Annotated in this window: 55 protein-coding genes, 1 pseudogene and 1 riboswitch (1 of these 57 running past the window's edge); of the genes and pseudogenes, 44 read left to right on the top strand and 12 right to left on the bottom strand. The window is 41.6% G+C overall.

Annotation, left to right across the window (positions count from 1 at the left end; all coding sequences use genetic code 11):
- The 9 genes from C805_RS18310 to C805_RS18285 all read left to right on the top strand — a co-directional run.
- Positions 1-810 carry the 3' portion of an Mrp/NBP35 family ATP-binding protein gene (locus C805_RS18310; RefSeq protein ID WP_016215456.1) on the top strand. 39 nt of this gene lie to the left of the window's left edge, so the window shows 810 of its 849 coding nt (coding positions 40-849); the start codon falls outside the window, past its left edge; the stop codon is at positions 808-810.
- Between the two features lie 330 nt (positions 811-1,140).
- Complete coding sequence (locus tag C805_RS26790) at positions 1,141-1,302, top strand: hypothetical protein (protein WP_016215455.1); 162 nt, start codon at positions 1,141-1,143, stop codon at positions 1,300-1,302.
- 198 nt (positions 1,303-1,500) lie between these two features.
- Entirely contained in the window at positions 1,501-2,601 is a 1,101-nt protein-coding gene (locus tag C805_RS18305; protein ID WP_016215454.1) for an ATPase, T2SS/T4P/T4SS family, read from the top strand.
- Complete coding sequence (locus C805_RS25405; RefSeq protein ID WP_016215453.1) at positions 2,598-4,121, top strand: hypothetical protein; 1,524 nt, start codon at positions 2,598-2,600, stop codon at positions 4,119-4,121. Before C805_RS18305 ends, C805_RS25405 begins: the two co-directional genes overlap by 4 nt.
- 16 nt (positions 4,122-4,137) lie before the next feature.
- Positions 4,138-4,473 (top strand): hypothetical protein, encoded by a 336-nt coding sequence (locus tag C805_RS18300; protein WP_016215452.1) that lies wholly within the window; start codon positions 4,138-4,140, stop codon positions 4,471-4,473.
- Between the two features lie 141 nt (positions 4,474-4,614).
- Positions 4,615-4,758 (top strand): hypothetical protein, encoded by a 144-nt coding sequence (locus C805_RS26475; RefSeq protein ID WP_016215450.1) that lies wholly within the window; start codon positions 4,615-4,617, stop codon positions 4,756-4,758.
- Between the two features lie 12 nt (positions 4,759-4,770).
- Positions 4,771-5,247, top strand: a complete 477-nt coding sequence (locus C805_RS18295; protein WP_016215449.1) for a hypothetical protein — start codon at positions 4,771-4,773, stop codon at positions 5,245-5,247.
- Positions 5,244-5,831, top strand: a complete 588-nt coding sequence (locus C805_RS18290) for an InlB B-repeat-containing protein (protein ID WP_016215448.1) — start codon at positions 5,244-5,246, stop codon at positions 5,829-5,831. Before C805_RS18295 ends, C805_RS18290 begins: the two co-directional genes overlap by 4 nt.
- A gap of 21 nt (positions 5,832-5,852) precedes the next feature.
- Positions 5,853-9,140, top strand: coding sequence for an InlB B-repeat-containing protein (locus tag C805_RS18285; protein ID WP_016215447.1), 3,288 nt, complete (start codon positions 5,853-5,855; stop codon positions 9,138-9,140).
- Between the two features lie 77 nt (positions 9,141-9,217).
- On the opposite strand, the gene C805_RS18280 is transcribed toward C805_RS18285, so the two are convergent.
- Entirely contained in the window at positions 9,218-10,237 is a 1,020-nt protein-coding gene (locus C805_RS18280; protein WP_016215446.1) for an ABC transporter substrate-binding protein, read from the bottom strand.
- Between the two features lie 234 nt (positions 10,238-10,471).
- Here C805_RS18280 and C805_RS18275 point away from each other — a divergent pair, with 234 nt between their 5' ends.
- Together C805_RS18275 and C805_RS18270 are read left to right on the top strand one after the other, a co-directional pair.
- On the top strand, positions 10,472-11,188 hold the full coding sequence (locus tag C805_RS18275) for a phosphatase (protein WP_016215445.1): 717 nt from the start codon (positions 10,472-10,474) through the stop codon (positions 11,186-11,188).
- Positions 11,189-11,294: 106 nt separating this feature from the next.
- Positions 11,295-11,609 carry a YerC/YecD family TrpR-related protein gene (locus C805_RS18270; RefSeq protein ID WP_016215444.1) on the top strand — a complete coding sequence of 105 codons (315 nt, stop codon included), beginning with the start codon at positions 11,295-11,297 and terminating at the stop codon, positions 11,607-11,609.
- Between the two features lie 85 nt (positions 11,610-11,694).
- Here the strand turns inward: C805_RS18270 and C805_RS18265 are convergent, their stop codons facing one another.
- Positions 11,695-12,330, bottom strand: a complete 636-nt coding sequence (locus tag C805_RS18265) for a DUF1836 domain-containing protein (protein ID WP_016215443.1) — start codon at positions 12,328-12,330, stop codon at positions 11,695-11,697.
- Between the two features lie 147 nt (positions 12,331-12,477).
- On the opposite strand from C805_RS18265, the gene pcrA reads away from it, so the two are divergent.
- The 11 genes from pcrA to C805_RS0105985 all read left to right on the top strand — a co-directional run bounded on the left by pcrA (position 12,478) and on the right by C805_RS0105985 (position 24,802).
- Positions 12,478-14,727, top strand: coding sequence for a DNA helicase PcrA (gene pcrA, locus C805_RS18260; protein ID WP_016215442.1), 2,250 nt, complete (start codon positions 12,478-12,480; stop codon positions 14,725-14,727).
- Between the two features lie 102 nt (positions 14,728-14,829).
- On the top strand, positions 14,830-15,087 hold the full coding sequence (locus C805_RS18255; RefSeq protein WP_016215441.1) for a hypothetical protein: 258 nt from the start codon (positions 14,830-14,832) through the stop codon (positions 15,085-15,087).
- A 301-nt stretch (positions 15,088-15,388) separates the two neighbouring features.
- Positions 15,389-16,831, top strand: coding sequence for a 23S rRNA (uracil(1939)-C(5))-methyltransferase RlmD (gene rlmD, locus C805_RS18250; RefSeq protein ID WP_016215440.1), 1,443 nt, complete (start codon positions 15,389-15,391; stop codon positions 16,829-16,831).
- 28 nt (positions 16,832-16,859) lie between these two features.
- Positions 16,860-17,117: a hypothetical protein gene (locus C805_RS0105995; RefSeq protein WP_022751262.1), complete on the top strand. Its 258-nt coding sequence runs from the start codon at positions 16,860-16,862 to the stop codon at positions 17,115-17,117.
- Positions 17,118-18,077: 960 nt separating this feature from the next.
- Positions 18,078-18,995, top strand: coding sequence for a DUF948 domain-containing protein (locus C805_RS18245; protein ID WP_016215438.1), 918 nt, complete (start codon positions 18,078-18,080; stop codon positions 18,993-18,995).
- Positions 18,996-18,999: 4 nt separating this feature from the next.
- Entirely contained in the window at positions 19,000-21,252 is a 2,253-nt protein-coding gene (cas10, locus tag C805_RS18240; protein WP_016215437.1) for a type III-A CRISPR-associated protein Cas10/Csm1, read from the top strand.
- On the top strand, positions 21,245-21,661 hold the full coding sequence (gene csm2, locus C805_RS18235; protein WP_016215436.1) for a type III-A CRISPR-associated protein Csm2: 417 nt from the start codon (positions 21,245-21,247) through the stop codon (positions 21,659-21,661). Before cas10 ends, csm2 begins: the two co-directional genes overlap by 8 nt.
- Positions 21,662-21,675: 14 nt before the next feature.
- Entirely contained in the window at positions 21,676-22,392 is a 717-nt protein-coding gene (gene csm3 / locus C805_RS18230) for a type III-A CRISPR-associated RAMP protein Csm3 (protein WP_016215435.1), read from the top strand.
- A 224-nt stretch (positions 22,393-22,616) separates the two neighbouring features.
- Positions 22,617-23,354: a hypothetical protein gene (locus C805_RS18225; RefSeq protein ID WP_155957649.1), complete on the top strand. Its 738-nt coding sequence runs from the start codon at positions 22,617-22,619 to the stop codon at positions 23,352-23,354.
- Between the two features lie 166 nt (positions 23,355-23,520).
- The gene (gene cas6 / locus C805_RS18220; protein ID WP_016215433.1) at positions 23,521-24,468 is read left to right on the top strand and encodes a CRISPR system precrRNA processing endoribonuclease RAMP protein Cas6; all 948 of its coding nucleotides are present in this window, start codon (positions 23,521-23,523) and stop codon (positions 24,466-24,468) included.
- Between the two features lie 61 nt (positions 24,469-24,529).
- Positions 24,530-24,802, top strand: a complete 273-nt coding sequence (locus tag C805_RS0105985; protein ID WP_022751260.1) for a hypothetical protein — start codon at positions 24,530-24,532, stop codon at positions 24,800-24,802.
- Between the two features lie 1,385 nt (positions 24,803-26,187).
- Here C805_RS0105985 and C805_RS27155 read toward each other — a convergent pair.
- Positions 26,188-26,286: a putative holin-like toxin gene (locus C805_RS27155; protein WP_242832652.1), complete on the bottom strand. Its 99-nt coding sequence runs from the start codon at positions 26,284-26,286 to the stop codon at positions 26,188-26,190.
- A 204-nt stretch (positions 26,287-26,490) separates the two neighbouring features.
- Between C805_RS27155 and C805_RS18215 the strand changes: the two genes are divergently transcribed.
- From C805_RS18215 to C805_RS27595, 8 genes are all read left to right on the top strand, one after another.
- A complete protein-coding gene (locus tag C805_RS18215; protein WP_016215432.1) occupies positions 26,491-26,796 on the top strand; it encodes a hypothetical protein in 306 nt (101 codons plus the stop codon).
- Positions 26,797-26,899: 103 nt separating this feature from the next.
- Positions 26,900-27,196 carry a hypothetical protein gene (locus tag C805_RS18210; protein ID WP_016215431.1) on the top strand — a complete coding sequence of 99 codons (297 nt, stop codon included), beginning with the start codon at positions 26,900-26,902 and terminating at the stop codon, positions 27,194-27,196.
- A 31-nt stretch (positions 27,197-27,227) separates the two neighbouring features.
- Positions 27,228-27,425 (top strand): hypothetical protein, encoded by a 198-nt coding sequence (locus C805_RS18205; protein WP_016215430.1) that lies wholly within the window; start codon positions 27,228-27,230, stop codon positions 27,423-27,425.
- 16 nt (positions 27,426-27,441) lie between these two features.
- Entirely contained in the window at positions 27,442-27,672 is a 231-nt protein-coding gene (locus tag C805_RS18200; RefSeq protein WP_016215429.1) for a hypothetical protein, read from the top strand.
- 2 nt (positions 27,673-27,674) lie between these two features.
- Complete coding sequence (locus C805_RS18195) at positions 27,675-27,953, top strand: hypothetical protein (protein ID WP_016215428.1); 279 nt, start codon at positions 27,675-27,677, stop codon at positions 27,951-27,953.
- A gap of 511 nt (positions 27,954-28,464) precedes the next feature.
- A complete protein-coding gene (locus tag C805_RS26785; RefSeq protein WP_016215427.1) occupies positions 28,465-29,085 on the top strand; it encodes a DUF4120 family protein in 621 nt (206 codons plus the stop codon).
- A gap of 146 nt (positions 29,086-29,231) precedes the next feature.
- Positions 29,232-29,480, top strand: a complete 249-nt coding sequence (locus tag C805_RS18185) for a hypothetical protein (protein WP_016215426.1) — start codon at positions 29,232-29,234, stop codon at positions 29,478-29,480.
- The gene (locus C805_RS27595) at positions 29,446-29,658 is read left to right on the top strand and encodes a DUF488 family protein, N3 subclade (protein ID WP_155957648.1); all 213 of its coding nucleotides are present in this window, start codon (positions 29,446-29,448) and stop codon (positions 29,656-29,658) included. Before C805_RS18185 ends, C805_RS27595 begins: the two co-directional genes overlap by 35 nt.
- A gap of 79 nt (positions 29,659-29,737) precedes the next feature.
- Here the strand turns inward: C805_RS27595 and C805_RS18180 are convergent, their stop codons facing one another.
- The 3 genes from C805_RS18180 to C805_RS18170 form a co-directional block, all read right to left on the bottom strand.
- Positions 29,738-30,571, bottom strand: coding sequence for a hypothetical protein (locus tag C805_RS18180; protein WP_016215425.1), 834 nt, complete (start codon positions 30,569-30,571; stop codon positions 29,738-29,740).
- Between the two features lie 710 nt (positions 30,572-31,281).
- Positions 31,282-32,004 (bottom strand): hypothetical protein, encoded by a 723-nt coding sequence (locus tag C805_RS18175; protein WP_016215424.1) that lies wholly within the window; start codon positions 32,002-32,004, stop codon positions 31,282-31,284.
- A gap of 138 nt (positions 32,005-32,142) precedes the next feature.
- A complete protein-coding gene (locus C805_RS18170; RefSeq protein WP_016215423.1) occupies positions 32,143-32,856 on the bottom strand; it encodes a hypothetical protein in 714 nt (237 codons plus the stop codon).
- A 244-nt stretch (positions 32,857-33,100) separates the two neighbouring features.
- On the opposite strand from C805_RS18170, the gene C805_RS18165 reads away from it, so the two are divergent.
- The 12 genes from C805_RS18165 to C805_RS18120 all read left to right on the top strand — a co-directional run bounded on the left by C805_RS18165 (position 33,101) and on the right by C805_RS18120 (position 46,113).
- Positions 33,101-33,511: an IS66 family insertion sequence element accessory protein TnpA gene (locus C805_RS18165; protein ID WP_016215422.1), complete on the top strand. Its 411-nt coding sequence runs from the start codon at positions 33,101-33,103 to the stop codon at positions 33,509-33,511.
- Positions 33,505-33,846, top strand: coding sequence for an IS66 family insertion sequence element accessory protein TnpB (gene tnpB / locus C805_RS18160; RefSeq protein ID WP_016215421.1), 342 nt, complete (start codon positions 33,505-33,507; stop codon positions 33,844-33,846). Before C805_RS18165 ends, tnpB begins: the two co-directional genes overlap by 7 nt.
- Before the next feature lie 142 nt (positions 33,847-33,988).
- Entirely contained in the window at positions 33,989-35,605 is a 1,617-nt protein-coding gene (locus C805_RS18155; RefSeq protein ID WP_016215420.1) for an IS66 family transposase, read from the top strand.
- A 717-nt stretch (positions 35,606-36,322) separates the two neighbouring features.
- Entirely contained in the window at positions 36,323-36,481 is a 159-nt protein-coding gene (locus tag C805_RS26780) for a hypothetical protein (protein WP_016215419.1), read from the top strand.
- A gap of 105 nt (positions 36,482-36,586) precedes the next feature.
- Positions 36,587-37,597, top strand: a complete 1,011-nt coding sequence (locus tag C805_RS18150) for a virulence RhuM family protein (RefSeq protein WP_016215418.1) — start codon at positions 36,587-36,589, stop codon at positions 37,595-37,597.
- A gap of 77 nt (positions 37,598-37,674) precedes the next feature.
- Positions 37,675-39,363 carry a recombinase family protein gene (locus C805_RS18145; protein ID WP_022751256.1) on the top strand — a complete coding sequence of 563 codons (1,689 nt, stop codon included), beginning with the start codon at positions 37,675-37,677 and terminating at the stop codon, positions 39,361-39,363.
- Positions 39,364-39,714: 351 nt separating this feature from the next.
- Positions 39,715-40,164, top strand: coding sequence for a hypothetical protein (locus tag C805_RS18140; protein ID WP_016215416.1), 450 nt, complete (start codon positions 39,715-39,717; stop codon positions 40,162-40,164).
- Between the two features lie 301 nt (positions 40,165-40,465).
- Positions 40,466-41,431, top strand: coding sequence for an Ig-like domain-containing protein (locus tag C805_RS25400; protein WP_016215415.1), 966 nt, complete (start codon positions 40,466-40,468; stop codon positions 41,429-41,431).
- A gap of 629 nt (positions 41,432-42,060) precedes the next feature.
- Positions 42,061-42,270, top strand: a complete 210-nt coding sequence (locus C805_RS0105960; protein ID WP_155957647.1) for a hypothetical protein — start codon at positions 42,061-42,063, stop codon at positions 42,268-42,270.
- 36 nt (positions 42,271-42,306) lie between these two features.
- Complete coding sequence (locus C805_RS18130; RefSeq protein ID WP_016215414.1) at positions 42,307-43,548, top strand: DUF6070 family protein; 1,242 nt, start codon at positions 42,307-42,309, stop codon at positions 43,546-43,548.
- Entirely contained in the window at positions 43,548-44,822 is a 1,275-nt protein-coding gene (locus C805_RS18125; protein WP_016215413.1) for a DUF6070 family protein, read from the top strand. The genes C805_RS18130 and C805_RS18125 overlap by 1 nt, the downstream gene beginning before the upstream one ends.
- Positions 44,823-44,826: 4 nt before the next feature.
- Entirely contained in the window at positions 44,827-46,113 is a 1,287-nt protein-coding gene (locus C805_RS18120; RefSeq protein WP_016215412.1) for a DUF6070 family protein, read from the top strand.
- A 508-nt stretch (positions 46,114-46,621) separates the two neighbouring features.
- Here the strand turns inward: C805_RS18120 and C805_RS18115 are convergent.
- Positions 46,622-48,505, bottom strand: coding sequence for a BlaR1 family beta-lactam sensor/signal transducer (locus C805_RS18115; RefSeq protein ID WP_016215410.1), 1,884 nt, complete (start codon positions 48,503-48,505; stop codon positions 46,622-46,624).
- Position 48,506: 1 nt separating this feature from the next.
- Positions 48,507-48,893 (bottom strand): BlaI/MecI/CopY family transcriptional regulator, encoded by a 387-nt coding sequence (locus C805_RS18110; protein WP_016215409.1) that lies wholly within the window; start codon positions 48,891-48,893, stop codon positions 48,507-48,509.
- A 386-nt stretch (positions 48,894-49,279) separates the two neighbouring features.
- Here C805_RS18110 and C805_RS18105 point away from each other — a divergent pair, with 386 nt between their 5' ends.
- The gene (locus tag C805_RS18105) at positions 49,280-50,011 is read left to right on the top strand and encodes a FadR/GntR family transcriptional regulator (RefSeq protein WP_016215408.1); all 732 of its coding nucleotides are present in this window, start codon (positions 49,280-49,282) and stop codon (positions 50,009-50,011) included.
- An 81-nt stretch (positions 50,012-50,092) separates the two neighbouring features.
- On the opposite strand, the gene C805_RS18100 is transcribed toward C805_RS18105, so the two are convergent.
- Both C805_RS18100 and C805_RS27590 read right to left on the bottom strand, forming a co-directional pair.
- Positions 50,093-50,431 carry a hypothetical protein gene (locus C805_RS18100; RefSeq protein WP_016215407.1) on the bottom strand — a complete coding sequence of 113 codons (339 nt, stop codon included), beginning with the start codon at positions 50,429-50,431 and terminating at the stop codon, positions 50,093-50,095.
- 398 nt (positions 50,432-50,829) lie between these two features.
- Positions 50,830-51,186: pseudogene (locus tag C805_RS27590) on the bottom strand (nuclear transport factor 2 family protein).
- Between the two features lie 809 nt (positions 51,187-51,995).
- Between C805_RS27590 and C805_RS25395 the strand changes: the two are divergent.
- Positions 51,996-54,233 (top strand): tetratricopeptide repeat protein, encoded by a 2,238-nt coding sequence (locus C805_RS25395; protein WP_016215405.1) that lies wholly within the window; start codon positions 51,996-51,998, stop codon positions 54,231-54,233.
- Positions 54,234-54,414: 181 nt separating this feature from the next.
- On the opposite strand, the gene guaA is transcribed toward C805_RS25395, so the two are convergent.
- The gene (gene guaA / locus C805_RS18085; RefSeq protein WP_016215404.1) at positions 54,415-55,956 is read right to left on the bottom strand and encodes a glutamine-hydrolyzing GMP synthase; all 1,542 of its coding nucleotides are present in this window, start codon (positions 55,954-55,956) and stop codon (positions 54,415-54,417) included.
- A 128-nt stretch (positions 55,957-56,084) separates the two neighbouring features.
- Positions 56,085-57,206 (bottom strand): HD-GYP domain-containing protein, encoded by a 1,122-nt coding sequence (locus C805_RS18080; RefSeq protein WP_016215403.1) that lies wholly within the window; start codon positions 57,204-57,206, stop codon positions 56,085-56,087.
- A 206-nt stretch (positions 57,207-57,412) separates the two neighbouring features.
- Positions 57,413-57,509, top strand: a riboswitch (SAM riboswitch).
- Positions 57,510-57,671: the final 162 nt, after the last annotated feature.

Raw genomic sequence — 57,671 nt, 5'->3', positions numbered from 1 at the left:
TCAAGAGAAAGCTGTGAAGGATGTCCCAGCCAGAACGGAGGGGCGCCTCAGAGTTTCCTGGAGGAACTGAATCCTTTTTCCAGTGTGAAAAAAGTGATTGGCGTTGTCAGCGGCAAAGGCGGTGTGGGAAAATCTTTTGTTACCGCATCTCTGGCGGCGGCGATGAGAAAACAGGGATATGAAGTGGGAATTTTAGACGCGGATATTACCGGGCCTTCCATTCCGAAAATGTTCGGGGTTCACGGTCCTGCAGAGGGAAATGATATGGGACTGTTTCCCATACCTGCTCAGGACGGCACGAAGATCATGTCCCTGAATCTGCTGGTGGATGATGAGGAATCTCCCGTAGTCTGGCGGGGACCGGTGATTGCATCCACAGTAAAACAGTTCTGGCATGACGTGTACTGGGGAGATTTGGATTATCTGTTTGTGGACATGCCTCCGGGAACCGGAGATGTTCCTCTGACGGTGTTCCAGTCCCTTCCTGTGGATGGAATTGTAATCGTGACGTCTCCTCAGGAACTGGTGCAGCTTATTGTAAAAAAAGCAATCAATATGGCGGGAATGATGGATATTCCGGTGCTTGGCATTGTGGAGAATTACAGTTTCCTGAAATGTCCGGACTGTGGAAAAGAGATTAAAATATTCGGAGAAAGCCGCATTGAAGAAGCGGCAGCAGACCTTGATTTACCGGTTTTGGGTAAAATGCCTCTGGAACCGGAGTACGCCAGGCTGGCAGATGAAGGAAATTTCCACAAAACAGAAAATCCTTATCTGGAAGAAGCAGTGAAAAAAATAGAGAATTTATAAAGTCTTTTGACGTATAAAAAGCCTTGTGGAAAGCGGGTTTCCTTTCCCAGGGCTTTTTGTCAGCAGAAAAATTTTGTAAAAAATGCATAATTGCAATTTCAGGAAACAGGGGTTACAATACCATCACAGAAGCAATTCTGGTTACAACTTATTACATTATTATCTTACCGTCGGTAATTCTGTACCGGCACATCACAATCTTTTAATTTCTGCATAAGAATGACAGATGGTTGTTCTTAATCAATTGGCATTTAATTTCGCCGATTACCAATGCATGAAATGTACAGTAAAATCGTGGATTATTCTGTCCGCAGAAAGGAGGGAATAAGTATGAAAGTCATTTTCGAGGAGTACAGCGGCATTATTATTACAGCAGTTGCCATTATTGCTCTGATTGCAGTAGTAGGGCTTCTGCTGGCGGCAGAAGGGCCGGTGCATACAGCTTTCGTAAATCTTATCAATACGTTATTTGCAAAAGCAAGTGTATCCTGAGTGCCGCAGTGTGGCTGAATGTTTATTGCCGAAGGCGCGGGTTCTGGTAACAGAAGCCCTTCGGCAATGACGGGGGCTGCTGCAAAGTGCCGGATTTCTGACGTATATGACATACACGATGCCGGTGGGCAGATTTATATTGCTAATTTTTACATTTTGCGGCAGATCCCGTCCTTATATAACAGATTGGAGGAATGAATGAAATATAGCTGGGAATTGACAGAAGCTGAATTTGGCCCTTTTTATCCCTATATTCAGGATAAAAACGTGACAGATATTGATTATAACGGGAAAACGCTGTGGATTGCAGATCTGAAAAAGGGAAGATATCGGGCCAGAGCAGATATAACAGAAGAATTTGTAGAGCGGTTTACCCATCGGATTGCCAATCGGGTGAACAAACCTTTTAACAGAGCCAGTAACGTGCTGGAAGCAGAGACAAACGAGCTTCGCATCAGCATTGTGCATGAATCAGCGGCAGTGTCCGGGCGCAGTATCTGTATCCGTAAATCTCTGCCAAAAGTGCGCCATACCGTAGAGAGTATGCTGGAGAGCGGCTACTGTTCCCTGGAGGTGCTGAGCTTGTTAATCAATTGTGTGAAAGCGAAGATGAATTTTGCTTTCTGCGGAGAGCCAGGCGTGGGAAAGACAGAATGCGCCAAATTCTTTTCCCGTTTTATTCCGGAAAATCAGAGAGCGATTACCATTGAGGATAATCTGGAAATGCATTTCCATGAAATTAATCCGGAAAACGACTGCGTGGAGCTGCAGGTAAGTAAAGAACTGAGTTATACGGATGCCATCAAACTGTGTCTCAGACAGAATCCAAAATGGATTATCCTGTCAGAAGCCAGGTCCACAGAGGTGCAATATCTGCTGGAGCAGTGGTCTACCGGTGTGTATGGATTTACCACTCTGCACCTGGATGATCTGCGCAATCTGCCGGACAGAATTATGAATATGATTGGAAGATCCAGGGATGCGGACCGGCTGGAGAACTACATCTATGAGTTTATCAGTGTGGGCGTGCTGCTCCGCCAGTATGAAAATGAACAGGGAATGCTGGAGCGGTATATTGACCAGATGTGCTTTTACGACCGTCTGAACGGTAAAAATGATATTTATATGCTGGTGGAAGACGGAAAGCTGATTTCCAAAAATATTCCGGGAGATATATTAAAACGGATGGTGCGGGCGGGAATTTCAGAGCCCTTTCAATGTCCGGAAACCTGCCCTTATGAACCTCTGGATGTGGAACTGGTGAAAACTGTCAGAAAAGCGGAAGGGAAGGAAATATGAAGCAGAATCTGAAAAAGAAGAAAAATCTTTCCCATGGGATGGGAATTTCCCTGCTGTTTCGTCCTGCGGATTTGCAGAAACAGATTGACAGTTATGGCTATCATTTTTCCATGGGGAGATATGTGCTGTTCGTTCTGACTGCTGTGGCAGGAACTGTGGGGTGCGGCATGATGTTTTCGCTGCACTGGTACTTTATGGTACTGACCGGTGCGGTATGTGCTGCAACTCTGCCGTTTCTGATTCTGGACGGATATAAACAGATGTATGAGCATAAACGTTTTCTGGATGTGTCTGATTATATGGAGCAGCTTTTGTACTCTTTTCGTACAAATCAGAAAATTATCGGTGCATTGAGGGAAACCTGGGCTTTGTTTGAGAACGGGCGCATGTACATGGTGATAGGTCAGGCTGTTGACTATATTGAACAGGGAAAGTATCAGAAGGAGCTGTACCGTGAGGCGTTTGCACTGATTGAACAGGAGTATCCGGCCAACCGTCTGCCTGCTGTTCACGGGTATCTGCAGTCAGTGGAGAGCAATGGCGGTTCCTGCACAGAAGGCATTGACCTGCTGCTTCAGGATAAGGCTGTATGGGCGGACAATGTTTTGCTGCTGCAGGAGGATAAAAGGGCGGCCCGCACCAGAGTTATTTTTTCTCTGGCAGTAACCATGGCGCTGGCTGTTATTTTTCACAGTGTTTATCGCTCCATGCCGCAGCAGTATGGAATTGTGGAACATCCGGTTACCCAAATCAGCACTACGGTTTATCTGCTGCTGAATATTCTGATTTTCCGAAGAACCAGCCGGGAGATTGCAGGAAGCTGGATGGTACAGGAAAACCCGCAGGAGGAGGAAAAGTGGCTCCGCTATTACCATATGGTGATGGAATTTGATGAAAAAGAAGAACGAAAGAAAAGTTTGATTTATGGCGGCTGTTTCTGCCTGGCAGGAGCTGCGGCCTGGATATCAGGACATCCTCTGGCAGCACTGCCGGCAGCTGCGGCAGGAGGGTTACTGGCCAATCAGCATAAAATGGGTTATCGGCTGGCATATGACAGGGTAGTGAAGGAAATCAATCGTGTGTTTCCGGCCTGGCTTATGGAAATGGCATTGCTGATGCAGGGGAATAATGTACAGGTGTCCATCGAAAAGACCATAGAACATGCACCGGCAGTATTGAAGGAAGAGTTGCAGATGCTGTCGGAGCATTTAAAAAGAAAGCCGGATTCTATGGAACCTTATCTGAATTTCCTGAAAAAGTTCCGGATTTCTTCGGTGCAGTCTTCCATGAAAATGCTCTATGCCATTTCAGAGTCAGGAAGCGGGGATGCCCAGACCCAGATTCAGATGCTGGTACAGCGTAACAGTAAAATGCTGGATAAGGCAGAAAAGTATACCAATGAGAAAAGCCTTGCGGGAATCAACGGTATTTTTTATCTTCCTCAGGTTACCGTATCTTTTCATGCCATCGTCAATATGGTGGTATTTATGGTGGTCTTTCTGAGACAGCTGCAGATTTGAGGGAAAGGAGAGAAAAATGGGACAGGTATTGAAAACCTATCTGGGGCTGTTTTTTCTGCTGCTGATGGGTCTTGTGGGAATCGGTGTGGTGGCGGCAGGAATGGAAGCGGCGGCAGCCAGAAGTTATCATGCAGATGTAATCAGTGAAATTGAATGCAGTAATTTTAATCCCGGTGTTATTGCGGCCTGTGAGAGCCAGGCCGGCAGCAAAGGGTATGAACTGACCGTTGCAGAGCTGGTGTATGATGGGGAACAGCGGCAGCAGATGGCAGAAGTGATACTTTCTTTTGAGTATGCCATCCCTGTGTTAAATCTGGTGTCAGACCATGAAGTACGGGGATTTGCAAGATAGGAGGCAGTATGAGAACAGTTTTGGAAGAATTCGGAGGATCTATTGTTTATGTAATCGCCGGAGGCGGTTTTGTGGGGATCTTCTGTTATATATTAATGATGGTTGTGTAAACACAGCCAAAGAAGAATCGGAGGAATTAATATGAGAGAAATAATAGATGAATATGCAGGAATTCTGGTGGGCGGAATAGCAGCTGTGACAATATTGGGAATGGCGTCAGAATTTGTACTGGGCGGGGCAGGTTTACATGAGATTATTCTGTCTTTCTCCCGGAGTATCTGTTAAAAAGGAGCGGAAATGAAAGAAAGTTACAGAATTATGGCCGGACTGTTTCTGGCCGGGCTGGTATTTGCAGCAATATTTGCAGGGATATCTGCTCTGTCATTTACAGACAGGCTGGGAGAACATATGGATATACCGGAAGAACGTTATGAAGACTACGGGGACGCCAGGAAAATCAGGGAAATCTGCAGTCGAAAATCTCCTGAAATAATCCGCCGGACCTCTAAAGTCTGGAAGCCGGGAGAAGAAATCAGGATTACCCATGTGTTTGAGGGAACAGACGCAGAAGGGCTGCAGACAGAAATTAAAGTGCTGGATATTCAGGATGAAAGAGGAGCCAGCAGGATGGAGTGCTACGACAGTGCAGAGCATAAAGTGGTGTTTTCAGAACGGGGCATGTATCTGCTGGAGCTTAAGACCACAGATGGACAGAAGAAATCTGCTGTCAGGAAATTTATGCTGCTGGCAGATTACAGACAGGGAGGAATATGAAACACACGGTATATGGCATAGCACTGGCTGTTGCTGCAATGTTGGTTGTGACCATTACACTGGCAGTCAGCGGGAAACATGTGCGGAAAAATGAAATGGAAACATCGCTGAATACAGCCGTTGAACAGGCTCTGGAGCAGTTTCAGAGTGAAAGGGGAAATTCAGAATCTCCACAGGATCTGATTGCCCGGTTTAATCAGCTTCTGCTTATGCAGATGGAATCGGATTCTGAACTGCAGGTTGAGATTCTGAATGCAGACGTGGAAAAAGGAGTTCTGGATGTGAGGATTACAGAGACGTATCGTAATATTCTGGGGAAAGAGGAGAAAGCTGTCTGCCGGAAATCTGTAATTCTGGAAGAGTATTCTGAAAAGAAGACATATCATACGGTTACCTTCCTGTCGGAAGGCGCGCTGTATGCCAGATATTCTCTGTATGAAGGCGGAAAAACTGTTCTGCCGGAAACACCCCGGAAAGATGGAAAAACCTTTCGCTGCTGGGTAAAACAGGGAGAGGGCCAGGAATGGGATCCAGTCCATGGGACAGTGGAAGAAAACCTTACGCTGGAGGCGGTGTTTGAATGAAAAATAAAGGAGGTAGTGGGATTGAGAATTGCCTGCATACTGCTGTCATTTGTACTGTTGACAGGGAATCTGAAGGCTTCGGAACAAATGGCCGAGGCATATGAGCTTTCCGGACGGGAGCAGCAGAAAAGTATGGAAGAGGAATCTGGTAAAGAGCCAATGGCGGAAGGAATGAGAGAAAGACAGGAGCCGGAGACAGAAGGAATGAGAGAAAGACAGGAGCCGGACAGAAAAGAAGATATTCCGGATTTATCAGAAAAAGAGGTGATATCGGCCGAACGGTATAATACAAAGGAAGAATATTATGCCCAACAGCAGGATTACAGGAAAAAGGATGGTTATTTTTATATATTTCTGAGAAAAGAAGGAGATAAAGTAGAAAAGGGAAGGTGGTACAGGATTAACATGAGCATGAAATCTCTGTCTTCCTATAAAAGCCAGAACATTTCCTGGAGTCTGCTGTATCTGAAAAAACAGAAAGGGGATATTTCCGGTATTGATAACTGGGAATGGACTTCCGATACTGTAATAAAACTGCATGATCCCTTTTCCTTTGATGTGGAAACGGGAAAGAAATGGGAAAAAACCGGGCAGAATGGAGCAGGCGCTTCCCCCATTCTGGGCTCAGCTGGTGTTCCTGACCATGATAATGGATATTATTTTAAGCTGTGCGGGAAATTCCTGTTTGGTTACCGGGGGTATCAGATTCGATTTGATGACAGTATTTATGAGGATATGGCCGGGTTTGACATTGAAGAGGAAAATAAACGGATACAGAAACCGGATGATAAACTGAAAGAGGGGGAAGCGTCCTGGACAGGAGACGGATATTTTAAATTTGCCATAGATACCAATAATACAGGAATAACCAATTATGGCGCTTCCGGGGAATTTCATAATTCTGTGTTTGGATTTAAAATGGTTCCGAATCAGTATACTGTGAAATATCATGCAAATGGAGGAACCGGAACCATGGAAGACCAATCCGCAGTCTATGATAAGGCATTTACTCTGAAAGATAATCAGTTTACCAGACCAGGATATACGTTTATGGGCTGGGGCCTGCAGACCTTTGGAAGATATTATCAGAGCGGACAGAGTGTGAAAAACCTTACGGAAATACAACATGGGGCAGTTACGCTGTATGCCCAATGGATGCCGAATGTATACAGGGTGAACCTTGACAGATGCCTGGATACCCCGGAAACAGCGGGAACAGATGCAATTTACGAAAAATACGAACATGGATGGTACCTGAACCGGGAATGCACCGGTATTTTAAAAGAAGGGGACCAGACGGGAAATATTGTGATTCCACAAAAAACAGGATATGTGTTTCAGGGGTATGACGATGCTCCGGTTGGAGGCACTCAGATGATTACAGCAGAGGGAAAACTGACAGAGGCCGGAATTGCAGATTACAGACAGTTAGGAGATACTACCTGGTATGCAAGTTATAACTGTCTGGTATCCTGTGAAGATTATGGGGATATTCCCTGTGATTTTGAAAAAACAGCAGGAGATTCCAGAGAATATACGGGAGTGCTGCTGTCTTTTGACAGGGAGCGGAGACAGGTAACTGCCAGGAACGGTAAGCCGGGGACAGCAGTATCACTTATCGGTCTGCCTGCCGGTACAAAAATCGGGCAGTTTGAGTCCGTAATTTCAGGCAGTTCAGCCTCAGCTTCTTTTGGAGCAGCACAGACTGCGGAATTGTCCATAGTGCCTCAGGAGGGAGCCGCATATCAGCTTCAGGTGGCTGAACAGGGGAATATACAGTTTCAGAGAGCTGTGTATTTTAAGAACGGGCGTTTCCGTACTCTTGTGAAACTGGGAGAAAAAGGAAAAAAAGAAGCTGCGCGGGGAAGTGAAATTTCAGGGGCTGCATGGGGAACAGAGGACAGTGCTTATTCCCTGTATCGGTATACAGGCTGCACCAGCCTTAAAAATGTACAGAGACCTGGCATAGTGTACCGCTATTTCCGCTACCGGGATATCAATATGGCTTACAGCGGAAATGGAGCCACTTCCGGAACCAATAAGATAGAATATGGCATATCCATGGAAGATCTTTATCAGTTCCGGAAAAATGAGTTTGTCAGAGAAGAGAATCAGAGGAAATTTACCCAGGATGGGAAGCCTTATGACTGTCAGGTGAAATACAGTTTTGAGGGGTGGAACCTGCCTCAGAGCAGAACATATCAGGAGCATCAGCAGGATTTTGCAGCATATATTTACAGGGAAGCAGAAGAAGTGCATGGTGTTTCTGATAAGCCTCTGGAGCCGGCAGCAACTTATCAGCCTGTGGAACCGGTTCTGACAGCAGGAAACAGACAGGCAGCTTCCGAATCTCCATATGTCAATTTCCGGGCGGAATGGAATGCGTTTCCCACAATTGTGGTAACGCCGGGAAGCAGTCTGGAATTTTATGAAGGGGAGGATGTGAAAAAGGAGGATCTGACTGCCTGTTTGACGGCTCATGATGAAGAAGACAACGGAAAAGAAAATCAGCCGTATCTTCCGGATTTGAATGATAAAATCCGAATTGTTGAGATTATGTATCCGAAATCAGAAAATGGAAGTCAGGAGGCTTATGAAAAAGTATACGATAATGATGTTCCGGAAGATTTTCTTCTGGATACCTATTACCTGAAACTGGAACAGGATGAGAATGTTACTGTCCGTATCAGATTTGCAGTTACAGACAGGAACGGAAACACCACAGAGGAAGAATTTCCGGTGAAAATTAAATATAATAACTATCCGGAGATTCACAGTGAGGAAATTCTTTATTATCTGAAAGAAGAGGCCAACCGCGGAGAGATTACGTCAGATGCCCTTGCGGGGCGCGCTTCGGCAGAAGATGTGGAAGACGGGAATCTGACCGGAAAACTGCAGCTTAAGGATTTCGATGCTCAGATTCTGAAAATGCAGACAGAAGCCAGGGCAGAGTTTGATCTTACTTATCAGGTAACGGATGCTTACAAAAAGACCACATACAGGACTGTTAAACTCAGGGTTATGGATGAAGATGCCCTTGTGGCAGAACTTCCCCGGTATTATGTTCGTTATATTTCAGATAAATATCTGGATACGCTGGAGATAAATTCAGCCTGGAGAGAGCCGGAAAATTATGTATATCTCAGGGAAATTCTCAGGAATGAAACGCCTGTGGAAATCTGGAAATTCACACATGAAGATGTACAGGATGTGCAGGAATGGATAACGGAAAATGGAAGCTGGAAATTCGGACAGGAGGCGAATCAGGAATTTCAGACCCGGTTTTCACGCTGCCGTCAGCAGAGATAGCCGGACGGATCCGGGTATTGTCCGGGCCGAAAAAAGGCCCGGCAGACCGTATCCGGTCTGTCAGGCCAGGCTGTATACTATTTTGTGGATTTCTCAGCAAAGGAGGAATCAATCAAATCTTTATAGGCAGGTCTGTCAGTCAGTTCTCCTGATTCTGAGAGAATATCAAGAAGCAGGTTATAAGAGGATTCTTCAAAAATCAGATTTTCTTTCCAGGTTTCCTGTTCATGGTATCTGGAAACGATGGTGGTGAGAGTGTCCATGTCTGTTTCTTTGAACTGGGGAGAGATTACCTCTGCAATTTCTTCCGGTGTGTGGGAGAGGGTATACTCCAGTCCTTTTTGCAGAGCATTGGTAAATTTCTGTATCACATCAGGATTCTTTTCCATATAGCTGGATTTTGCACTGAAAGCAGTATAGGGAACGTAACCGGAGTCTACTCCAAGGGAAGCCACCACGTACCCGTCCCCTTCTGTTTCCAGTGCGGTGGCTCCCGGCTCAAATTCAACGGAAAAATCGCCTTTTCCGCCGGAAAATGCTGCGGCAGTAGAGCCAAAGTCAATACTCTGATCAATAGACAGATCATTGGCAGGGTCAATGTTGTTCTGTCTTAAAATATATTCGAACACCATTTCCGGCATTCCGCCTTTTCTGCCTCCAAGCACTTCTGTTCCGCGCAGGTCATCCCAGGTGAAATCCGGAAGCTCTTCGCGGGCTACCAGAAAATTGCCGGCCCGCTGCGTAAGCTGGGCAAAATTGACCACATAGTCTTCGGAACCTTCATTGCGGGTATAAACTGTGGTTTCCGGCCCCATAAATCCAATGTCCGCTTCACCGGAGAGAACAGCGGTCATGGTCTTATCGGCGCCAAATCCCGTAACCAGTTCCAGATTAATGCCTTCTTCTTTAAAATATCCCTCTTCTATGGCAACGTACATGGGAGCGTAGAAGATGGAATGGGCCACTTCATTTAAGATTACGTTTTCCATAGTATCTTTTGTTTCTTTCTTTTCGGAATTTCCGCATCCTGCAAAGGTAATCAGTACCCCTGTAAGGCATAAAGCCAGCGCCATAAAGCGTGATAAATGTTTTTTCATAATATCCTCCATATAGTATGCAGTTTTCTTTTTTATAAAATATGTGAAAAGAGAAAAAGTGTGTGCAGAGTCTTTCTAACTATGTGCAGCAGGGAAAACAGCCATGCTTTCATGGAAAATTAACGAATGGAGGGAAGACTTTGTTTATCTGACCTGCTTGCAATTTCTGTGTAAAACAGCTAAAATAATGGCGTGAGACAGAAAAACAGACAGTAGTTGGAAAAGAGGAAAGATATGTTGGATAAAATAGATTTGCATACCCATACAATTATGAGCGGACATGCTTATAATACAAGGAATGAAATGATAAAAGCGGCAGAAGAAAAGGGACTTGAAATCTATGCGATTACAGAACATGCACCTGCCATGCCCGGAAGCTGCCACAACATGTATTTTATGAATTACCGGGTGCTGCCACGAAAATATGGGAATATGACAGTATTGTACGGGGCGGAACTGAATATCCTGGATTATCAGGGACATGTGGATTTGCCGGAACATATATTAAAGGGAGTGGATCTGACGCTGGCCAGCCTTCATACGCCATGTTATGTATCAGGTACCAGAGAGGAAAATACGAATGCATATATTGGCGCCATGAAAAATCCTTATGTCAATATTATTGCCCACCCGGATGATGAGCGCTATCCGGTGGATTATGAAAAACTTGTTCAGGGGGCAAAGAAATATCATGTTCTTCTGGAGGTAAACAATGCCTCTCTGTCGCCGGGGAGTTTTCGGGGAGATCCGGTGGAACGATACAGAGAAATGCTGGGGCTTTGCGCAGAATACCAGGTTCCGATTGTTATGAATTCAGATGCTCATGCGGACATACAGGTGGGAGAACATGGTTATGCCAGAAAGATGCTGGATATGGTGAAATTTCCGGAAGAGCTGGTGGTGAATTACCACAGTGAACTGTTGAAAGGGTATCTTAACAGAATAGTATAAAACATAAAAATATGTGTTTACTTCATAACTTTAGTATGTTAAAATCACTACAGGATTATTTATAAGATATGATTATAAAGAAGTAATACATAAAGGAGAAGGGCATATGAGCAAAAAATTAAGGACAGAAGCCGTAGACCATTTATTTGAAGCAATATTAAGTCTGGAAAATAAAGAGGAATGTTATACATTTTTTGAAGATGTATGTACGGTAAATGAACTGCTGTCTTTATCTCAGCGCTTTGAAGTGGCAAGGATGCTTCGGGCTCAGAAGACGTATCTGGACATTGCGGAGAAAACAGGTGCTTCCACAGCAACCATCAGCAGGGTAAATCGTTCCCTGAATTACGGGAATGACGGATATGATATGGTGTTTACAAGGACAGGCATGGGAACGGAAGAAAAAGAATCTGGAGTGTAACAGGGAAGGAATCTGCAGGAAGATGAAAGGAGGATGCTGCAAATTCTGCAAAGTATGGCAGAATTTGCAGCATCCTCATAATAAATCAGTTGCTTTCAGTATTTTTGGAATGTTTTCCTGCGGGTTTCTCATTTTTTCTGCTTTTTGCGTCGATAAGTTTTTCAATTAACTGCTTTTTGATATAGACATCAAAACTCAGCATACATATAAAGGCAAAGTGCTGCAGAGATTCTGCTTCTTCCGGAGAAGCGTCAGGAAAGGTCTGCTGGCTGGTGTGATATTTTTTGGTAATGTCTTTCTGCAGGTTCCGTATTTCAGCTTCTTCCAGGCGGAATACCTCGGAATAAATATCTTCCAGATCCGGCTTTGAATCTGAGGCAAAATAACGTTCCGTGACAGGATTCAATATGGCCTGTATATCGCCGATACTCAGAATATTTTTAAAATAATAAATGAATATCAGGGCAAGCAGATGTTCTTTGGAATATTTCTTTTTTACCGGAGGCGGAAGCAGGTTGTTCTTGGCATAATTATTAATCATTGTCTTGGTAAGCACTTTGTCTTCCGGACGGCGTTTGGACACAGAGAGCTGAGCATCCATAAAGGTTGTGACCTGATCCATATACAAATCTATATTGGGAAGTTCTTCCGGCTTGATGTAATCAATACGTGCCAGACTTTCCAGGATACTGTTCAGTAAATCTTTTTCATCTATTGTCATTTGTTTCACCTCAAAGTACATTATATAGTATTAAAAACCAGATAACAAGTGTTTTGTGAGTTTTTCTGAAATATAGAGGAAAACAGGTTGAAATGTGGAGAAATATTTACTATAATAAACATACGTTTGAATTTGAGAGGAAAGAATATGAGTATGTACGATAAGTTAAATCCCATGCAGCAGGAGGCTGTGCTGCATACGGAAGGGCCTTTGCTGATTCTGGCAGGAGCCGGTTCAGGAAAGACCAGGGTGCTGACCCACAGAGTTGCTTATCTGATCGGGGAACGGGGAGTGAATCCGTATCATATTATGGCAATTACCTTTACCAATAAAGCTGCGGGAGAGATGCGGGAGCGTATTGATAAAATGGTGGGATTCGGCTCGGAAAGTATCTGGGTTTCCACTTTCCATTCTACCTGTGTGAGGATTTTAAGACGTTATATTGATTGTCTGGGGTATGATACGAATTTTACCATTTATGATGCGGACGATCAGAAGGTACTGATGAAGGATGTGTGTAAACGGCTGCAGATAGACACCAAAATTTACAAAGAAAAAAGTTTTCTTGGAATAATTTCTTCTGCCAAGGACGAGCTGGTGTCTCCGGAGGAATTTACTCTCCGTGCAGCGGGTGATTTTGTAAAAGAAAGGCAGGCTGCGGTATACCGGGAGTATCAGGCGGCTCTTCGTAAGAATAATGCACTGGATTTTGATGATCTGATTGTAAAGACAGTAGAACTGTTCAAAAGCAGTGGAGAAGTGCTGAATTCTTATCAGGAGAGATTTCGGTATATTATGGTGGACGAGTATCAGGACACGAATACAGCGCAGTTTCAACTGATTAAACTTCTGGCTGAAAAATATCAGAATCTTTGTGTGGTGGGAGATGATGACCAGTCTATCTATAAATTCCGGGGAGCCAATATCAGAAATATACTGAGTTTTGAGGAGGTTTACCCGGAAGCAAAAGTGATTAAGCTGGAACAGAATTACCGTTCCACGCAGAATATCCTGAATGCGGCAAATGGTGTCATTGCCAATAATGTGGGCAGAAAATCAAAAAAACTGTGGACGGATAACGACGAGGGAGAAAAAATTAATTTCAGTCAGTTTGAGACAGGATATGAGGAAGCAGAGTATATTGCAGGAGAAATACAGAGAAAGGTACGGGAGGGAAGCTGCAGTTATGGAGACTGTGCTATTCTTTACCGGACCAATGCTCAGTCCAGATTATTTGAGGAAAAATTTGTAGTGTCGAATATACCCTACCGGATTGTGGGCGGTATTAATTTTTATGCACGAAAAGAAATTAAGGATTTGCTTGCCTATCTGAAAACCATAGATAACGGGAAGGATGACCTTGCAGTCCGGCGTATTATCAATGTGCCAAAGCGTGGAATCGGAGCTACCACGCTGGGACGTGTACAGACTTATGCAGATGAAAATAATCTGAGTTTTTATGATGCTCTCAGACAGGCGGATGATATACCATCCATTGGAAAAGCGGGAGCAAAAATAAAGCCATTTGTGAATTTTATTCAGGCCATGCGGAGTAAACTGGAATATCTGGGCGTTTCCGGGCTTTTACAGGAAATTATTGAGGAAACCGGATATGTGGCAGAGCTGGAGGCAGAGAGTTCAGATGAAGCCCAGGCACGTATTGAGAATATTGATGAATTAATCAGCAAGACGGTAGCTTATGAGGAGTCTGAGGAAACACCCACTTTAAGCGGATTTCTGGAAGAGGTGGCCCTGGTGGCAGATATTGATTCACTGCAGGAGGGCAGCGAATATGTAGTTTTGATGACATTACATAGTGCAAAAGGACTGGAATTTCCCAATGTATATCTTACTGGTATGGAGGATGGGATTTTTCCCGGTTATATGTCTATTGTATCAGACGACCCTTCTGAAATAGAAGAAGAACGAAGACTCTGCTATGTGGGAATTACCCGTGCCATGACAAATTTGTCAGTTACCTGCGCAAGACAGCGCATGATACGGGGGGAAACCCAGTATAATAAAGTATCGCGTTTTGTAAAAGAGATTCCGGTCAGCCTGCTGGGAGGAATGGTAAGGAAAAAAGAAACAGATTCTGCTTTGGGCGGAACGCAGGAAAAATCTTTTCGTCAGGCGGCTTCCAGAGTAAATCCGGTGTTCAGTACCAGAAATAAATATCAGACAAATCCGTATCAGAGCACTTCTTTTTCCAGCAGCAGCACAGGAAAAATCACGCTGGAATATACCAGTGGGGACCGGGTAAAACATGTGAAATTTGGGGAAGGTACGGTGACAAATATTGTGGAAGGGGGCAGAGACTACGAGATAACGGTGGATTTTGACCGGGTGGGAACGAAAAAAATGTTTGCCTCTTTTGCAAAACTAAAAAAAGTATAAAATTTCAAAAAACCGGTATGCTAATGGGTAAATATGTGTTATACTTATAACAACAACTGGTTGGGAGTCCAGCCACAAAAAAGAGGAGAAGGAGCGGTAATCATGAATAGAGAAAAGATTGATGAATTGTTAAGCACAGTAAAACTGAATGACCTGTTACACAGACAGGAAGAGGAAAAGAAAAAATCAAAGGTACTCTGGGTATGCGCAATTGCAGGAGCAGTTGTGGCAGTGGCAGCAATTGCTTATGGTATCTATCGTTTCTTTACACCGGATTATCTGGAAGATTTCGAAGATGACTTTGACGAGGATTTCGAAGATGATTTCTTTGATGATGAGGATGAGGAAACAGAAGAATAAGAATCAGATGTCTGGACTCCCGCATGAAATGCGGGAGTTTTTTCATTCTATAGGAAATTCCTCTGGATTTCCTATAGAATGAAAAAACAATGATGCGCAGCTCGCGGGGGGGGATGTTTATTGCTGCGCAATCCGCTCGCGCGCGAGAATGCGCATGGCGCATTCTTTTTTATTCTACAGGAAATCCCCTGTCATTTTAAAGCATGAAAATGTTTTCCTGTAGAATAAAAAGCTCTGACCGCACTGGGGCGAACAGAAAATTCCGTATGATGAACAGTATGCACAGAAATGAGGTTATATAATGAAAAAGGGACAGATATATGAGGGACTGGTGGAAAAAGTAGTGTTTCCAAATAAGGGAATAATCAGGGTGGACGATGGCCGCACAGTTGTGGTGAAAAATGTAGTGCCGGGACAGAAGATTTCTTTTTCCGTCACTAAGGTAAGGAAAGGGAGAGGTGAGGGAAGACTGCTGGAGATTCTGGAAAAATCTCCCATGGAGCTGGAACATGTACCCTGTGAGCATTTTGGAATCTGCGGAGGATGTACATTTTTAAACCTTGCTTATGAAAAACAGCTGGAGTTAAAAGAGCAGCAGGTTCGAGAACTGCTGGAGCCAGTATGCGCCCCTTATGAACAGGAATATGGCCTGGCGCCTTTTGAAGAGCGATTTGAGGGAATTCGGAGAAGTCCTGGACAATTTGAATATCGAAATAAAATGGAATTTTCTTTTGGAGACAGCTATAAAGACGGACCGCTTTCATTGGGTATGCATAAAAGAGGAAGTTTTCATGATATTGTAACCGTATCCGGCTGCAAAATAGCAGATAAGGATTTTTCTGATATTTTATTGGCAGCATTATCCTGGTTCCAGAACTGTGAAAATCCCATGGGGGAAACAGGAAGTGAAAAAGGTATTCCATATTACCATAAAATGCGCCATACCGGCTATCTCAGACATCTTCTGGTGCGAAAGGCAGCAAAAACAGGAGAAATTCTGGTAGATCTGGTTACTACCACACAAATGGAACAAGCAGCAGAACAGAAGGTATTAGAGGGATTTTGTACGGCACTGCTTAATCTGGAACTAAAAGGAAAGATTGTGGGAATTCTGAACACACATAATGACAGCCTGGCGGATGCTGTTATTAATCAGGGAACCAGGATTTTGTCTGGTGTGGATTATTTTTATGAGGAACTGCTGGGGCTGCGTTTTCGGATTTCGCCCTTTTCTTTTTTTCAGACGAATTCACTGGGGGCTGAGGTTTTGTACGATACAGCAAGGACATACATTGCAGATGCCGGAACGGGAAAGGTAGTATACGATTTGTACAGCGGAACTGGAACGATTGCTCAGATTCTGGCTCCTGTGGCAAAAAAAGTAATTGGTGTGGAGATTGTGGAAGAAGCAGTAGGAGCAGCCAGGGAGAATGCACGGTTAAATGGACTGAATAACTGTGAATTTCTGGCAGGAGATGTGCTGAAGGTACTGGATGAGATTGAAGAGAAACCGGATTTTATCGTACTGGATCCTCCCAGGGAAGGAATTCATCCAAAGGCTTTGGAGCGGATTATCCATTATGGGGTGGAACAGATGGTATACATTTCCTGTAAACCTACCAGCCTGGCCAGAGATTTGGAGGTGCTGCAGGCAAAAGGGTATATGGCAGAGCGGATTTGCTGTGTGGACATGTTTCCGGCTACGGCCAATATTGAGACGTGCGTCCTTTTGGGTAGGAAATAGTAACACCGCTGAAACAGTCTATGCGTATGTGGATTATGAGCCAAAAGATAATGAATATCTAAAGGATGTAAAAGGCTGTGCGACCTATACGGAAATTAAAGAATGGATAATGTCGGAGTATGGTTTAAAGGTATCGTCACTGTATGTAGCACAGATAAAAAACAAATGCGGTATTGAGAAACGTCTGAATTACAATGTAGGCGATAATAAAAGCCGTGTGCCGAAATGTCCGCCGGAGAAAGAAAAAGTTATTATGGCAGCATTTAAGCATTTTAATATGATATGAGATAATCGTTGCAGTTCAGCTTTTCGGCTGGACTGTAGCCATACTATAAACCAGTAAGGAATCATCCTTGAATATAGGATGGTTTTTTTGTATAATGAAACCAAGATAGCCTGATTATTTGTTGTAAATGGTAGATAGTGTGTACCTCGACTGCAAGGGACATTTCAGAGAAAGGGAAATGCAGAAATAGGTGGGATGACTGGAAGATATTTATTGGAATAAAGTTCAGGTTAATCGAACATAGAAGAACAAAATATGTCTAAACTATGAACAGACAGAAAAAGTGTTGAAATATATTGTTTTCAGAATATTCTGTAAATTGCTTGCAAAAAAGTTCTCAAGAGGTCTTGATGTTAAAGGATTCGAGAAGGAAACCATAAAAATGAAGGGAATCCGAGGAAGGGTATTGACATCCATATACTTCACTGCAACTTGTTGGCTCAAAATCTTAGAAATAAGGAGGTTCGAAGATAGGCATTGACACTCTTATTCCATTAGTTCGAACAGAAACGTCGTTGGATGTAAAAATAAAGAAAGTATGCTTTTCTGGGGTTGGCGTAAGATTTTATGCTGGTAGCAGAAAAGAGGAAAGCCCGAAGGGGCATTAATACATCATTTTTGGTTCATTTAGCCAAAACCAGGCACAAGATAGTAAAGAGGAAGAGCCCGAAGAAGGGCATTGAAATGTGTATATAATTGTCAATAAGGCTACGTTTATGATGTAGAAACGAAAGAAGTTCGAGGAAGGGCATTGGCACAGCAGTTGGTTAATTGTTTCTCGTTTTCTTATTAAGTAGAAATAATTAAAAAAATAGAGATGTTCTTAGATGTGACATCTTATCAAAGGGAAATGACCATGGTATTACTGCATCTGTTGCGCGAGAATAATGTTTCAGCCTATGTGGAAATTTACAAAAGAATTTTGAAAATAGCAAAAAGAAGAATAAAAGAGGGGACGATATGAAGAAAAAAATTCATAAATATAATCATAACGCTGTAATAATTATTGCAGTTCTTATCCTTTTTATTGTTTGTGTCACGGTATTATTTGGATATTTTAAAATGAAATCCATGAATAGGCGCATACAGGAATCAGAAGCAAAGATTGCAGATATGGAAATCCAGATACAGCCTTCTTCAAAGAACACCGACCAGACAGAATATATGAAAGCGGTTGAGTTTATAGAAAATGAAACTGCAAAATACAGGGAATTTATCCAGGAGCAGCAGGAATATCTGATTTGGCTCTTAGGAGTGGTTGGAGCAGCGTTCTTGGCGCTTATGGCTTTTCTGGGATTTGAAAGCAGAAAGAACATTTCAGATATGTTTCAGGAGCAGTACGTTAAACTGGTAAAAGATGAAATAACAAGATTCATTGGAGGTGTGGACCGGGAGGAATATCTGATAAGATGTATTGAAAAAGAAGAACAGGCGAAGAAGAAAAAAATATTATTTTTAAAGCAAAAGAAGAAGGATGAAGATTTCGAAAAAATATATGACTTTCTGGAAAAACAAGAATATTGTGTAGAGGAAGAAGTAATAAAGGAATCTGTAGAGGAAAAGAAAATAAACCGTTTAATAAAAAAATATAATGTGATAATTTATCAGGTAGGCCAATCAGAGTATGAAAAGAATACGCGGGTTGGTAGACAAGCAGCAGGGATTAACAATACGGAAACGGGAGCGAATGAAGAAAAAAATTATGAGAAAATTGCAAGACAATGCAATGAAAAAGGAATCTATGGAATTTTTTATTGTGTAGGAGGCAAGCGGATTAATTTGGAGAACTGTAATTTTCCTTTCTATGTGAGTTCTGTAAATTTTGGGGCCACGTTATTAGAACGTATTAACAGTGTTTTATATTTTACGCAGGAGTAGGCAGATGATGGAATTATGGAGAGAAACTATTTTAGGCACAGTGATTACGGAACTTTCCGTATTTTTCGCAGTACCGGGGTTTGAGTTTTTGCAGAGGTATGAGAAATTATTCAGGAGCTATGCAGACCTGCCAGCTTTAAAGGGATTGCTGGAAAATGGTGTACAGGGGGAATGCCAGGAAATCATTCAAAGGGCAAAAAAGCTGGCATTAGGTGGTGAAGACCCGCATAGGGAAAGGAAAACCATGAATCCATTATGCAGTGTTTTTTCAAATTTAAGCCTTGACGGCAATTACCCAAAGAAAAAAATGTATTATGCCCCGGCAGAATTATCTATGGAAAATATAATCCCTCTTTCAGCTGGGCGGATAAAAGACTGTGATTATAAGAAAGTAAGGGAGCAGTTCTTCCATGAGCTGGATTTGCTGCAGCAAAGTTTCCCAGACAGCTTTGAGGATTTCCTTACCGTGCTTGACACTTTGATGAAGAAATATCTATGGGGCATTCCAGCAACACAGAATGAGCAGGAAGATGTTTCGCTTTATGATTATATAAAAACAGCAACGGCAATCACAGCAGCGTTATTAAAGTCAGAAAACAGGGACAGGCCCTATGTAATGGCAGCAGGGCATTTTTCCGGCATCCAGAAATATATATTCCTGGTTTCAAAAGTTGGGTCTGGCGGAGTTGCCAAAAGGCTCCGTTCCCGCTCTTTTTACGTCAATGCAACAATCAGTGCCCTTGCGCATTGCATCGTACATAAATTCGGATTGCCATTAACAAATATCCTCATGCTGACAGGAGGAAAGTTCTATATCCTTCTTCCAAATACGGATGTCACGGGACGGATATTACAGGCGATTGAGGAAGATGTAACAGAATTTTTGTATAAAAAATTCAGAGGGAATTTGTCCTTTGAACTTGTTTGGGAAAAAATAGGAGATGCGGGGATTTATAATTACAGTAGCACAATTACCAACCTTTCTGTCGCAATTGACAGAAAGAAGAACCAATTATTGAAAACTGTATTGACAGAAAAAGAACAGTGGAATCCGGAACGCTTCCTTGTTTATGATGAATTGTTCCATAAATCCATGTGTACCTCATGCAGGAGTGCCTTGGTGGACGAAGGGGAGGATATGTGCCCTAATTGTGAGAATGATACGGAAATGGGTGGGAAGCTGCCGAAAATCAAGCAGTTTTCCTTTAGCAGAGGGAAAGGGCAGTATGAATTGATTGAAGGGTATTACTTGAACTTGGATGAGGATACGACGGAGCCTTATCTGGTTATGAGGCTGAATGATTCTGACATAAGCGGGATGTACAGCATGCCTGTAACCATATACCATGCCGTAAATAACGTGCCAGTGAAAGAATCGGGAACTAAGGGGCAAAGAAGTTTTTTTGAAGTAAAAACATTTGACGAGATAGCCGATGGTTCCAAAGGCTGCAAGAAAATAGGGATTTTAAAGGCAGATGTAGACACACTGGGGTTTTTGTTTACAGAAGGCCTGCAAAGCGAAGACAGGAATATGGGGACAATTGCAAGAGTCAATACATTATCACGGATGCTGGAGTTGTTTTTTAATGGGTATCTCCATGAAATAATCGCGACAAAATACAAAAATGTATATTGCGTTTTTGCAGGCGGGGATGACTTGTTCCTATTAGGGCCTTGGAATGAGATGCCGGAGCTTGCTATTGAAATCAATAAAAAGTTCCATGAATATACGGGGTTCAATCCGTGCGCTACGTTGTCAGCAGCAATCTGTACAACAAACGGAAACGGGCATATTTCCACGCTGGCTGGATATTGTGAGCAAAAATTAAGCCAGGTCAAGAAAAGAATAAATCCTGTGGTATATCCGGACAAAGGAGGGAGGAATGGGGTTTATTTCCTGGATGAATTCATGTCGTGGGAGGATTTTGAAGTCCAGGTTGAAACGGGAAGAAAATTGGCGAGGGCATATGCTGATGTGGGAGCCGCAGCAGTGAGGAGGATTGGGGATTACAGCCGGATGTATCAGAAATACCAGGAAAGTATGGATGTGGACAGCCTTATGTTCCTGCCAATGTTTGATTATGACATGCAGAGGAACTTTGATTTGATAGGACGGAATAAGTGGTTTAGGGAGTATTGCAATGATTTGTATCGGGAAGCTTCGGATTACCGAAAGCTAAAAAAGGAGGTTTATTTTGCGGAGGTTAGTGTGAAATATGCGTTAAATTTGACAAAGGAGGACAGGAAGCATGGATAAACTGCCAAAGGAGTATTTGGAGGATTTAAAAGATGGCTATTACAGAATTGTGGATGGGAAAGAATGCATGAAGCCTGAATTTATAGTGAAATACCCAAAGGAAATAGCAAAGGGCTTAAAAGACCGTAATAAAAATAAGCTGTCACAGATATGGAAATTTTACGAGCATGCCAGAAGGATACAGGATAACCTGGAGCATCGAGGGATGCCTTTCGCTGTGTCAGAAGCGGAATTGGATATGATGCAGCCGATAGTCGAATCTGCATTAAATAGAAGCATGGTTACGCCCGTATTTAAAGATTTTATTAATGAAAATGTTTCAAAAGTTCAAAAAATGGAAGATTTGGATGCGTTTATAAAACATTTTCAGGCATTGATTGCATATTTGCCAAGAGAAAACCAGAAGTAAGGAGACGATAAAAGATGAAATTAAAACGGAGCATTACAATTGCAGGTAAAATTTATTGCGTTACAGGACTGTGCATAGGCGGTTCTTCGAATGCTTTGGAAATAGGCGGGGTCAGCCAGGAAGTTATTAAAAACCCGATTACCAAAGAACCTTACATACCAGGTTCCAGCCTGAAAGGGAAAATGCGTTCGGAATTAGAAAAGAGATATGGGAGCAAAAAATGGAATAAATCGGAAATGGGAAAAATGGTTTTGGAAAGTGAAGAAAGGGAACCATGCGGCTGTGGGAACAAGGACTGCCTGGTTTGCAGTGTTTTCGGAGCGCATAAAAAGCAGAATGCAAAGTCTGCCCCAACGAGGATTATCGTCAGGGATGCCATGCTTTCAGAAGAATCAAAAGAAATGATTAAATCACTTCCTCTTGCAAACAGAAGTTATGTGGAAAGAAAAGTGGAAAATATCATAAAGCGTGACATTGGAACCGCAGATTCTCCACGGACAATAGAACGTGTACCGGCTGGGATGTCCTTTGATTTTGAAATTATTTTAAAAATTTTCGAAGGCGATGAAGAAGGAAAGATGCTTGCGTTTGTGAAGGAAGGGCTGGAAGCAGTGGAATCTTCCTATCTTGGCGGGAGCGGTTCAAGGGGCTCCGGTCAAGTCAGATTTGACTATGATATTGTGGGCTATGAAGATGCAGAAAATGGGCAGCCAGTTTCAGGGGAAGCGTAGAGATGAATTTATTTAAGATTACAATTAAGCCAATTTCTTCTTATTGTTCGCCCTTGCAGAGTGACACTTTATTTGGGGCATTTTGCTGGAGCTATTTATATGGATATGGAGAAAGCGCGCTGCAAAAGCTGATAAGTAATTATAAAAGCGGTATGCCGGACATTATATTTTCTAATGCATTTCCATCTGGCCGGTTGCCTATGCCTGTCGGGTTGGATGAATCCATGAAGGGAACTGCATTGCTGGAAACAAAGCAGGAAAAGTATAAGAAATATATTGCAGATAAGAGCCGGAAGCAGGCGGCAACGGTTTCATTGGATGGGTTTAATGATATCATAAACGGCAGACACGAGGCGGCAGAACCGGACAATGGGTGTAGCCCAGAACCAAGGGAAGAACCGCAGCTGGAATGGAGGAATATGGTAAGCCGGGAAACGGATACTGTGGAAAATATAGATGGCGCAAGCAGTTTGTTTGAGGTGGAACAGTTTTTTACAGAGGGCTCGTTTGATATTTATCTGTATTCGGCATTTGCTCCGGTAATGCTGAAAGATGTCCTGGCAAAAATGTTCAGCTATGGGATTGGAGCGCAGCGCTCTGTTGGAAAAGGGGGATTCCATCTGGAAGGTGAAGTGGAACCCTTCCAGGGATTCCAGTGCCCGTCGGACCCAAATGGGTTTGTGGCGCTTTCTAATTTTGTGCCGCAGCGGGGGGACCCGACGGAGGGGAGCTATAAAGCATTTGTGAAATATCCGAAAGTGAGTTATACGGAGAAGCCGGAAGATTCCCCCTTTAAAAAGCCAATTATATTTCTACAGGCAGGCAGTGTCTTCCAAGCACACCCTGTAAAAGAGTTTTACGGCTCCTGTGTGGAACATATTGCGCTAAAGAATGGCTCTGTGTCTGACGACATCATTATTGGCGCATATACCATTGCCGTTCCCTGCTGTTTAGATGCTTAACAGTGATTTTTTTCGAAATGCGGCAAAGTTTTGCTTTTGGTTAAACTGGGTTAGGCGTTTAAAAATATTTTCTTGCAAGGAATGGGAATATGGATTCTGGTTTATCTGGTTAATGGAAATATATGTTTTAAATGACATTTTAGTATAGATGGAGATAGTATGTAGAATGGAAAAGGGATTGTATGACGCATTGCAGGTGCGTTTTATAAAGCTACGATTTACTGTTGCATTTTTACAGGACAGCCAGCTGCCGGAAGATAAAGTCTCTGCCATTAGGGGCGGGATGGGGGAGATGCTCCTGCGCATAAACTGTATCCGTGACCGGCAGTGTGAATCCTGTGATTTTGAATCGGAATGCATTGTGCAGAGAACTATGTATTCCAAGTTTGAGAAAACGCCGGAATTTGTTACGATGGGCGGGAGCATTGGTTATGTCTTAGAGTGTGAGGACGGCAGGGGACATTTTAGGGAAGGTGAGAGATTAAGTTTTTACCTAATATTATTTGGAAAGACGATTGTGTACTTGAACCAGTTCGTGCAGGCATTCCGGGAAATGGGTATGCAAAATGGGATTGGAAAGAGCCATGCTCGATTTCAGATTGCCGATATACAAAATACAGAAGGGCAGTCTGTTCTGGAAAAAAATATCCTAGATATGAGAAAATGCATCGTGCATGTCCTGTATGATTATATTCTATTCCGCAATATGTGGTCTGGCATGCCGGGAAGGGGGAGCAGGATAGTATTCGAGAGTCCGCTGACATTGAAATACCGGAATGAATTCCTGCAGGAGTTCCAGCTGAATGCAATTGTGAATGCTGTTGTCCGCAGGATTTATATGCTGGACTGTTTTGAAGGGATAGAGAGTGATATATATGAAAAATATAATTATGGGGACATCATAGTCCCAGAGTTTTTACAGCAGGAGCATCATCCGGTTCGTGTATGCCGTTATTCTGCAAGAAAGAATGAAAAGATGATTCTGAAAGGGATAAAAGGTCAGGCATTGCTGCCGGAACTGACGGAGGATGTCTGGCAGATATTGATTGTGGGGGAACTGATACATATTGGGAAAAATACTAGCTTTGGGTTTGGAAGGTATGTGATTCAGTGAGAGGAAGTTAAGGAAGGACACTGGCATATAATTCAAAAAGGGTAATGGAAACCGGTTCAGTGTGCTTTTCTATGGGGAAAATCGTGTAGACAGCCTGTTGCTGTCCCTGGCATGTATCATCAGGAAGGATTATGCCAAGATGCTGCCTGACGTGGTAGTCAATAAGAAATCCAGTGAAAAATCAGGAGTGTTTTGGCCAGTATGTGCCTTGTTTGGGACGTTTTGCCATATTCTGGATTATAATATTATGTGGACCGCAATGAACATGTCTGTAAGAACATGGCTGGGGTCAATGGGCGTAAGTTCTATTGGTATCATGCTGATTTCAAGATAGAAAGAGGAACATCAGAATCAGATAAGTTGGACAGAACCATTCGAATGCTGAAAAAAGGCATCTGTTTACAAAGATTTTTTTGAAGGTTTTTATTATAAAGGGTTCGAGGGTAACAGTAAAAATGGAAGAGACCCGGAAAAGGGTATTGATACGTTGATGTAGTTATCTACAACTTTTTTTCCCTCATAACGATTGATACAAATATCAATTAATGTAGAAAAGGAAGAAGCCCGAAGGAGGGCATTGACACTCTGTCCCATTAGTTCGAACAGAAACGTCGTTGGATATAGAAATAACAGAAGCCCGAAGGAGGGCATTGACACATAATAGATATTGGTCTCTTTAAATTTGGTGTATTTTGTAGAAAAGAAGATAGCCCGAAGGAGGGCATTGACATACATCCTTATTCCGACATTTAAATGTCCAAGTTGTCTGTTGAAATGAGAATAGCCCGCCTGAGGGCATTGACACAGGTTTACGAGTTTCAAAATCTACCCCTGACCAAAGTAAAAAAGATGATAGCCCGCCTAAGGGCATTGATACGCCAATTGCCTTCCCTTTAATTCTTTAAAATTATTGAGTAGGAAGTAAGCCCGAAAAAGGGCATTGACATTATGTCTCCTTGTTGGAAAATTGGACGATAAAGATAGTAGAAAGGAAGAATTCCCGATTAATGGCATTGATACCATAATATTGTTTTGGATAAATATTTTTTGAGTTGATGAGGATAGAAATAATCTAAAAGCACATGAAAGCATGAATCTGCATTGATGGATAGAGAATAGCGAATAAATGCAATTAATGTGCAAATAGAACCCCCATGAAAATGTTTATAGTTACAGCATCTTCATGGGTTCTTTTTTCTTTAGAATATAGTGGTTTTCCTGTCCAGTCCCTTTTTTCTCTCGGTAAAAATATGTTATAGCAGAAAAAAGGTAACAGGGTGGCAAAGAAAAAATATATTATGATAACAAAGGATTTCGAATTTTTTGAGATTTGTTCCCGTTGCTGTCTTTTTAGTAATTATTTTTTAGAAGTTTTGTGCCACTGTAGCGACTAAGACCTATGCATCCTGTTCGAGCATCTTACCAACAGTGCTTCCTATTTTTACATACGATTATAAGGCAAAGAATGAGCGACAGGAAGCTAGGGGAAAGTGTTTGTTCATCAATGCAGAATATATACAGGCAAGTGTCATTACTTGCTTGAAGAAAAATGAGTGATTCTTATAAATACCTTTGTTGACGACAGTTAAATATGTTATTGATTTTCAGATTCAGAAATGTTATATTATAGAAAAGGAGCAACCGCCCACAAAGTGGTTAGCTTCCACAAGATAAAGCATAAGCCTACCTGCATCCGGCAAGATTACAAGGTAGGCTTATTTATTTTCGCTTGTTGTTCCTATTGTCTAAATAGGCAAGCAATGCAACGAGAAACGAACCACCAAAAAATAACAGGCTTAAAACTTCGTATGTACTCATATGCATCACCTCCCGTCTTCTGTGAAGTTAGGGAGGCTACCACCTTGTAACACGGCTACTCTGGCGCAGATTATATCATATCTCACGCTGAACAGCAATCTGCTTTTTTCTACTCTTTGGATTTCACCGTAAATACTTCCCCCATCAACAACAATAAAATATTCGGGTGCATTTTTTGAAATATAATACAGGAAGGAGAGGCAAATGAATAAACTGATTGATGATTTAATTAGAAAAGGCATGGGAAATTTCATGGACAGGAGCAGGGATGCATTAGCCTGGGCAGACGAAATCTATATGAATGACTGCAGGGATGAGAATGAATTGGAACAGCGGTATAAAAGCCTTGACTTAACCAAAGAGCAGAAAATAATCATAAATGATTATGTAGCGTGTACTTCAACAGTCAATCATCGCTATGCCGATATTTCATACATGTGTGGTATTAAAGATACGGTCATTATACTCGTTTCACTGGGGCTGATAAAAGGCGTTGAAGCTGAAGAATAATATATGCCATATGACCTTAAAAAAACGACTTTAGAGCCAGTCGTAAAAACAGGCTCTTTTTGATTGCTATAAAACTAGCCAAACGAAAGGAGTGCAACGAAATATGATAGAAAAATCCGAATTATCCACCACAGAAACAGTTACCCTAACAGAACAGGTCTATACACATGACATTGCGGCACGGATTGTTGAGAACTTCGAGAGTGTTCTTGATGAACAGGACATTACGCTTACCAGCCCGGAAGATGATGAGAAAGAGCCTGACAATGCTGCCCGCCTGTATGGCAGCGCTTATTGTGATTTGCTTGATGTGACAGAATCCATTGTCATCCAGACATTGGAACAGGCTGGCGTAAGCCGCGATAGATATATTACTGACCGGTTCTCCGGGAATTTCTAAGAAAAAGCCAGAGCGAAAGGAGCGACCAGGAATGGCAGATTACAAGATTTTATATTATGAAATCTATGAGTTTCCGCAATGCCCAACAGACAGCGGCAGATATTATGGTAAAACCCCGGTATTGGAGCAGGCGGAAACTGTTATCAGAAACGCAAAGGAAAATGGCAAACTGCTTTTTATGAAAGCAGTCTGTAGCGATGGAAAGAAACGGTTTATGTTCGGACTGTAACGAAAGGAGCTGACACATGGAACAAACAATCAGGGAGATAATCGCACAGGCAGACGATGAAAGAAATTTTGATTTAATCCGCTGGGTGAAAGACATTCTGGATGAGTTTGCATCCACCCATAACTGTCCTCTGGATTGGCGGCATATCGGGGTGGGACTTGTAGGGGAGTACACAGCAGATTCATGGGTGTATGAAAATCTGGAACTGTATAATTTTGTGGAAATCCTGGAAGAAGGAGAAGAATAAATATGAAGACCGGATTATTAGAAGTTATGGAACAGGTGAGGATTTACTTCAAAGAGAATCTTCCCAAGTACACTGTTCTGAAAATCAGAAAGAAATCGTACCATCCTGACGATTCACATCTTTACATGGCAGCAGCTAAAAAAGACGATGGCACATACGCTGTCTGGACATGCTGGAACCAGAAGCTGAAAAGCTTGAACCATGGGCATTATGGTTTACAGAGCAAAGAAGACTGCGAAAAGGTAATGGACGGGTTTTATTACAGCGGAGATTCTGGATAAAGTGTAAGAAAGTTTGTAAGAAAATTTGTAAGAAAGTACAGGAATGACATACAGAAAAAGCCTGGTTTATGAGGTTTTTTAGCGGGTGTAAGAAAGTGTAAAAATGCCTGCTTTAAAACCCAATACAGGCAAGGGTTTTAAAGGGCGTAAGAATGTATGAAAGTTTTTCCAACCCTTATATATATAAAAAATATACATATACACATATATGATACACTTATATATTTTTTTCTATAATTAACTTAAAAAACTTTCATACATTCTTACAAGAGTGTGTTTTCCTTGATTTATAAGGCTTTTTGGCGTATGAAAGTATGTTTTAAGAGTCTTACAAACTTTCATACTTTCTTACATTTTCTTCTGTATGGTTCTGTAAAAAATCCCTTTTCTGTATGTCTGAAAAATGAATCGGAAATCCTGCTTTTTTATTTGTATAAAGCAAATGGAAACAGTTTGTGATTATAATAGCCCTGCGGCTGCGGGAGCATTAAAAAAAGGAGGCATTGCTGTTATGAAAAAGAGAACACTTGTGTATATGATATTCAGGGAAGATTATGTTGGCCTGCGGACGGTCAGCCGTTCCAAAAAATCCCCGCACAGATTCTATATCTCCCGGAATAAGCTGGAAGAGCTGGAGCATAAGCCGGAGGTTATCGCCTGTGATATCCATTCCTTTGCCGTACTGCGCCGGGACACCTATGCGGGAACCTTAGAGATTGCGTTCACCTGGCTTGGAGGCGATAAGAATAGCCTTTCCGGCTATCAGGATACCATTATCCTGCCCTATGATGAAATGGTGGAACATCTGCACGAAAGCGTATCAGAAAGAAAGCCTATCGTATGGAAGGCACTTTCGGTGGATGATTCCGTGGGGCAGGCAAGGATTGTATTCAAAAGCAGGAAGAACTTACATGCAGCTTTGGGAAACGGCGTCATCCGGCGTAAACTTATCCGGTTCCTGCGTGACCAGTTCAGATGGGGGAACTCTGAAGAAATTGAGATTTACGATGACTTTGTGCCGTACAGCTTTTTCTTCCGGGAAATCAAAGACGGGAAGGCTGGCATATCCGGCGGGCTGATTCTCCATGGGCAGGAGGATATGAAAAAGGCGTATTATTCGATGCATACATAGAAGCCTTGCTGCGCAGTCTGCAATTTAAATGCTGCTATATTAAGCTGTCCGCATATTGTAGGCAGCTTAAATTTTTTCTGCCTGCCAGCAGAAAAACGGGAGCATGGATGAAACATAGAAATCAGATTACTGTAGGGAGGAAGATTATGGTAACTGTCACAGACATCCGCAATGTAAACTATGCAGCATACGATGAAGTGTGGGCGATTGTTCGCTCACTCAAAAATCCTGGGAGAATGAAGCATGTTCCAGAGCTGTCCCCTTCTTGGAATTTGTTCCAAAGATATATAGTTAAAGGATACAGGGCAATGGAACGCGGACGCGTTCAGAAATATCTATGTACCAACATTTTCAAAAGAAATGATGGGCATGGAACCACAAAGAAAGATTTCTGAACTTGTTGAACTGGACAAGCAGGGGAAGAGAATCTGTCTGGTTTGCTTTTGTCTTGATGAAACGCTGTGCCATCGGAGCATTATTGCCGGAATCCTGCAATGCACAGGCATCCAGATACAGGGCGTGAAAAGGAACTATTCAAAATATGGCAGGCAACTTGCGGCATCCAGCCTTTAGGTTGGATGCTCGATGAGTTGTTTAAAATCCGCAAAGCCAGCGTTTATACTGGTTTGCGGACTTTGCTTCTAATTTACTTTTAAAAAATACGGATATCTTTTAATGTGTATATCTCTAAAGGCTTCATTTCAGGTATGAAGCTTTTTGCTGTTTTATATACATTAGTTTGGTATTTTTCAGTTACCACAGCATCTACGTGCGGTACAATTGCACTAATGCTTGTATCCATGACATCATTAGGTTTTATTATTTTTTTCGTTAAATGCACTCTATTAAATTGAGAAAAAGCCATTATTCTTGCAGCGGGAAATTTTTTGTAACTAATGCTCGGAGAAATAGATATTCCCCAATTTTTTAAATCTTTTAAAATCGTGCTTTCTTCTTGAAATTTGAAAAATTTTATGTCAATCATATTATTTGGATATCCGTTTTTCGATAATAATCTAAAAGCTCCCTGCCTCTGATTTTCCCAAACAGTTGCAATTTGAGGTAATTCTTTAATTTCTTGATTAATAATTGCTGTTAATTTTTGGTTTTGCATAAGTTTGTCAAAAAACGAACGGCAATTAAACGTATCATCTTTACCTAATGGTGAAAAAGCATTCGCAATAGAATTGTCAATAACAAATTCAGTGTTATTTTGTACAGCATTTAATTCTTTAGCTAAAATGAACTTGACTGGATATAAGACAAGGCAGGGTATTATTGAAAAATAATCTATAAATTTGTCATATAAATTAGCATACGGTTTTAATTCTATGACATTATAAAGGGAAATACAGGGAACATATTTTCCGAATGCTATAAAATTTTCCAGGAATCCTCGCCCAGAGTTATTCTCATTAGTTACGATTTCTCTAATAGCATTAGTGTCTAGTAAAATAGTTTTATAATCATTATTTCCGATTTTCATAATAATTTGTCCTCTCAATTTCTAATCTTTACAACTATGTCTTCAGTTCCCTTCTTCACAATTTTTTTGTCCGTAAATTCGATAATTTGCAATCAATTCAATATCTTCTTTGTACTGATTTTGTAATACCTGAAATACATATAGGTCAAATCCTCTTACATATTAGCATGCCCCTCGTATATTCTATATAAGGAGTACAGGGGGATGATTGCCCTACTGTCCTATCAGGCATAGTTACTGTCCTGTAAAAAGGCGATAGGACAGTGGATGAGACAATCCCTCATATATCAATAAAAAAGTACAGAAAAAGGAGGGTTACTGTCCTACTGTACTATCATTTTTAATATTATTGTATAAAATTTTTTATTTATATAATATATGTATATATAGAGAGTAAGAGCCATTTTATAGGACAGTAAGCCAGTAATAGCATGAAAACCTTCATTTATGAGCTGATTCCCACTGTCCCATAGATATTTTACAGGACAGTTGATAGGACAGTAAGCTATTCAGTAGGACAGTAACAGCGTATGTCCCTTGATTTACCCCGCTTTGCAGCGTAAAGAAATGCGTTTCAAAAATTCCACAGCTTTTCCAACATTCCTGTACTTCTCTTCTTCTGTACGCTATGGCACATACGGTGATACGTATCCATCCACAGATTGCGGATGCCTTTTTAATATATAACAGTCTGACCAAAAGATATATTCTTACTCTATTAAATTAGGATATCCTACATCTAAATTGTATCCTGCACCATCTCCATTTCGTTTTAATTCGTAATATTGAATGTATTCGTTTGTCATGCTGTCAGTAAACCAGATAAAAAATATGACTCCTTTTCCCATTTTATATGTTTGAACATCTAGTAATATTTCTTTTTTCTGATTTACTGTAAATACTTCTTTAAAGTTTACACCAGTTAAGTTTTCGCCCGTTCCAAAAGTTAATGTATTTGCAAATCCGTTTCCTATATTTGTAATAGACAAATATATAGGATAAAACTCTTGTGTAGCTTTTCCGTTTACATATTTTTGCTCATCTGCGATTTGAAATCTTTTTACAGTTCCAGATGGTATTCCTACTATTTCCACATTAAGAAATGGCTGAATACTTTGTCTTTCCTTTTTTCTATCAGCTTCACGGGTAAACTGTATTGTGTAAAAGACCCCAAAAATCGCAATCGTTCCAGAGAATACACCACCAATGATACCACCCCAGTAAGATGCCAGTGACCCAATCCATGTTGCGTTAGCATCGTTATCAACAGATAGTTTTCCTATACTACATCGTATCATCTCTTCACATTTCAAGGACAATAGCACAAATAAAATAGTAATAATGATACCTATTAAAACTGGCTTTATCCATTTTTTCTTTTTGCGTTTTAATTGATTCTTTCCAAATCGTGACATCTCAATTTTATTTTTCATTTACTCCACCGCCTTTTCAAATGCCACCGTCTACTCCCTTTAAAATGGTTTAGTAGCAGACCTACTATTTTCTTTATTTCGGCATATGCCAGCTTAAGACTGTAGTGCCATCTTCTTTCATCTTTCTCTCGTAGAGAGCTATAAAGCTTGTTGATTGTTCAAAGATTTTTTTATATCGTCATATTTTTCATAATAGTAGTTTTGCAGCCATTTAAGTTTTTGGCGTTCTTTTAAATTTTTATCATCTAGGTCATTGATGCGTCTTGTATTGTCATCAATCAAAAATTCTAAGAATGGGAGAATACTGGAAACCTGTGGTGAAAAAAATACATCAATAAAATATAATCCGTCAAAATCCCTGCATATTATCTTTTTGTATTTTGAATTTGATAAAAAATCAAATAACTCATCGGCAAATGGGTCGATTACTATTCTGGGATATATTGCGATAGTGCTTTCTATTTCATAAGCACGAACTAATGCCTTCCCCCAAACCATAAGATTATCAGAAAAGCAATATCCTATAGTAATGCCGCCTCTAATTAGCAGACCATTTGCCCAAAATTGTGCTGTTAGTGTAGTGCAAAATAAAATTACACTCATGATACATTCAAGGGCGTTATCAAAGTTATCATCAAGTTGACATGAAACAGTTATGTTATCAGAAAATATATTTATGTTAGGTAATACGAAGTCGGGGTCAGCCATGTTTTTATATCTCGCTATAGCTTCTGTATAAGATTTATATACTAAATTTAATGATTCATCAGCATTTTGCTCTATAATATGTTTCCCACCCAAAATATCTAAAAATGCAATAACAGATAAAGTGTTTTTTATATCAGTATTCATAATGCTTCCTCTCTAGTGCCTAGTTTTTACAATAATCTCATCATTTAGTTGGCTCTTTATCATTATAGCACTCATTCATACAGAAATAAATACCATCGCATATACACCACCTGCAGTTTTGTGGATGGTGTAATTTTTTCGTAAGCGCCAAATATTCCTGCGGATTTTCTAATCTTCTGGATTCCTCTATCATTGTAAATGAAATACAGTTAGACTATTTCACTACAATTACGGAGGATAGGTTATGGCAGCTACACGCAAAGCCCGTGTTCCGATGGCGGAACAGATCCGGCTTATCAATGAATGCCGCCAAAGCGGCATGACAGATGCTGACTGGTGCCGTGAAAACGGTATCGCTGTAAGCACTTTTTATAACCGGGTCAGCCGCTGCAGGAAAACAGCAGCGGATCAGATTCCGGCACCGAATTATGGTCATTGTGAGATCCCGCGTTCAAAGCAGGACGTGGTTCCCATTGCCATTGTTCCGGATCACCTTACGGAACAGCATACAGCATCGCAGATGCACCAAACGAACCCTGACAATTCCCATACGATTGAAGTGTCCATGAATGATGTGATAATCCGCATCAGCAATGATGCGGATCCTGTCCTGCTCACCAGGACACTCCGCCTGGTCCGGGAGACCTTATGTTAGGTGATATCTCCGGTCTCGAAAAGATCTACATTGTCTGCGGTTATACGGATATGCGCAAATCGATCGATGGTCTCTGTGCCATTGTCGAAGACCAGCTTAAGATGGATCCGGCATCCAGTGCGCTCTTCCTGTTCTGTGGAAGAAGACGGGACAGGATCAAAGCTCTGTTCCGTGAACCGGATGGCTTTGTCCTGATCTATAAACGGCTGTCTGTCCGGGGCGGCTATCAATGGCCAAGGAAGCAGTCGGAAGTCCGGAATCTTTCCTGGCGGGAGTTCGACTGGCTGATGTCAGGAATTGATATCGACCAGCCAAAAGCAATTAAAGCAGAGTAAAAAAGCATCTGGATTCCGGTAAAAATCCTGCACAGAAAAATGGCAGATTTCCTTATAAATTCAGCGTTTTTCAGCACTTGTTTTCCTTTAGGAATGGCTGTATTTTTGGTATAATAAAGGTATCAAATCCAAGGAGAGAACGATGGCTTCCAGTGCAAAAGACATCCAGCTGCGAGAGCTGAAGGACACCATAACCGGGCTGAAAACAATGATCTCTGAGCAAACGGAACTGATCAGATCTCTCCGTCTTGTTATTGACGAAAAAACCAGCCACGAAAAAGCCCTTCAGGAACAGGTGGACTATCTTACCAAAAAGCTTTTCGGTTCCTCCAGTGAAAGAAGAACCGATGACATTCCAGGACAGCAGAACCTTTTTGATGAAGCCGAAGTGGAACAGGATCTATCCCTGTTGGAAGAAGATACCGTGATCCGGGAGCATGCCCGCAAGAAGAAAGCAACCCATGAGGAGCTTTTCAAAGGGCTGAAGGTTGAAAAAGCAGTTATCCCTCTTCCGGAAGAAGATCAGGTCTGCCCGGTCTGCGGTACGCAGATGGTGCTGATCGGCGAAGCGTATGTCCGCCGTGAGCTGGAATTCATCCCGGCCACATGCAAAGTGATCGAATACTACAGTCAGAGTTATGGATGCCCGTCCTGTAAGGAAGGACTGGGAGACACGGAAAAACCTGTGATTGTAAAGTCCCAAGTTCCACAGGCTCTGGTAGGAAAAGGACCGGCGACCGCATCCACCGTTGCATGGACGATGTATCAGAAGTACGCCAATGGACTTCCCCTGTACCGTCAGGAGAAAGACTGGAAACAGTATGGTGCCCGGATCAGCAGGACGACACTTGCCAACTGGATCATCTATTGCTCCAGGAATTACTTCCAGCCAATGTATGATTACTTCCACCGGGAACTGCTGAAGCGCAGCTTCGCAATGGCAGATGAGACCCGGGTCCAGGTACTGAAGGAAGAAGAACGCCGGGCACAGACACAATCTTTTATGTGGTTGTTCCGCAGCGGCGAAGACGGTCTTCCTGCCATTATTTTATATGGCTATTCTCCAACCAGGAGTGGCAGCCATGCAAAAGAGTTCCTGGAAGGTTATCATGGGTATCTGGAAACGGATGGTTATCAGGGCTACAACAGCCTGCCGGATATCAAGCGGTGTTCCTGCCGGGCACATATCCGCCGGTACTTTATCGACGCCGTTCCCAAAGGGAAACCGTATGATTACAGCCAGCCGGCAGTACAGGGAGTCCAGTACTGTAACCGCCTGTTTGCCATAGAGGATTCCATTCACAAAAAATATCCCGGTGATTATGAAAAGCGTAAGCAGCTGCGTCTCGAGAAGGAAAAACCTGTTCTGGAGGCTTTCTGGTCATGGCTTGAGCAGCAAAAGCCAGTCCGGAATACCCGCATGGATAAAGCAGTGAATTATGTCCTTAACCGGCGGGAAACAGCACAGACTTATCTGGAGGATGGCCGCTGCAGCTTCACAAACAATCTCAGCGAGAACGCGATGCGTCCGTTTGCAGTCGGCCGCAAAAACTGGCTGTTCAGTGATTCTGTAGAAGGAGCCAATGCCAGTGCTGTAGTTTATACAATGGTTGAGATGGCAAAGGCGCATGACCTGAATGTTTACGGATATCTGAAATTTCTGTTGGACCATCGGCCAACGAAAGAGATGGCCGATAATCAGCTCGCAGAGCTTGCACCCTGGAGTGAAAAACTCCAATCTATCAAAAATCGCATGTGAATTATAGTGAATTACTCCAACTCGCAAAGGGCTGGGGTAATTTTATATCTGACCGCATTATTATTTGGCGCTTACGCTATTATGCTCTGTGTCATGACACAGGGAGTGCTTGCTGTTTCGGTGAGATGAACAAATGGATTTTAAGTTGTATGGTTAGTCTGTCCAAAAACGATACCAGTGTTGCCGCCCATTTTGACAGAAAAATTTTGAAAAAGTTTTTGTAAATAGGAAGGAATTTTGCATATTTACTATGTAGAATAATCTTTAAGGCATATGAAATAAAAGCCTGTTTGAAAACTGAATATTGCAATATGCGTACAGGACGTGAGGATATGTGTAGCCACAATGTAGGTGCGCCATGATATGCTCGCTTTAATCCATTTTCAGGCAAATGTGAAGAAATGGAAAACAAACCTCTGAAGCGAAGGCATTGAGCGATAAAAACCTGACAAAATGCACAGCAGTTGTGCGGGGCGATGAAGCATATCTGTGATAATGATACTTCTGAATTTTTGATTTAAATTCAGTCATATAATGACGGTGTGATTCCGATGTGGGCAGCGTAATGACCTGTCACTTGTATGTAGGTTTATGGATTAAAGTAAAGGAAAAATTGACGGGAAATTTGTAATTTTTAGAATGAAAACAGCGTAAGGGCAGTTATGAACGTAACAGTTTATAGCTGTCTTTTTTTGCGTTTATATGGGAGGGATATTTATGACTGATGAATGGAGCGGATTGGCAGATATGCTTGCAAATTTGATTGAAAAATATGCGTCAGATTTGGATATAGAAAATTTACCTGATATAACAGTAGATAATCATGTGGAAGAAAAAAATAAGGCAACAAAAGACTGGCAAGATGTTTCTTGCTAATAGCAAGTGTATAATGTATAATAAACATGATAAGTGTGTCCAAACCAAATTTGGAAAAACATACTTGCTTATATTTGAGTGAAAGTACAAGGAGATGAGGTGACTATGGATTACAGAGATGAAATGGGAAAATCAAATATTATAATCTATACAACAGAGGATGGTTTGTCTAAGATTGAAACAACTTTTGATGGGGATACTGTGTGGCTGTCTATTGACCAAATGGCAGAACTATTTCAGAGAGATAAATCAACAATTTCAAGGCATATTAAAAATATTTATTCAGAAGAAGAACTTGTGCAGGAAGCAACTGTTGCATATTTTGCAACAGTTCAAAATGAAGGAAACAGGCAGGTAGAACGCAGCATTTGTTATTATAATCTCGATGTAATCATTTCTGTCGGCTACCGTGTGAAATCAAAACGCGGCACACAGTTCAGAATATGGGCAACCGGAATCTTGAAAGAGTATATGCGTAAAGGTTTTGCACTGGATGATGAACGTCTGAAAAACTTAGGCGGCGGTGGATATTTTAAGGAACTGCTTGAACGGATCAGAGACATTCGTGCATCTGAAAAGGTATTTTACAGACAGATTTTGGAAATTTATGCCACAAGCATTGACTATGATCCAAAAGCGGAAATATCCATTCAGTTTTTTCAGAAGGTTCAGAACAAAATTCATTATGCCATTCATGGGCAGACGGCGGCGGAAGTTATTTATACAAGAGCGGATGCGGAAAAGGAATTTATGGGGCTTACCACATTTGCAGGAAATCAGCCGACTTTGCGAGAAGTTGTCATTGCCAAAAACTATCTGAATGAAAAAGAACTTCGTGCAATGGGGCAGCTTGTGTCGGGATATTTGGATTTTGCAGAACGTCAGGCGGAGCGGGAACAGGCTATGACCATGAAAGATTGGGCGAAGCACTTAGACCGGATTTTAACAATGAGCGGCGAACAGTTATTGTCAGGAAACGGGAGTGTGACGCATAAGCAGGCGGTGGAAAAAGCAACTGGGGAATATAAGAAATATAAAGAGCGTACTTTAAGTGATGTGGAACAAGACTATTTAAACTCAATAAAAATATTGGGTAAAAAGTCAGATAAAGAATGAGAATTTACAGATTACGAAAAGAATATGGTTATCAAAATGTAAAAGTGCAACGGGCGTTGCACAAATGGAGAGATGATATGCACAGCGAGAAAATAAAGGTTTACACATATACAAGAGTATCTACAGCCATGCAGACAGACGGTTACTCCTTGGATGCGCAGAAAGCCAGAATGAAAGCGTATGCCGACTATAATGATTATGAAATTGTCGGTACATATGAGGATGCAGGAAAATCTGGAAAGTCCATTGAGGGGCGGATAGAATTTAACCGCATGATGGAGGATATCGAGTCAGGGAAAGACGGCATTTCCTTTGTTCTTGTTTTTAAGTTATCCAGATTTGGCAGAAATGCGGCGGACGTACTTTCTACATTACAGGTTATGCAGGATTTCGGGGTAAATCTGATTTGCGTGGAGGATGGTATTGATTCTTCCAAGGATGCAGGGAAACTGATGATTTCCGTACTGTCAGCAGTTGCAGAGATTGAACGGGAGAATATTCGTGTGCAGACAATGGAAGGGCGTATTCAGAAAGCCCGTGAGGGAAAATGGAACGGTGGATTTGCGCCATATGGTTATCAACTGGTAGAGGGCAAACTTCAGATTAACGAAGAAGAAGCAAAAGCTATCAGCATAATCTTTGAACAGTATGTGAAAACAGACATTGGCGCTAACGGTGTGGCAAAATATCTTGAAAACCACGGCATCCATAAAATACAGCGGCAGAATGGGAAAAATCCTCTTTTTGATGCGCACTTGGTTCGCCTTATTCTGAAAAATCCGGTATATTGCGGGAAAATCGCTTATGGACGCAGAAAGACAGAAAAGGTTCACGGAACACGGAATGAGTATCATCTTGTAGAGCAGGATAATTATATTCTGGTGGACGGACAGCATGATGCGATTATTGAGGAAGATGTTTGGCAGGCGGCACAGGTAAAACTTATTTCACATGCAAAGAAATATGAACATGTAAATAGAGGGAAGGACACCAAAACACACCTTCTTTCCGGTATTGTAAAATGTCCGGTCTGCGGAGCAGGCATGTATGGAAATAAGAGTATCAAGCACAAAAAGGACGGAACGAAATACAAGGATTTTTATTACTATGGCTGTAAGCATCGAAACATGACGCGTGGACATAAGTGTGATTATAAAAAGCAGATACGGGAGGAACTATTGGACGATGCGGTGGCGGAAGTCATTGTAAAATTAGTTGGCAATCCTAAGTTTGCGGCAATGATGCAGGAAAAGATCAACTGCAAAGTGGATACTGTCACAATAGACGGAGAACTTGCAGATTTTGAAAAGCAGTTGCGGCAATATTATGCAGTCAAGCTAAAACTGGCGGAGGAAATTGATTCCCTTGATCCGGATGACAGACATTATATCAAACGAAAAGCAGACCTTGATGACCGCCTTTATCGAATGTATGATAAGATAGAAAATGTGGAAACACAACTTATTGAAACGAGGGCAAAGAAGCAGGCAATTGAAGCTGAGAAGCTAACGGGAGATAATATCTATAAAGTGTTGATTTATTTTGAAAAACTGTATGCTGTGATGAATGAGATAGAACGGCGGCAGTTTATGGAGGCGTTAATTTCTGAGATACAGATTTATGAGGACAGAAAGCCCAATGGACAGTGGCTGAAGTCTATTAAATTCAGACTTCCGATTATTGAGGAAGATATGAATTTGAGTTTGGAAGATAATAAACACGTGGAAGTTGTGTGTCTGCTTTCCCGGGAAAAACCGACAGCGTAATCAATGTAAAAGTGGAATCTGGTGAAGGTGAGGGCAAAGTGTCACCTGGTAATATTGTCATGTGAGCTGAGGCGTACAATCTAAAAGAGTGAGTTACCTACAAGATGATTAAGGAGTACATAGAAGCAAAATACGGCTTCAAAGTACATACCGCATATATCGCAGAGGTAAAAAGGGAGTTAGGATTGCCGATGTATGATGCCCCTAATGCGGTATAGGAATTGAAACAGCCGAGGAAACATCCGAAAGCGGAGAAAGTGGAAGCGATAAGGGATGCTTTGGAGCATTTTGGGATGACATAAATAGATATAGATTATTAGTGTTTTATGGATGAATGGAGGGAGAGTCATTTTGAATTCTTTATTTCCTGATAAATTGTGGAACTATAAAAATTTTAATATGGTTACAGAGCTAGATATTGCAGGCGAATTTATTTATGATGGGGTACATATGCTCAATCAGATAGAGGTGATAAATCAGGATTCAATGTTATTTTCTTTTTTATATCATGTATCTGTAGGAATAGAACGACTGCAAAAAATTGTATTGGTACTTTGGGAAAAAGTTGAATTAGATACACATGAAGAATTTGAAAAAAGTTTAATTACGCATAGTCATATTGCACTTAACGAACGAATTTGTAGAAATTGGAATTTTCATAATGCAATCCCTTGTCAAGTTTTTTTGAATTTTCTTTCTATATTTTTTTCTCCGGTTATTTTCTGGCTTTTGCCAGGTTGCGCTGTCTGTGGCGGTAGGCTTTTGCTTTCCCGAAAAGGTATCTCTTTCCGTCCGGTGTAGCAAAATACATCCATATCTAAAGAGTATGGATAATTTTGCAAGGGGAGTGTTGCCACGCCCCTTTGAACCCCCTGCTTTTTGTTCCCCGATTCTGTATCTGTTTTTCCTGTTCGGTGTCTAATGCTCTAAGTTATCTGTTAAAAAAATCGGGTGCAGGAGTAAAAATGGAAAGGAACGGAATTAAAAATGGACAAAACTGCTAACAGGGAGTATAATTCTAATTAGATGGAATTTGTCGAAAAATGACCGATATTTCGCAAAGAAAAAATATATGCATATATTATATGAAGGGGGAATCGTTATGAAGAACATCATCAAAAAGTCAATCACAACTATCTTTATCCTTGCTATGACTCTGACACTGGTTATGCCTATGACAGCACAGGCGGCAACGTCAAAGCTGAACAAGACGAAAATCACGGTAAGCGTAAAGGAATCATACCAGTTAAAGGTCAAAGGCACATCTAAAAAAGTGACGTGGAAAAGCAGTAATGAGCAAGTCGCTACTGTATCGAAGAATGGTAAAGTGACTGGAAAGAAGGAAGGCTCTGCTGTAATTACTGCAAAAGTGAATAAAAAGACTTATAAATGCAAGGTGACAGTTAAGGCAGAAATGACGCCAAAGTTGAATAAGACTAAGGTTACTTTGACTATGACGAATCAAAAGGGAAATCCTACCATTCAGTTAAAAGTCACAGGCACGAGAAAAAAAGTTAAATGGACGACTTCTAATACAAAAGTTGCCACTGTTTCTAAAACTGGAAAAGTGACTGCCAGGAAGAAAGGCTCTGCTGTGATTACTGCAAAAATAAATAACAGGACGCTGAAATGTAAGGTTGTTGTGAAGGATACTCACAAACATCATTGGGCAGCGTATGATGACCCTCAACCTGAAAATATATTTGGTATAGTTTGCTACTGTGGAAAAGTTTTTGCTACTGTGGAAGAATGGGAACAGCACGCCTTTGAATATGATGATATATTATTAGAAGCAACATTGAATGGTCTTCCGGCGCCGGATTGGGCGGTACATAATGGTTTTTCTGACGGTAAAACCGTTTATAAAAGTTGGATTTGGTATTACTATTGCGATATATGCGGCTTTAAGGACTGGGATGATGACTATTCACATCCTGTAGAAGCGGTAATTTGTTCAGGTTGTAAAAAGGAATTCAAAAACTATGAGGAATGGAACAGGCATTTCCTGGAAAACTCCTGGAATGGTGATGAAAGCCATAGGAAGTGCACAGTTCGTATTCGGCAGTGACTTACCTCAATGTTATATGGGTATGTATGACCGGGATAACGCTCCTGAATTTTGTTGCGTTCTGCCGTTTCACTTTATCGCAACAAAATTCAGGGGCGTTGTTTTCGTTTGAAGTCGTTCTTAGACGTTTTCTTTGGTGAAATTTCACAAATTGCTTTAAAGGGAATAATTGAAAATACTATCCCCCAGCTATGCTGGGGAGAATAGTGTAAGTGGAAATCGTTTGTCTGCTTTCAAAGAAACCCTGATTGTCTGGGGCTTGTGGGATAGTAAGAAACGAAAATGAATGTGTGTTTTATAGCTTTATGAATGAACCACTTAATATCGTAGCAGTGGGGTGTTTTGAAACTCTGCTGAATAACAGGTTGTTGCTAAAAGGTATCACTTTTACTGAAGCAGGCTTCGCACTGCGAAAATGTATGATACCTTCCGGCAGGAACCTTTTTCTATAAAAACAACTTGACTTCTAAATCTTACTGATGTAATATTTATACAAGTGCAGAAGGTTCTGGATATATTTTTTTATTCTGAAATCTTACACATGTAATAAAAATGGAAGAAGGAATGGAAAATATGATATATCCGGCAATACAAATTTTTTACTCTAAAATCTTATAGATGTAATATTTATGGAGATAACGTACATTGAAAACAGGAAGCAGTATCCTGGGGATTGCTGTTACAGGGATAGCTGCGGTAATTTCTGCAGTATGCGTGGCAGGAATGTTGGCAACAGAGGAAGATGTCTGGAGGACACCGGAAGAACTTCTTTCGATACCGTTGCAGGAACTATCAGCTTTGAGAACGAGGGACTTTTCCTGGAGGGAGTCCTGTATTGATTATCAGCATGGAAGAAGATGTGAAAGGAAGAGGATATGTTATTAAGAAAGACAACCTGGTTCTGGAAGAACGGTCTGGCAGCAATTAGTTTTGTATTAATACTTGGTATTTCGGGGTGCAGTGATGCACCTCCGGAAGAAAATACAGTTGCGGAAACAGTAATTGATTTTGATGCTATTCCGGAAGAATCACAGGAGGACGCAGAAGAAATTATAAACATCTGTACAGATCTTTATGAAAAGGCTGCAGAAGAAAATAAGTTAGCTGATTTGGAAACGATTGGAGGCATTGTAAATCGTCTTGGAGAAAATGGTTATTCGGCAGTTGACAGTAAGAATCAGATTGATATGACGGAACCAGAGCAGGTGGTTCAATTTTGCGAAAAGGTGGATGCACAGGAAAAAGCGGAAATAACAGTTCTTGAAGTCAGTTATTTGGGCGGATTTGTAAAATACGATTTGCGCACAAAAGACGGAGAGGTAGATGTGGCCAGAAGCTATTACAAATATGAAAACGGAAGTATGAAAAGAGAGGTAACCGGAAACTATCAGGCGGAGTATTGGAATTATACAGAAGAAGGTTACCTGATGTTTTCCGGTGTCTGGTTTTCAGAAGAATTGTATGTGCTTACATTGAGTGGGGCAGAGGAGCATACTGCATTACGAGTACAGCCATTGGATGAAACATACAGGGAACTGAGTCGGAAATATCTCCGGCCAATCGGATTTGAGAAAAATAATATGTTCATTGTAGATTGGAGCGAGGATGATTTTGGAGATTTGAATTTCTATGATATGTATGACATTCTCTATCCAAAAGTGAACGGTCAATATGTTCCCTGTGTTGCTGATGACAACTTATCAGTCAGTGCGGTTTATCAGATTCCAAAAGAGGAATTCGAAAGCATTATTATGAAATATTTCAATATTGACAGTGAAACGCTGCAATCAAAAACAGTCTATTGTTCGGAGGATTCAACTTATGAATATAAGCCGAGAGGCTTCGAAGAAGTAGAATACCCGGAATATCCATATTCAGAGGTAGTCGGTTTTACAGAAAACAGCGATGGGACAATTACACTTACAGCTAATGTAGTATTCCCTTATGCAGGCGATTCCAGGGTATATGCTCATGAGGTTGTGGTCCGCCCGTCAGAGGATGGAGGGGTACAATATGTATCTAACCGAATGATACCATCTGAAGACAATTACAGAGAAACCTGGCATACGCCACGGTTGACGTTAGAAGAATGGGAAGAATTGTACGGAGGCGAATAATGGAAGATATAAAATGGCTATTGAAAAAATGGGGATTTCTGCTTTTGATATTGTTAATTGCGATAATAGCAGGGGTGATTCGTTGGGGGCGGCTGCATACGGAAGAAAAGAAAGTGGAAGAGGAAGTATGGGAGCCCCCGGTGGAAACAGAGGAAAGTGAAACGGTAATGGAAGAAGAAAACAATACGGAAACTTCCACAGATTCAGCATATTGGTTTATTCCCCAATCCAGTGATTGCCTTATTTCGGAAGAGGAAAAGGAACAGCTGCAGAGTACAGTTTTGTCGGCAGCAGAATCCGTCAGAGAAATCTATAAGGATAATGTAATTGCAGATGCTGCGAATTATTCTTCTGGTGTCAGTGAATTTACAGGCGAACAACGAAAAACGGTTGTAGAGCAATTAGGAAAGGCAGGTTTGGTAAGCGTTGAGGAAGATTCCAATATGCAGAACCCTGAAAAGATAGAAACGTTTTACGCAGATTACCTGAATGGACAGGACTCCATGGTTACGGTATTTGAGGTGCACAGAGATGGACTGATTGGAGCAGTTACTTTTATTTATCGGAAGGAGCAGTTACAGACCTGTTACACAGGAGTTCGGTGGAAGGAAGGCGGTATGCCAAAGATACAGGGAACTTCGGTAAGTAATGTGGCTGAAATTAAACTTACGGAAAAAGGATATTTTATCTATGCATATGAACATGTGATTGCACATGCAGGTTTGAGACAGTATTGGAGAATAGAACCGCTTCCGGAAGACTGCCGGGAACTGACGCAGGAATACATATCAGAACTGAGCTATGTGAATTACAATGTGCTTGTCACAAACTGGGACAGCAGTAATGTAGAGGATATTCTGATGCCTTGTATGTATGAGGATATTTATCGGATTTCTACGGGCGAAAATCTGAAAACGGAAGGTTGGAAGATTCCGGCAGAGGAATATGAAAGGATAATGACCACTTACTTTCCGGTAGCAGTAGAACAGCTGAGAGAGCATTGTGGATATGATGAAAGCAGCAACAGCTATGAATATAAGACGATTTATGCCAGCCCATACCCACCTTTTGGAGAAGTAGTTGACTATACAAAAAATGCGGATGGAACAATTACACTTATCGTGGATGGAGTTTGGCCGGATTACAATTCTGATCTCGCTTTTCGGAATACGGTTGTGGTTCAGCCCTTTGAAGATGGAACATTCCGATATCTTTCTAATTCTATAGAGGAAATAGAATTGGAACTGCCAAAGGCAGCAAGAACGAAAGGATGATATTATGGCATTAAAGAGAAAAAGCATTCTGCTGATTCTGGCATTTTTGACTGGATGCCACCTGTGTGCCTGTGGAAAGGAAGATAGCATTGTGGGTGAAGCTCCTGTGGAAGATACGGAAGAAGTATCGTCCACAGAGGAAACAAAAAGTGCCGGGGAAGAGGCTGCAGAACAGTGGGAAAAGGGCTATGGACTTCCGGTGGACGAACAGGAAGAGAAGGAAGCTGAAAATGACTGCGGAGCAATGATGGAACGTATCTGTGACATTTACAAAGAGGCAGATAAAGGAACTGCATCCAATGTTGTTTTAACGGATGAGACTATTCTTGAACTGCAGAAAAAGTTAATGGAAACGGGATATCCGGTTGCTGCATTGGGAACCTGTTCAAATATGGAAAATTATGAAAGGGCGGATTCTTTTCTTGAGGATTGCATGGCTGGGAAAAGCGGTTCTGTAGTAATTTACGAGATACATCATGATGGTGGCACAGGCAGAATGAAATTCATTTATGATGGTACAGACATGTATGTTGTAAGCGCAGGAAGTGTTTGGAATGAGAATGGTAAGTCAGGAATGTCCTATATATCCTACACCAGAATAAAAGAGTGGAAATATACGGAGAAAGGATGGTTCTGCTATGAGTTATGTATGCCGGAGCCGCCAGAGGTCAGTGAAATCATGGACGGAAGCTGCCTGATCAGAGTAAAGCCAATGACAGAAGAACAGCGTGAAATGACAGAAAGATGCGTGAAAAGTATCGGGTATCAGGGCAATAACATCTTATGTTCGAATTGGGACGCAGACCATATGGAAGAATTAGACTTCAATGGGATGTATGCATATCTGTATGTAATGAAATATGGAGATAAGTTCAATTCAGAGAATTATCCGGATGGAATTCCGAAGGAGGAATTTGAAAGTCTGATTATGGAGTATCTGCCCATAACAGTGGAACAAATACGGGAGTACGCAGCGTTTGATGAGGAAAATCAGACCTATTTTTGGGCGGGACCTGGGTGCTTCAATTATACTCCTGCATTTCTTGGAACTTCTCTGCCGGAGGTTGTCGATATTAAAGAAAATGATGATGGAACTGTGACATTGACGGTAGAGGCGGTTTGCGAAATGGTTATTTGTGATGATGCAGTCATAACCCATGAACTTACGGTGCGGTTTGCAGAAGATGGCAGCTTTCAGTATCTGGGGAATGAAATCCTGAATGACGGAATACAAGACATACCAGATTATCAATATCGTATTCGTAAAGAGCAATTACGGACGAAAAAATGATTTATTGTTGTGCTGTGCAGTGTTTTTCTGGATATTTGTTGACATTAAGAGGAGTGTTATAACAATGAAGAAATTTTTGAAAATGATACTGTGTATTATGGGTTCGTTTCTTGCAGTGATTGTAGTATTTTGGATTTGCATTTCGTATACGGTAAATTATAAAAAGACAACTTGCATCACAGGTATTTCTCACATATGACAGACTTTCGGAATATGAAAAATGTGAATGATATATTTTATGGTCAGCAACCGGAAATGGAAAGTATTATGAAGTAGCAGGCGAATCTGGAGTATGCCGCAAAGCGACCCGCCGCAGGCGGAGAATCCTGCAAAGCAAGATTCTTTTTTATCTTATAGGAAAGATCTTGTCACGTTAAAGCACGAAAGTGTTTTCCTATAAGATAAAAATAATTATGTGCAGGGTCTGCCCCAGCGAAGCGAGGGTACTCGCACAAGAGGTAAAATATTGATTCGCAATTGTGCTCGGCCCGCAAAGTGTCCAGGCCCCTCATGAGTGAGGGGCCTGGACACTTTGTTCTTTCCAGATATTCATTTCTGACAGGATGGACATGGTTATTTCAGTTGCGCTGCCTCCGGCAGCATCGCTATCGGCACTGATGTTGGTAGCAAAAAAGTATGTATTATCTGCAGTTTCCACAAAGCCGATAAACCATCCGTTCACATCCTGGCCATCTACACGGCCGGTTCCGGTCTTTCCGTAGAATGTTCCGGCGGCGGAAGAGGAAAGGCAGATGGCATCTTTTACTGCATTGATATTTTCAGGGGCAAAGCCAAAACTGTTATTCTGCAGCCTGGTTAAAAGTTCGCCCTGTTCTATTGGAGAGATCTTCAGGGATGATTCCATCCAATAAGTGGAGAGATCACCACTTATATTTTCATTTCCATATCCAATTTCCTGAATATAGTTATAAACAAAAGAGGCCCCAAGCTGTTCATCCACTGTCTGGAAATACCAGTTCACGGAGGAGTTCATGGCAGACTGTAAGGTCTGATCCGCATTCCATGCTTCAAATGGATAGTTTTCTCCATTCCATGCAAGAAAGGAGTTTTCTGGTGTAATGACACCTTCTTCCAGGCCGAACAAGGCATCATATATTTTCCAGGTGGAGTTTGGTGCTGTTCGCAGGGTAGCATGCTCTTTGTCGTGTATGCTCCATGTATCATTTTCCAAATCGTATAAAACAAAGCTGCCTTCGTATTCTCCGAAATATGTGGAAAGGTCTATACAGGAAACATTCTCAGAAGAAAAGTCCCATTGGTAGTAGCTGACCTCTGCTGCGTATGTAGAAATAAAAGGAGCAAAACCTGACAGGAGAACAGCAGTCAGTACAAATGCCATTATGCCCTTTAGTCTTTTTATAAATGTTGGCTTTTCATAAGATGCAATATTGATAATTCTCCGTTTCATCTGCTTCATGTTTCCACCAAGGCCGGCAGCAAACGGAAAAGGGGTAAGAGAAACTTTTTCAGCAAAGTTAATCAGTGTATTGCCATAATCCTCGTAATCATCTTCTTCAAGCATCTTTAAAACAGAGGTGTCACAGGCAATCTCTCTGTCATTACGCATTTCTTTCAGAGCGTACCAGACAAGAGGATTGAACCAATATACCACTCCTGCAAGGTTCATCAGGAAACTTCCGAAGGCATCGTGGTGCCTGTAATGCTGCAGTTCGTGTAACAGCATATACCGCATATCGGATTCGTTACACCCATTCGGGTATCCCGTGATACAGGCTCTTTCGGAGCGGGTACTGCATGATAAGGTATAATCAGAGATCAGATGAATCGGTAAATAAATACACGGTTTTAAAAATCCTGCGATAATCGGGGATTTCAAAAATACAGTGCTGTAAACAGGAATATCTCTGTGGATTCCCATTTCTTCTAAACAGTGATGATACAGTCTGCGGACTTCCCTGTTCTGAAGGGGAAGAGCGGATTTCTTCAGGTTGCGTAAACGGAGAGAGGATTTGATTACCAAAATAATCATTGCAAGAATACCTGCAATCCATATCCCAAATAATATGTATCCCACGATGGGTGGAGCTTTGCTGTTTACAGAAATGGTAAAGTCATTCATCCAGTCTGCATTTCTGGCTGGACTGGTCCCTGTGGCTTCACCCATAGCGGTTCCGGTGTGGGAAGCAGGAGAAGTTCTCAGGCTGCCGAGCCAGGAGAAGATTTGCGGAAATCCGATGAGACGGAACGGTATAAAAGGAACTGCCAGCAACAAAAGCAGCAGGAACCACAGATTATACTGCATCCGGCCGGAAAGGCTGTTTTTGAATATCCTCCTGGCTATCAAAAGGATTCCGATGATACCGCAGATAAACACATTGCATAGGAAAAAGCGTATCATAAAATCAGCCACGTTAATTGCCTCCTTTTTTTGACCTCTTTGAAAGGAGGGAGCGGAGGGTGTCTATATCTGTTTCAGACAGTCTGCCATTTTCTATATATGCAGAAAGCATGGCAGTGATATCCCCGTTATAGTATCGTTTCAGAAAAGAATTGCTTTCCTGGCCGATGTATTCGCTTTCTTTCACGACTGGGGTGTAAACGAACACGCGGCTCTGTTTTTCATAAGTCAGAGCGCCTTTGGTCACAAGGCGTTTGATTAAAGTCTGTATCGTTTTCGGACTCCAGCTTGTGGTCTGTAATAATTTATCTGTTATTTCAGTTGTACTGATCGGTGCATGTTTCCATACGATTTTCATAACTTCAAATTCAGCTTCAGAAATCTGTGGTAAATTGCTCATTTCAAATCCCTCCTTAAATCTTACGAATGTAATAAATATATTATAGACGTGATTTATGTGGTTGTCAATTTAAGAAAAAGATTAAAAAGGCAACAAAAAGAAAAGAACCGGAATCACAACGGATTAGCTGGTTCCTTTACTTGTTTGGATTACCTCTCTTATATTACAATTATTTCAGAGATAGTTTCCACTACAGGTTGTTTCGTATAACAAAAAAGAGAAAAACTGAAAAGAAGGGGATAGGAGCAGTGTAGTCCTGGAACAGGCATGGATAAGGCAATCCTCACGGGAAGGTTGCAAATTTTTCAGAATTATAATAAAATATACCGGTACAGGAGCAGAAGAAGTATACAGGAAAGAAAGAGTCAGATGACAGGGGCGCAAAAATGGATAATCCCAGATTAAATGGAAAAAAAACTTATGAATATGTATTTGAATATTTTTCGGAACAGATTTTGTCCGGAAAATTACAATTAAATGATAAAATTCCCACAGAGCGTGAAATTGCGGAACAATTGGGTGTCAGCCGCAATTCTATCCGGGAAGTTATGCATATGCTGGAAATCACCGGGTTGATTGAGTGTCTGCAGGGAAGCGGAAATTATGTCAGATGTAACCCTATGGAATATATGCTCAAATCTGTCAATATGGTAATGGCTTTGCTGGATATAGATTATGCTGAAATTTTTCATATCCGTATTGGATATGAGTATGCAGCGGTCAGACTTGCAGTAGAGACAGCAACCCAGGAAGAACTGGAAGAAATGCGTCAGATTTTAGAGAAAATGGACCAGCCCATGAGCTCCAGGGAGAGTGCAAAACTGGATCTGGAATTCCACCATACACTGGTGAAAAGTTCTCATAACAGGATGCTGATTTTGTACAATTCCATGCTGGACAATCTTCTGGATCAGTTTATAGAAAATTTCCGGACAAAAATACTGACCAATAAGATGCGGGCGGAACTGCTGAGACGTTCCCATTGGGGAATTTATCATGCGCTGCTGGAAGGGAATCTGGCAGAAGCCATGAAAGCGTTTGACAGGCATTTCAGAATTGTGGAAGCTCAGCTGGATAAGATTATACAGAAAAATTCTGAGCGGGGAAAGAAAGAGTAAGGATTTTCCTGCCGATATGATGTGAAATATATGTCCGGTACCTCAATGACCGGCGGGATTTTTGACAGGCCTGTGGATAGTTCAGGTAAAATGCGAAAACTTCACAGACAGTTTGAAATTTTCTCCGTAAATGAAGTTCTTCCATGATAAGTATTTGAAAGGATAGACGACCGTTCTGGTTTTCCGTCCTTCTTTACGATAATTCTTATGATAAATTCTGTCAATAACAATAGTGCAGTGAACCTTAATTCGATGGTCTGCCCGGGAGTAGGATGGATAATTCGCCTTCACCTTTCCCCAATTCTGAATCGGTATCGTCCACTTTTTCGTTGCTTCAAAGGTTAAAGGTTCCTGAATAAGGTTCTTCTTTCCCTCTGTCATCGGTATCGGTTTGTACACATTTTTCTTTTTGTCTGCCATAATAAAAGGCCTCCTTTGATAATCAGGTTTTATCATAGAAGACCTTTTTAGTACATTTGTTATTTACTTTGAATTATCCATATTATTCTGCCTATATGAGAGAATGTTATCATTTTGTTATCAGTATTAATAATGCTCGCCCTGTGACTGTGGATAATAGCAACATGTTCCGACTTAAATTACAGGAGGTTTTGCTGAGAAAATCAAGTAAACCTTCATTCTTCATCGTTCCGTTTTAATGTAATAATCGCATGAGATAGCAGGCCGAATACAGGAGCAAAACAGCAACCGCCAAATAATGATGTACCACATCCCGCACCGGACATTGTCATAAGAACTGTTAATTTGACGATAGAGGTAAACGTTTCTGCAATATTTTTTGGTTTCACTGTAAAAATTTATTCGACAGGCAGGTTGTGCTGCTTCAAAAATGAGAGTTTGTCCCAATAACCCCGTTGGAACAAAATTTTTCCGTGAACAACATGAAAAAATCCACAACCTCTTAATCCTAATGGGTCTTTCCATTCTAAGATTGCCCATTGTCCATCTTCAAATATATTTTCTACAATAGCTGTCATATCTGCAGTAGCAAATTCATTTGTGAACATTTCTCGAATTGCTTCCATGCCTGCAACAGGATCATTTGTTACCTGATGGTTTGTTGCATCTTTCTTTTAAAGGCTTATAATTTCTTCTACATCATGATTGTTAAACGCATCCACCCATTTGCACACCACTTCTTTAGGTCTTAACATAATATTTTACTATAAACTTTATGTTTATTTTTTCATTATACATCAGCAATCTGTATTGTAAAGTAAAAAGCAGGTTATTTTGGATTTGCTATTCGTCATACGTCTTTTCCTGTTGATAAATAATTTCTTTATCCACAACCCTTCCTTGCACACGTTTGTATATTGTTCATTCTCTCTATCCATTTTAAGGCATTTTCGCCTTTAGCTGTTTTCGTAACCTTGTGTATGATTCATCTGTTCCACAATTAATGTTGATGCGGTATAAAAAAGTTGGCACTCAATTCTGGGAGATCATCCGTACATTGTGCGGATATAAAGAATATAGATATTATTGCAGGTGCAGTGTATGGACCATGTGCATCTGAGTGTGGCAGTACCGCCTTATAGGCGGACCAGTAACAATGTTTGCGACACCGCCCTTTGGAGGCGGGCAGTAACAACGCCCCTTTGGAGGGGCAAAATCAAACCACCAGTTTTCATCTGGTGGCAGGAATAAATTTTTATTTTTTAATTGTCTGCTTGACGGGAAGCAGTTTAGATTTTAGGTTGCTTAATGGATTGACAGATATTATAATAAAGGCAAGATAAAAGATGATAAGGGGGAATTATAGTGGGAATGATGGATATATTCAATATTATTTGCGGGGTATGCTCCGTCGCGGGGTTGCTGATATCTGTTTTTACAGCCAGCAAGGTGGTTAAGATATCAAAGAGTTTTAGCTGTGACAATCAGGATGACCATTCGAGGGTTACCAATAAAAATTCAAAGAGCACATTTCGAGGCTCATATGTGGGGAGGGATAATGTAAATGGGACCGGAAACAGTAAACAAGAATAGAGACAGTAATTTTTATGGGCCATATGCGGGTCGGGATTTGTATATCACAATGTTTCAGGATTCGGAGCGTGAGTTTGTTGTTACCCATAATGCAAATATAAAGCCAGTGTCTTACTTTACCGGGCGTGAAACAGAATTACGGGAGTTGCGCCAGAAGATAGAGGAGGGGAGGAAGTCTGTTCTGGTAAGTGGTATGGGAGGGATCGGGAAGACACATATCTGCAGGAAGCTGTTTGAAGAATATCTCAATAAACATGCAGAGGATGGAAGTGGGCCATTCAAGCATATTGGGTATATTGAATATAGCGGGGATATGGATAACAGCCTGCAGAGCTGTTTGAAATTTAAACAGCAGGACAGTCCGGAGCAAAACCAGAAGGCGGCGTGGAGGGAGTTGGAATATCTGGCATCAGAAGGAAAGTTGCTGCTGTTTGTTGATAACGTGGATAAGCCCATGTGTGAAGATGAAGGCCTGCAACGGTTAAATGGTATACCAGGGGCGGTTATCCTTACTTCCAGACAGGCTTCGCTTAGTGATGGATTCGAACCATATAGGATTGGTTTCCTGGATATTCAGCAGTGTAAAAAAATTTATGAGAAGGTTCGGTTTGGAGGTTGTGGAAGAAAAATAAAACCAGAAGAAATTCTGGATTTGGAATATGTCATAGATAACCTGGCTGGACGGCATACTATTACAGTTGAGCTTCTGGCGCATTTGGCACGGACAAAGTTATGGGCGGTGAAAAGGATTAGAGAAGAGTTGGAGAAAAAGGGTTTCCAACTGGCGTTCCATAAGGATGAAGAATTTGTCAATATTCAGGAATCATATGAAGTGCTATATGATTTGTCTGAATTAACAGAAGGGGAGCAAAACATTCTGGAGGCATTCTCTGTGTTTCCGTATGTTCCTTTGGCAGTAGATGTGTGCAATGAATGGCTATTGGCAGATGCTGGTGCAAGTGAGGATGACGATATCCTGATTGAACTGTATCAAAAGGGATGGCTGGAGTTTGACGTGGAGCAGGAAAGTTATACACTGCATCCGGTATTTGGGCAGTTTATTTATGAAAAAAACAGACCGGAGTTTGAAAACCATGCTGGATTCATAAAAGCATGCACAAGATATCTTGAAATACCGGAAAATGGTTCACCCCTGGAATGCCAACAGTACATTCCTTTTGCAGAAAATGCTATTAAAAAAGTCAATATGGGAGATGGTTTGGAACAGATTGAAATTATAGTTGCTCTTGCACACTTATTGCAGTACATAGCGGAATATAGGAAAGCCCAGGAGTTGTATGAGAAAGCACTGAAGATAAGTGAGAGGGTGCTGGGAGAGGAACATCCGGATACAGCCACCGGTTATAACAATCTGGCACATGTGTATGAAAGTCAGGGAGAGTACGGGAAAGCAGAAGGGCTGTATAGGAAAGCGCTGGAGATAAGTGAGAGGGTGCTGGGAGAGGAACATCTGGATACAGCCACCAGTTATAACAATCTGGCAGGAGTGTATGCAAGCCAGGGGGAGTACGGGAAAGCAGAAGGGCTGTATGAGAAAGCGCTGGAGATACGTGAGAGGGTGCTGGGAGAGGAACATCCGGATACAGCCACCGGTTATAACAATCTGGCATATGTGTATGCGAGCCAGAGGGAGTACGGGAAAGCAGAAGAGCTGTATGAAAAAGCGCTGGAGATACGTGAGAGGGTGCTGGGAGAGGAACATCCGGATACAGCCGCCAGTTATAACAATCTGGCATATGTGTATGCGAGTCAGGGAGAGTACGGGAAAGCAGAAGAGCTGCATGAGAAAGCGCTGGAGATACGTGAGAGGGTGCTGGGAGAGGAACATCCATCTACAGCCACCGGTTATAACAATCTGGCATATGTGTATGAAAGTCAGGGAGAGTACGGGAAAGCAGAAGGGCTGTGTAGGAAAGCGCTGGAGATACGTGAGAGGGTGCTGGGAGAGGAACATCCGGATACAGCCGCCAGTTATAACAATCTGGCATATGTGTATACAAGCCAGGGAAATAATGAGGAGGCATTATCATATTATCTTAAAGCATATAGAATTTGTATGTTAAGACTTGGAAAAAAACATCCCAATACACAAATAGTTCATAAAAATGTGAAAATAGCATATTCAGAATGGAATCCAGACGGTGATTTTGAGCAGTGGCTGGAAGAGAAGATGAAACAGTCACATTAAAGAGGAGGAGACATTTTGGGGGCTGTAAGAGTTAAAGGAGAAATGGAATGAAAAGGTATCGTAAAGAAATTTTGCCTGAGGTTATTATGGAAAATTGATTTTTTTTATCTCATATCAATCTCACAGAAAAAAGAAAACTCTGAAACTCCCTGTTATAAGGAGTTTCAGAGTGAAATGTCTGTTATTCAAATTCGATTGTCCCTGGCGGCTTTCCGGTACAGTCATACAGTACCCGATTAACCCCTTTTACCTCATTTACAATTCGGTTGGTAACTTTCTGCAACACTTCCCAGGGAATCTGGGCAGCTTCTGCAGTCATAAAATCAGAAGTATTTACAGCACGGAGAGCTATTGCATAATCGTAGGTCCGGAAGTCGCCCATAACACCTACAGAACGCATATTGGTCAGTGCAGCGAAATACTGGCCCAGGTTTTCATCCAGTCCGGCTTTTGCAACTTCCTCCCGGTAAATATAGTCAGCTTCCTGCACGATTTTTACTTTTTCTTCTGTCACTTCTCCGATAATGCGGATGCCAAGTCCGGGGCCGGGGAATGGCTGACGGAATACCAGATATTTGGGAATGCCCAGTTCCAGTCCGGCTTTTCGTACTTCGTCTTTAAAAAGCATGCGTAAAGGTTCTATGATTTCTTTAAAATCAACTACATCCGGAAGGCCGCCCACATTGTGGTGTGACTTGATGACGGCAGATTTTCCGAGGCCGGATTCTATTACGTCAGGATAAATGGTACCCTGTACCAGAAAATCCACAGCACCGATTTTTTTTGCTTCCTCTTCGAATACACGGATAAATTCTGAGCCGATAATTTTACGTTTTTCTTCCGGTTCTGTGACGCCTTTCAGCTTCTCATAATATCTCTGCTGTGCGTTGACGCGGATAAAATTCAGCTCATAAGCCCCGTTGGGCCCAAATACTTTTTCTACTTCATCTCCTTCATTTTTGCGGAGCAGACCATGATCCACAAAAACACAGGTCAGCTGTTTTCCAACTGCTTTGGAAAGCAACACTGCAGCTACGGAAGAATCCACTCCGCCGGAAAGGGCACAGAGCACTTTGCCGCTGCCGATTTTTTCCTTCAGACTCTGAATGGTGGTTTCCACAAAAGAATCCATTTTCCAGTCTCCGATACAGCCGCATACGTTAAAAACAAAATTTTCAAGCATTTTCATGCCTTCTCTTGTATGCATAACTTCCGGGTGAAACTGAGTTGCATACAGTTTCTTTTCCGGAAATGACATTGCGGCAGCCGGACAGACAGGAGTATGCGCAGTAATCCGGAATCCTTCCGGTACCTGAGCAATGTAATCCGTATGGCTCATCCAGCAGATACTTTCAGAAGATGCGCCTTCAAACAGAATATCTGTGGTATCGACCGACACTTTTGTGTGTCCATATTCACTGACAGGTGCGGTTTTTACGGTACCGCCCAGTAAATGGGCCATCAGCTGAGAGCCATAGCAGATTCCCAGCACAGGAATTCCCAGTTCAAAAATTTCCCTGGAGCAGCTGGGGGATGTATCTTCATAAACGCTGTTGGGCCCTCCGGTGAAAATAATGCCTTTTGGTTTCATGGCTTTTATTTCGTCCAGACTTATGGTATAAGGCTTTACCTCACAGTACACATTACATTCCCGTACACGCCGGGCAATGAGCTGGTTATACTGTCCGCCGAAATCAAGGACGATAACGGTTTCTCTATCCAAAATTTTTCCCTCCTGTATTGTTATGGCAGAAGAAAATTCTGCTGTTTAGGAAAGCTACTGTAAAAGACAGGATATTTCCGGAAAATATTCCCGTATTTTACAGCAGCTTTTTGTTGAATTTCTGATTCTTATATGATTTTGATGATTTCCCACTCCGGAAGATTGAGCATGTCCACCACCGAACCGTCATCTAACTGAATCATGGGACGGGTAAGGTGTTTGGAGTTTATCATAACGATATTTGCGCTTTGTCCGTTATTCAGCAATACCCGGTTATTCTGATAAGTATTTGCAATACGATTCAGAAATGTAAGAATGTATTTCGGGCTGTATAGCTGAAGACCGTCCTTCTCAAACATGTCAATTGCCTGGAAAGGACACAAAGGAGAACGATAGGAGCGGGCTGCAGTCATTGCATCATACACATCTGCAATGGCAATGATTTCTGCAAAGTCATCAATCTGGTCAGCTTTTAATTTCTGAGGATAACCGGAGCCGTCGCAGCGCTCATGGTGCATCAGAGCAGCATTTTTGATACGTTCATCAAGAGGCAGATATTTCAGAAGATTGTAGCTGGTTACAGGATGCTGGCGAATCAGAGCAAATTCCTCATCTGTATATTTGCCGGGTTTGTTCAGGATTTCATCCGGAATCTGAACTTTGCCAATATCGTGGAACAGGCCGCACAGAGTCAGGACATCCATATCTTCTGCTGAAAAATAAAGCCATTTCCCCATTTGCCGGGCGATCAGTGCAACGTTCAGACAATGGGAATATACGCTGTCATCATCCAGCCGCATATTGTGCAGTTTATCAAATAAATCTACGGTAGTTTTAGTCAGAGAAGTTAATCTGGAGCATTCGTTCAGAATCTGACCGATATCAGGGGGCTGTGCCGGATTTTGAATAATGCCGTCCAGTAAACTCCGGATGGAATTTACTTCCTTTGTATATTCAATCTGATATGCCATAAATTCCGGCTGGGATTTCACTTTCTGAGAATAGGAAGGATTGGAAGCCCGGCTGCGGTTTGGCATACTGACAGGTGCTTTTTGCTCTGCTGCCGGGGTTTCCCGGATACTGACAGGAACTTCTGCAGAGGCAGAGTCTATCCCATAATAAGAAAGACGGTCAATTAACGCAGAAGTCAGAACAGTACCGACATCCATAAGCATCTGTCCGCTTTTGGTGTACACCGGTTCTGCAATCTTCATGCCGGGACGTAAATCTCTGATAGGATAATTCTTCATTTGTGATTCCCCCTGTTGCATTATATAAATGCCGTAAAACATATAAATTCAAACTACTTTCTAAGTATAAAAATAAAGGCAACATTTGTCAAGGAAGAAATACTTGACAGAATAAAAAAAAGGTAGTATGTTAATGGGGAAGAAAGATTAAAAACCGAATATTGTCATACTGATGGGAGAGTGTCAGTTCCGTCAGTTATTAATTTCTCTTATTCAGAGTGGTGGAGGTACATAGGACCTGTGAAGCCACGGCAACCCCTCTACGGAAGGTGCCAACCTGAGCGAGTAATCGAACAATAAGAGGATTTGATAATCTTTTGGAAGAGTCGAGTCCGCTTATTTAATAAGCGGATTTTTTTATTCTATTGAGAAATTCCTCTGGATTTCCTGTAGAATAAAAAACTCTTAAAACGGCGCAGCAAAGCAGCCAGGTCCTTCAGGAATGAGGGATTCAGGGAGCCCCTG

The sequence above is a fragment of the Eubacterium sp. 14-2 genome (assembly GCF_000403845.2).
In the GTDB taxonomy this organism is placed as follows: Bacteria; Bacillota; Clostridia; order Lachnospirales; family Lachnospiraceae; genus Petralouisia.
This window is presented reverse-complemented; position numbering and strand designations above follow the sequence as displayed.

Coding starts and splice junctions, on each gene's coding strand:
- C805_RS26790 (WP_016215455.1), top strand. CDS start 1,141: ATGAAAGTCATTTTCGAGGAGTACAGCGGCATTATTATTACAGCAGTT.
- C805_RS18305 (WP_016215454.1), top strand. CDS start 1,501: ATGAAATATAGCTGGGAATTGACAGAAGCTGAATTTGGCCCTTTTTAT.
- C805_RS25405 (WP_016215453.1), top strand. CDS start 2,598: ATGAAGCAGAATCTGAAAAAGAAGAAAAATCTTTCCCATGGGATGGGA.
- C805_RS18300 (WP_016215452.1), top strand. CDS start 4,138: ATGGGACAGGTATTGAAAACCTATCTGGGGCTGTTTTTTCTGCTGCTG.
- C805_RS26475 (WP_016215450.1), top strand. CDS start 4,615: ATGAGAGAAATAATAGATGAATATGCAGGAATTCTGGTGGGCGGAATA.
- C805_RS18295 (WP_016215449.1), top strand. CDS start 4,771: ATGAAAGAAAGTTACAGAATTATGGCCGGACTGTTTCTGGCCGGGCTG.
- C805_RS18290 (WP_016215448.1), top strand. CDS start 5,244: ATGAAACACACGGTATATGGCATAGCACTGGCTGTTGCTGCAATGTTG.
- C805_RS18280 (WP_016215446.1), bottom strand. CDS start 10,237: ATGAAAAAACATTTATCACGCTTTATGGCGCTGGCTTTATGCCTTACA.
- C805_RS18275 (WP_016215445.1), top strand. CDS start 10,472: ATGTTGGATAAAATAGATTTGCATACCCATACAATTATGAGCGGACAT.
- C805_RS18270 (WP_016215444.1), top strand. CDS start 11,295: ATGAGCAAAAAATTAAGGACAGAAGCCGTAGACCATTTATTTGAAGCA.
- C805_RS18265 (WP_016215443.1), bottom strand. CDS start 12,330: ATGACAATAGATGAAAAAGATTTACTGAACAGTATCCTGGAAAGTCTG.
- pcrA (WP_016215442.1), top strand. CDS start 12,478: ATGAGTATGTACGATAAGTTAAATCCCATGCAGCAGGAGGCTGTGCTG.
- C805_RS18255 (WP_016215441.1), top strand. CDS start 14,830: ATGAATAGAGAAAAGATTGATGAATTGTTAAGCACAGTAAAACTGAAT.
- rlmD (WP_016215440.1), top strand. CDS start 15,389: ATGAAAAAGGGACAGATATATGAGGGACTGGTGGAAAAAGTAGTGTTT.
- C805_RS18245 (WP_016215438.1), top strand. CDS start 18,078: ATGAAGAAAAAAATTCATAAATATAATCATAACGCTGTAATAATTATT.
- cas10 (WP_016215437.1), top strand. CDS start 19,000: ATGATGGAATTATGGAGAGAAACTATTTTAGGCACAGTGATTACGGAA.
- csm2 (WP_016215436.1), top strand. CDS start 21,245: ATGGATAAACTGCCAAAGGAGTATTTGGAGGATTTAAAAGATGGCTAT.
- csm3 (WP_016215435.1), top strand. CDS start 21,676: ATGAAATTAAAACGGAGCATTACAATTGCAGGTAAAATTTATTGCGTT.
- C805_RS18225 (WP_155957649.1), top strand. CDS start 22,617: ATGAAGGGAACTGCATTGCTGGAAACAAAGCAGGAAAAGTATAAGAAA.
- cas6 (WP_016215433.1), top strand. CDS start 23,521: ATGGAAAAGGGATTGTATGACGCATTGCAGGTGCGTTTTATAAAGCTA.
- C805_RS27155 (WP_242832652.1), bottom strand. CDS start 26,286: ATGAGTACATACGAAGTTTTAAGCCTGTTATTTTTTGGTGGTTCGTTT.
- C805_RS18215 (WP_016215432.1), top strand. CDS start 26,491: ATGAATAAACTGATTGATGATTTAATTAGAAAAGGCATGGGAAATTTC.
- C805_RS18210 (WP_016215431.1), top strand. CDS start 26,900: ATGATAGAAAAATCCGAATTATCCACCACAGAAACAGTTACCCTAACA.
- C805_RS18205 (WP_016215430.1), top strand. CDS start 27,228: ATGGCAGATTACAAGATTTTATATTATGAAATCTATGAGTTTCCGCAA.
- C805_RS18200 (WP_016215429.1), top strand. CDS start 27,442: ATGGAACAAACAATCAGGGAGATAATCGCACAGGCAGACGATGAAAGA.
- C805_RS18195 (WP_016215428.1), top strand. CDS start 27,675: ATGAAGACCGGATTATTAGAAGTTATGGAACAGGTGAGGATTTACTTC.
- C805_RS26785 (WP_016215427.1), top strand. CDS start 28,465: ATGAAAAAGAGAACACTTGTGTATATGATATTCAGGGAAGATTATGTT.
- C805_RS18185 (WP_016215426.1), top strand. CDS start 29,232: ATGGTAACTGTCACAGACATCCGCAATGTAAACTATGCAGCATACGAT.
- C805_RS27595 (WP_155957648.1), top strand. CDS start 29,446: ATGATGGGCATGGAACCACAAAGAAAGATTTCTGAACTTGTTGAACTG.
- C805_RS18180 (WP_016215425.1), bottom strand. CDS start 30,571: ATGAAAATCGGAAATAATGATTATAAAACTATTTTACTAGACACTAAT.
- C805_RS18175 (WP_016215424.1), bottom strand. CDS start 32,004: ATGAAAAATAAAATTGAGATGTCACGATTTGGAAAGAATCAATTAAAA.
- C805_RS18170 (WP_016215423.1), bottom strand. CDS start 32,856: ATGAATACTGATATAAAAAACACTTTATCTGTTATTGCATTTTTAGAT.
- C805_RS18165 (WP_016215422.1), top strand. CDS start 33,101: ATGGCAGCTACACGCAAAGCCCGTGTTCCGATGGCGGAACAGATCCGG.
- tnpB (WP_016215421.1), top strand. CDS start 33,505: ATGTTAGGTGATATCTCCGGTCTCGAAAAGATCTACATTGTCTGCGGT.
- C805_RS18155 (WP_016215420.1), top strand. CDS start 33,989: ATGGCTTCCAGTGCAAAAGACATCCAGCTGCGAGAGCTGAAGGACACC.
- C805_RS26780 (WP_016215419.1), top strand. CDS start 36,323: ATGACTGATGAATGGAGCGGATTGGCAGATATGCTTGCAAATTTGATT.
- C805_RS18150 (WP_016215418.1), top strand. CDS start 36,587: ATGGATTACAGAGATGAAATGGGAAAATCAAATATTATAATCTATACA.
- C805_RS18145 (WP_022751256.1), top strand. CDS start 37,675: ATGCACAGCGAGAAAATAAAGGTTTACACATATACAAGAGTATCTACA.
- C805_RS25400 (WP_016215415.1), top strand. CDS start 40,466: ATGAAGAACATCATCAAAAAGTCAATCACAACTATCTTTATCCTTGCT.
- C805_RS0105960 (WP_155957647.1), top strand. CDS start 42,061: ATGGAGATAACGTACATTGAAAACAGGAAGCAGTATCCTGGGGATTGC.
- C805_RS18130 (WP_016215414.1), top strand. CDS start 42,307: ATGTTATTAAGAAAGACAACCTGGTTCTGGAAGAACGGTCTGGCAGCA.
- C805_RS18125 (WP_016215413.1), top strand. CDS start 43,548: ATGGAAGATATAAAATGGCTATTGAAAAAATGGGGATTTCTGCTTTTG.
- C805_RS18120 (WP_016215412.1), top strand. CDS start 44,827: ATGGCATTAAAGAGAAAAAGCATTCTGCTGATTCTGGCATTTTTGACT.
- C805_RS18110 (WP_016215409.1), bottom strand. CDS start 48,893: ATGAGCAATTTACCACAGATTTCTGAAGCTGAATTTGAAGTTATGAAA.
- C805_RS18105 (WP_016215408.1), top strand. CDS start 49,280: ATGGATAATCCCAGATTAAATGGAAAAAAAACTTATGAATATGTATTT.
- C805_RS18100 (WP_016215407.1), bottom strand. CDS start 50,431: ATGGCAGACAAAAAGAAAAATGTGTACAAACCGATACCGATGACAGAG.
- C805_RS25395 (WP_016215405.1), top strand. CDS start 51,996: ATGGGACCGGAAACAGTAAACAAGAATAGAGACAGTAATTTTTATGGG.
- C805_RS18080 (WP_016215403.1), bottom strand. CDS start 57,206: ATGAAGAATTATCCTATCAGAGATTTACGTCCCGGCATGAAGATTGCA.